This is a genomic window from Pseudomonas sp. GW-45 (assembly GCF_056896675.1).
This window is the reverse complement of the sequence record NZ_CM167674.1, coordinates 3,205,585-3,260,127: the sequence shown is the minus strand read 5'-3', so window position 1 is coordinate 3,260,127 and position 54,543 is coordinate 3,205,585. Positions and strand designations below refer to the sequence as shown.

Sequence of the window (54,543 nt, the reverse complement as noted above, 5' to 3'; positions counted from 1 at the left end):
GACTGTAAATCTGACGGCTTAGCCTTCGAAGGTTCGAATCCTTCTCCCTCCACCAGATTTCGCATAAGCCAGGCACTAGGCGGGTATAGTTCAACGGTAGAACTTCAGCCTTCCAAGCTGATAGTGCGGGTTCGATTCCCGCTACCCGCTCCAGCTCTGGCAATGCAAAGATGTAAAGGCTCATGTAGCTCAGTTGGTAGAGCACACCCTTGGTAAGGGTGAGGTCAGCGGTTCAACTCCGCTCATGAGCTCCAGTATCAAGGCAGATATGCGAATATCTGCCTTTTATTTAATGGTCGCGTGACACGCGCATGGCTCTCACGAATAGGGGATCTCTCGATGGCTAAAGAGAAGTTCGAACGTAAAAAACCGCATTTGAACGTAGGCACTATTGGTCACGTTGACCATGGTAAAACTACTCTGACAGCTGCGCTGACCCGTGTTTGTGCCGAAGCTTACGGCGGATCCGCTCGTGGCTTTGATCAGATCGATAACGCGCCGGAAGAGAAGGCTCGCGGTATCACCATCAACACGTCGCACGTAGAGTACGATTCTCCGACTCGTCACTATGCGCACGTTGACTGCCCAGGCCACGCTGACTATGTGAAAAACATGATCACCGGTGCTGCGCAGATGGATGGTGCTATCCTGGTTTGTTCCGCTGCTGACGGCCCTATGCCGCAGACGCGTGAGCACATCCTGCTGTCTCGCCAGGTTGGCGTTCCTTACATCGTTGTGTTCCTGAATAAAGCGGACATGGTTGATGATGAAGAGCTGCTAGAGCTGGTTGAGATGGAAGTGCGTGATCTGCTGAATGCATACGACTTCCCTGGCGACGACACACCGATCATTATCGGTTCTGCGTTGATGGCGCTGGAAGGCAAAGACGACAACGAAATTGGTACTACTGCTGTCAAGAAGCTGGTTGAGACTCTGGATGCTTATATTCCTGAGCCTGAGCGCGCTATCGACAAGCCGTTCCTGATGCCAATCGAAGATGTATTCTCCATCTCTGGTCGCGGTACTGTTGTGACTGGTCGTGTAGAGCGCGGTATCGTCAAGGTAGGCGAGGAAGTAGCAATCGTCGGTCTTAAAGACACCGTCAAGACCATCTGTACTGGTGTTGAGATGTTCCGCAAGCTGCTTGACGAAGGTCGTGCTGGCGAGAACGTTGGTGTTCTGCTGCGTGGTACCAAGCGTGAAGATGTAGAGCGTGGCCAGGTGTTGGCCAAGGTCGGCAGTATCACTCCGCACACTAAGTTCGAAGCTGAAGTGTATGTGTTGGGTAAAGATGAAGGCGGTCGTCACACTCCGTTCTTCAAGGGCTATCGTCCTCAGTTCTACTTCCGTACCACTGACGTTACCGGTTCCTGCGAATTGCCGGAAGGTATCGAAATGGTAATGCCTGGCGATAACGTCAAGCTAGACGTCACGTTGATTCATCCGATTGCGATGGAAGACGGTCTACGCTTTGCGATTCGTGAAGGTGGCCGCACCGTTGGTGCCGGCGTTGTTGCCAAGATTATTGCTTAATTTTGCATTGATCTTGAATTGTCGGGCCGGTATGATTGCCGGCTCGACTGCGATTACAGGCCAGTAGCTCAATTGGCAGAGCGGCGGTCTCCAAAACCGCAGGTTGGGGGTTCGATTCCCTCCTGGCCTGCCAGATTAATATCTGGCTTCCAAAACAGGATTTAAGATTCATGAGCACTAAGGCAGAGCTGCACGATAACCGCTTCGATATTGTTAAGTGGGTTGTTGTGGCTTTACTAGTCTTCGTTGGTGTATTCGGAGACTCCTACTTCTCTGCTGAGCCTGTTTTGTACCGCGCCGTTGCATTGGTTGTGCTGGGTCTAGTTGCGGGCTTCGTTGCTCTGCAGACCAGCAAAGGCAAGGCATTTTGGACGCTGTTGAAAGAAGCGCGTATTGAAATACGCAAAGTGGTATGGCCGACCCGGCCTGAAACCATTCAGACAACTATGATAGTTGTTGCGGTGGTTTTGGTTATGGCCCTTATTTTGTGGGGGCTTGATACGCTTCTGGGTTGGATTATTTCTCGGTTTATTGGTTAAGGGTGCTCCGTGTCTAAGCGATGGTACGTAGTGCATGCCTATTCGGGCTACGAAAAGCATGTTATGCGCTCTCTGCACGAGCGCGTCAAGCTGGCCGGAATGGAAGACCAATTCGGCGATATTTTGGTTCCCACCGAAGAAGTGGTGGAAATGCGCAATGGTCAGAAGCGCAAGAGTGAGCGTAAGTTCTTCCCTGGTTATGTCCTTGTTCAAATGGAAATGAACGAAGGTACATGGCACTTGGTGAAAGATACAACCCGCGTACTCGGCTTCATTGGCGGCACTGCCGACAAGCCAGCGCCCATTACCGACAAAGAAGCAGACGCTATTCTGCGTCGGGTAGCAGATGGTACTGATAAGCCCAAGCCTAAGACGCTCTTCGAGCCAGGTGAAGTTGTCCGGGTTACAGATGGTCCGTTTGCTGACTTTAATGGTGTTGTTGAAGAGGTTAATTACGAGAAGAGCCGGGTTCAGGTGGCTGTTCTCATTTTTGGACGCCCCACTCCGGTGGAGCTCGAGTTCGGTCAGGTCGAAAAAGGCTGAGTTCACTTAATCCCCTGAACCCTGCAATGCCTAGCGCAATGCGGGGTTTTGTTGTCAGTTGGGGAATGTTTCTAAACCGGGAAGCCGTAAGGCGCTATTACCCTTTGGAGAAAGACAATGGCGAAGAAGATTCAGGCTTATATCAAGCTGCAAGTCAAGGCCGCTCAGGCTAACCCAAGTCCGCCAGTAGGTCCGGCACTAGGTCAGCATGGCGTTAACATCATGGAGTTCTGTAAGGCGTTTAATGCCAAGACCCAAGGCCTTGAGCCAGGTCTGCCGACTCCCGTGATCATCACTGTTTACAGTGACCGCAGCTTTACTTTTGAAACCAAAAGTACACCCGCTGCAGTTCTGCTTAAGAAGGCCGCTGGCCTGAAAAGTGGTTCGGCGCGTCCTAATACCCAGAAAGTGGGTACTGTAACCCGCGCTCAGCTCGAAGAGATCGTTAATGCCAAAAAGGCTGATCTGACTGCTGCTGATATGGAAGCTGCTTTGCGCACCATCGCTGGTTCTGCTCGCAGCATGGGCCTTAACGTGGAGGGTGTGTAATGGCTAAGTTTTCTAAGCGCCAAAAGGCAATCAACGAAAAAGTTCAGGCCGGTAAGGTTTATGGCTTTGAAGATGCGGCTTCTGTTTTGGCCGAAGTATCTAGCGTCAAGTTCGTTGAATCTTTCGATGTTTCTGTAAACCTGGGTGTTGATCCGCGTAAGTCTGATCAAGTTGTGCGTGGCGCTACTTTGCTGCCGCACGGTACTGGTAAGACTGTCCGCGTTGCCGTGTTTACACAGGGCGCCAACGCTGAAGCCGCACTGGCTGCCGGCGCTGACAAGGTTGGTATGGATGATCTGGCTGCTGAAATGAAAGCCGGTAACCTGAATTATGACGTGGTTATTGCCTCTCCAGACGCTATGCGCGTTGTTGGTCAGTTGGGTCAGCTGCTAGGTCCGCGTGGCCTGATGCCTAACCCTAAGGTTGGCACAGTGTCTGCTGACGTGGGTACTGCTGTTAAGAACGCCAAGGCTGGTCAGGTTCGCTATCGCACCGACAAAAACGGCATCATCCATTGTTCCGTGGGTAAGGTTGGTTTTGATGCGGTTAAGCTGAAAGAGAACGTTGAAGCACTGTTGTCTGACCTGAAAAAGGCCAAGCCATCTACTTCCAAAGGCGTTTACCTGAAGCGTGTCACCCTGAGCACCACTATGGGCCCAGGCGTGCAGATCGATCAGGCTTCTCTGGACGCGTGATTTATTGGTTCTGCGCTTTAGCGCAGAGCCAACTTATTGGGGTCCCTGTGTATCGGGGACTGTCCAAGACCGTAGGCGGCGTAAGCCTTAAACAGGTAAGCCTACGCAGATGGTGAACCCGGTTCAGCGCAGGCTGGATCTGACACCAAAACACACTGCCCGTAAGGGTAGTCAATGGTAAATCCAGGAGTAAAACCCGTGGCAATTAAGCTCGAAGACAAAAAGGCCATCGTCGCTGAAGTCAACGAAGCTGCCAAAGGTGCGCTGTCTGCCGTTGTGGCTGATGCCCGCGGTGTAAGCGTTGCTGCTATGACTGGTCTCCGCAAAGATGCTCGCGAAGCTGGTGTGTACGTACGTGTTGTACGTAATACCCTGCTGCGTCGTGCAATTGAAGGTACTGATTACACGTGCCTGAATGAAACTTTTGTGGGTCCTACCCTGATTGCATTCTCCAACGAACATCCGGGCGCTGCTGCTCGCTTGTTCAAAGAGTTTGCCAAGGGCCAGGATAAGTTTGAGATCAAAGCAGCTGCGTTTGAAGGCAACTTCCTTGCAGCAAGTGAAATCGACAAACTGGCAACGTTGCCGACCTACGATGAGGCCATCAGCCAGCTGATGAGCGTTATGCAGGGCGTCACCAGCAAGTTCGTTCGTACTTTGGCCGCTGTCCGCGATCAGAAGGAAGCTGAGGCTGCCTAATAGGCGCTTTGCTTTCTTTACGCTTTTAATGTTTTGACGGCAATGACCGTCCCCCAATATAGGAAATTAGAGTCATGGCTCTGACCAACGAAGAAATCATCAACGCCGTATCCGAACTGTCTGTTATGCAGGTTGTAGAACTGATCTCCGCTATGGAAGAGAAGTTCGGCGTATCTGCTGCTGCTGCTGTTGCTGCTGGTCCGGCTGCTGGCCCGGCTGCTGCTGAAGAGCAGACCGAGTTTGACGTCGTTCTGCTTGAAACTGGCGAGAAGAAAGTTAACGTGATCAAAGCTGTTCGCGAACTGACAGGCCTGGGCCTGAAAGAAGCCAAAGCATTGGTTGACGGCGCTCCTGGCACTATCAAGGAAGGCGCTTCCAAGGACGAGGCAGAAGCTGCCAAGAAGACTCTGGAAGACGCTGGCGCCAAGGTCGAGCTTAAGTAAGCTCGCCCGACCTTGCGTCGACAGTCTGATTTTAACGGTCAGATTGATGGCTGGTGGCCCGTGTGCCACCGGCCTTTTTCCGTTGTATCCCGTCGTGCTGACGGGCAACGGAAGCACTCAAGCGAGTGGGCAAGACTTAGGGCTTGCACGCATTTTCAGGTTTTCCCGCTTAGCGGGGAAGCCAATCAAGCAGGTGACCAAGCTGGGGAACGCTGATGGCTTACTCATATACTGAGAAAAAACGTATCCGCAAGGACTTTGGCAAACTGCCGCATGTGATGGATGTGCCCTATTTGCTGGCTATTCAGCTGGATTCCTATCGGGAATTCCTGCAAGCCGAGTCAAAGAAAGGGCAGGTTCGTGATATCGGTCTGCACGCGGCCTTCAAATCTGTTTTCCCCATTATCAGCTATTCGGGTAATGCGGCGCTGGAATATGTCGGTTACCGCCTTGGCGATCCGGCGTTCGACGTCAAGGAATGTGTTTTGCGCGGGGTTACCTATGCGGTGCCGCTGCGCGTAAAAGTGCGCCTGATTATTTTTGATCGCGAGTCCTCCAATAAAGCGATTAAAGACATCAAGGAGCAGGAAGTCTATATGGGGGAAATTCCCCTGATGACCGAGAACGGTACCTTTGTAATCAATGGTACTGAGCGCGTTATCGTTTCCCAGTTGCACCGTAGTCCGGGCGTGTTCTTTGACCACGACCGTGGTAAGACCCATAGCTCCGGCAAGCTCTTGTACTCCGCCCGCGTGATTCCTTACCGCGGTTCTTGGTTGGACTTCGAGTTTGATCCTAAAGACTGTGTTTTCGTCCGTATCGACCGTCGTCGTAAGTTGCCGGCGAGTGTGTTGTTGCGTGCTCTGGGTTATCAGACCGAAGAAATTCTCGACATCTTCTACGACACCAACGTGTTCGAAGTTCAGGGTGAGAATTTGATGCTCGAGCTGGTGCCGCAGCGCCTGCGTGGTGAGATTGCCACGTTCGACATCAACGACGCGAAGGGCAAGGTCATTGTTGAGAAAGGTCGTCGTGTTACAGCGCGCCATATCACTCAACTTGAGAAGTCCGGTATCACTAAGCTGGAAGTGCCGTTCGATTACATTATCGGGCGCACTATTGCCAAGCCGATCGTACACCCGGCTACTGGTGAGATTCTGGTTGAGTGCAACGTTGAGGTCACGGCTGATCTGGTATTGAAGCTCGCCAAGGCGCAGATTACGCGTCTGGAAACGCTTTACACCAATGACATCGACTGTGGTCCGTTCGTGTCCGATACTCTGCGTATCGACGGCACTACGACTCAGCTGGAAGCACTGGTTGAAATTTACCGTATGATGCGTCCTGGCGAGCCGCCAACTAAAGACGCAGCGGAAACTCTGTTTGGTAATCTGTTCTTCAGTACTGATCGTTATGACCTCTCTGCGGTCGGTCGTATGAAGTTCAACCGTCGTATCGGTCGTGATGAGATCGAAGGCGCGGGCGTACTGAGCAAAGAAGATATTATTGAGGTGCTCAAAACCTTGGTTGATATCCGCAACGGCAAAGGCGTCGTGGATGATATCGATCACCTGGGTAACCGTCGTATTCGTTCTGTCGGCGAGATGGCCGAAAACCAGTTCCGTGTGGGTCTGGTTCGTGTGGAGCGGGCTGTTAAAGAGCGTCTTTCCATGGCGGAAAGCGAAGGCTTGATGCCACAGGATTTGATCAACGCTAAGCCAGTTGCGGCTGCGGTGAAAGAATTCTTCGGTTCCAGTCAGCTATCCCAGTTCATGGACCAGAACAATCCATTGTCTGAGATCACCCACAAGCGTCGCGTTTCCGCGCTTGGGCCGGGCGGTCTGACACGTGAGCGTGCCGGCTTCGAAGTACGTGACGTACACCCGACCCATTATGGCCGTGTATGTCCAATCGAAACGCCAGAAGGTCCGAACATTGGTCTGATCAACTCGTTGGCGACCTACGCGCGTACTAACCAGTACGGCTTCCTCGAGAGTCCTTACCGTCGCGTCAAGGATGCGCTGGTTACTGACGAGATCGTGTTTTTGTCAGCGATCGAAGAGGCAGATCACGTCATCGCCCAGGCTAGCGCCAAGGTCGAAGACGGTCATCTGACTGACGACTTGGTAGCTGTGCGTCACATGAACGAATTTACCGTCAAGGCTCCTAATGAAGTGACCCTGATGGACGTGTCGCCGCGCCAGGTTGTATCTGTTGCTGCGTCGCTGATTCCGTTCCTGGAGCACGATGACGCCAACCGCGCACTGATGGGCTCGAACATGCAGCGTCAGGCAGTACCGACCTTGCGCGCTCAGAAGCCGCTGGTGGGTACCGGTATGGAGCGCAACGTAGCACGCGACTCCGGCGTTTGTGTTACTGCGCGTCGTGGCGGTGTGATCGACTCGGTTGATGCTAGTCGGGTTGTCGTTCGCGTCAATGACGACGAAGTTGAAAGCGGTGAGGCAGGCGTCGATATCTACACCCTGACCAAGTACACCCGTTCTAACCAGAACACCTGCATCAACCAGCGTCCGCTGGTGAAGAAAGGTGACACTGTGGCAAGCAAGGATATCCTGGCTGACGGTTCTTCCGTTGACATGGGTGAGCTAGCTTTGGGCCAGAACATGCGCGTGGCCTTTATGCCTTGGAACGGCTACAACTTCGAAGACTCGATTCTGGTCTCCGAGCGAGTGGTGCAGGAAGATCGATTTACTACCATCCACATTCAAGAGCTGACCTGCGTGTCGCGCGACACCAAGTTGGGGCCAGAGGAAATTACCTCTGACATACCCAACGTTGGCGAAGCCGCGTTAGGCAAGTTGGATGAGGCGGGTATTGTTTACGTTGGTGCCGAAGTGGGCCCTGGCGATATTCTGGTCGGTAAGGTAACGCCTAAAGGCGAAACCCAGCTGACGCCGGAAGAGAAGCTCTTGCGAGCCATCTTCGGTGAAAAGGCGTCCGACGTTAAGGACACCTCCCTGCGCGTGCCGACTGGCACCAAGGGTACCGTCATCGATGTACAAGTCTTCATCCGTGACGGCGTTGAGCGTGATACTCGCGCTCTGGCGATCGAGAAAGAACAGCTCGCTGAGATTCGTAAGGATCTTCAGGAGGAGTTCCGCATCGTTGAAACCGCGACCTTTGAGCGCCTGGTATCAGCTTTGGATGGTAAGACCGTCGAAGGCGGCTCCGGCCTGAAGAAGGGCACGGCGCTGAATGCCGAGATCCTCAGCGGTATCGAGCGTGGTCAGTGGTTCAAGTTGCGTATGACTGAAGATGCTCTCAATGAGCAGCTGGAGCGCGCGCAGGCTTATTTGGTTGATCGTCGCAAACTGCTTGATGAGAAGTTTGAAGACAAGAAGCGCAAGCTTCAGCAAGGCGATGATTTGGCGCCAGGCGTACTTAAGATCGTTAAGGTTTACTTGGCAATCAAGCGTCGCATTCAGCCAGGCGACAAGATGGCCGGCCGTCACGGTAACAAGGGTGTTATCTCCGTGATCATGCCGATCGAGGACATGCCGCACGATGAGAACGGCACGCCCGTCGATATCGTCTTGAACCCGCTGGGCGTTCCATCGCGTATGAACGTCGGTCAGATCCTTGAAACCCACCTGGGCTTAGCGGCTAAAGGGTTGGGCGAGAAGATCAACCGCATGCTGGAAGAGCATCGCAAGATCGCGGACCTGCGCAAGTTCCTTGATGAGGTCTACAACCAGGTAGGCGGTCGCCAGGAAAACCTGGATAGCCTGAGTGATCAGGAGATCATCGAGCTGGCTAACAACCTGCGTGAAGGCGTACCTATGGCCACCGCGGTATTTGACGGCGCGGCGGAAAGCGAGATCAAGCACATGCTGCGTCTTGCCGATCTGCCAGACACTGGTCAGATGAGGTTGTGGGACGGTCGTACCGGTAATTGCTTCGATCGCCCGGTGACCGTTGGTTATATGTACATGCTCAAGCTGAACCACTTGGTTGACGACAAGATGCATGCGCGTTCAACCGGTTCGTACAGCCTGGTTACCCAGCAGCCGTTGGGTGGTAAGGCACAGTTCGGTGGTCAGCGTTTCGGTGAGATGGAGGTTTGGGCCCTGGAAGCTTACGGTGCCGCCTACACCTTGCAGGAGATGTTGACTGTTAAATCGGACGACGTGAACGGCCGTACCAAGATGTATAAAAACATCGTGGATGGCGACCATCGCATGGAGCCCGGCATGCCGGAGTCCTTCAACGTGTTGGTCAAGGAAATCCGTTCGCTCGGTATCGATATCGAACTGGAATCTGATTAACCACCAACTGCCCACGTCTCGGGCGGCGCAAAGTCGCCGCCCTTGAGACACTGCGAGGAGTATAGGCCTTGAAAGACTTATTGAACCTGCTCAAGTCCCAGGGACAGATTGAAGAGTTCGATTCCATTCGAATCGGCTTGGCGTCTCCGGAGATGATCCGGTCCTGGTCCTATGGCGAAGTTAAAAAGCCGGAAACCATTAACTACCGCACCTTTAAACCGGAGCGTGATGGTCTGTTCTGCGCCAAGATTTTTGGCCCGGTCAAAGATTACGAATGCCTGTGCGGTAAGTACAAGCGCCTCAAGCACCGTGGTGTGATCTGCGAAAAGTGCGGTGTTGAAGTCGCGCTGGCCAAGGTTCGCCGCGAGCGCATGGGCCACATTGAGCTGGCTTCGCCAGTTGCTCACATCTGGTTCCTGAAGTCGCTGCCGTCACGTATCGGCTTGCTGCTGGACATGACCCTGCGTGATATCGAACGCGTTCTCTATTTTGAGAGCTACGTCGTTATCGAGCCGGGCATGACCACTCTTGAGAAAGGTCAGCTGCTGAACGACGAGCAGTATTTCGAAGCGCTGGAAGAGTTTGGTGATGATTTCGACGCCCGCATGGGTGCCGAGGCTGTATACGAACTGCTGACGGCGATGGACCTGACTCACGAGATCGGCAAATTGCGCGAAGAGATTCCGCAGACCACCTCGGAAACCAAGATCAAGAAGCTGTCCAAGCGCCTGAAGCTGATGGAGGCTTTCGATGGCTCCGGCAACAAGCCAGAGTGGATGGTTATGACCGTCCTGCCAGTTTTGCCGCCGGATTTGCGTCCGCTGGTACCTCTGGATGGTGGCCGCTTCGCGACCTCAGATCTTAACGATCTATACCGTCGTGTAATCAACCGTAACAACCGTTTGAAGCGTCTGCTCGACTTGTCAGCACCCGATATCATCGTGCGTAACGAGAAGCGCATGCTGCAGGAATCGGTTGATGCGTTGCTGGATAACGGTCGTCGCGGCCGTGCCATCACCGGCACCAACAAGCGTCCGCTGAAATCGCTTGCTGACATGATTAAAGGTAAGCAGGGTCGTTTCCGTCAGAACCTGCTGGGTAAGCGCGTTGACTACTCCGGTCGTTCCGTGATCGTGGTAGGCCCGACCCTGCGTCTGCATCAGTGCGGTCTGCCAAAGAAGATGGCGCTTGAGCTATTCAAGCCGTTCATTTTTGGCAAGCTGGAGCATCGAGGTCTGGCAACGACTATTAAAGCCGCCAAGAAAATGGTCGAGCGCGAGCTGCCGGAAGTGTGGGACATCCTTGCTGAGGTTATCCGCGAGCACCCCGTACTGCTGAACCGCGCACCGACACTTCACCGTCTGGGTATCCAGGCGTTTGAGCCGGTTCTGATTGAAGGTAAGGCGATTCAGTTGCACCCGCTGGTTTGTGCTGCCTATAACGCCGACTTTGACGGCGACCAAATGGCCGTACACGTTCCGCTGACCCTTGAGGCCCAGCTGGAAGCTCGCGCACTGATGATGTCGACCAACAACATCCTGTCGCCCGCATCCGGTGAACCTATCATCGTACCTTCGCAGGACGTGGTATTGGGTCTGTATTACATGACTCGTACGCGTATCAATGCGCAGGGCGAAGGCATGCGTTTTGCCAACGTCAATGAAGTTGAAATGGCGTATCGCAGTGGCCAGGTTGAGCTGCACGCGTTGGTTAAGGTGCGTATCACCGAAACCGTTAAGCACAAAGACGAAAGCTGGACCACCGAGACGCGTATCGTTGATACCACTGTTGGTCGTGCACTGCTGTTCCAGATCCTGCCGAAGGGCTTGCCCTACGAGATGGTCGACCAGCCGCTGAAGAAGAAGGCGATTTCCAAGCTGATCAACCAGTGCTATCGCGTGGTCGGCCTGAAAGAGACCGTCATCTTCGCTGACCAGCTGATGTATACCGGTTTTGCTTACTCGACTATTTCCGGTACATCCATTGGTGTAAACGACTTCGTCATTCCAGACGAGAAGGCGCGCATCATTGATGAGGCGACCGACGAAGTTAAGGAAATTGAAGATCAGTATGCTTCCGGTCTGGTTACCCAGGGCGAGAAGTACAACAAGGTTATCGATTTGTGGTCCAAGGCCAACGATGAGATTTCCAAGGCGATGATGGACAACCTGAAGTCGACTCGCGTGCTTGACCGCGACGGCAAGGAAGTTGATCAAGAGTCCTTCAATTCCATGTATATGATGGCCGACTCCGGTGCTCGTGGTTCCGCTGCGCAGATTCGTCAGCTGGCCGGTATGCGTGGTCTGATGGCCAAGCCAGACGGCTCGATCATTGAAACGCCGATCACTGCGAACTTCCGTGAAGGTCTGAACGTACTGCAGTACTTCATCTCCACCCACGGTGCTCGTAAGGGTCTGGCAGATACGGCATTGAAGACAGCTAACTCCGGTTACCTGACTCGTCGTTTGGTTGACGTTGCTCAGGATCTGGTAATTACCCAGCCTGATTGCGGCACCGACAATGGCCTGCTGATGTCGCCGCACATTGAAGGTGGCGATATTGTTGAGCCGCTGGGTGAGCGCGTTCTGGGTCGTGTGATTGCTCGTGATGTCGTCAAGCCCGGCAGCGAAGAAACTATCGTGCCCGCTGGTACCCTGATCGACGAGCAGTGGGTTGAGTTCCTCGAGAAGAACAGCGTTGACGAAGTTATCGTGCGCTCGCCGATCACGTGTGACACCCACTACGGTGTGTGTGCCACTTGTTACGGTCGTGACCTGGCGCGTGGCCACCTGATCAATATCGGTGAGGCTGTGGGTGTTATCGCTGCCCAGTCGATTGGTGAGCCCGGTACTCAGCTGACCATGCGTACCTTCCACATTGGTGGTGCGGCCAGCCGGACCTCTGCTGCGGACAGCGTCCAGGTTAAAAACGGCGGTACCATCCGCCTGCATAACTTGAAGCACGTAGAGCGCGCAGACGGCGCACTGGTAGCGGTTTCCCGTTCCGGTGAGCTGGCAGTTGCCGACGAGTTTGGTCGTGAGCGTGAGCGTTACAAGCTGCCCTATGGTGCGGTTATTTCGATCAAGGAAGGTGACAAGGTTGAGGCCGGTCGTGTGGTTGCCAAGTGGGATCCGCACACTCACCCCATCGTTACCGAGATTTCCGGTACCGTGGCCTTCTTCGGTATGGATGAAGGTATCACCATCAAGCGTCAGGCCGACGAATTGACCGGTTTGACCAACATCGAAGTACTGGATGCGAAAGACCGTCCGGCTTCAGGCAAGGATATTCGTCCGGCCGTTAAGCTGGTTGACGAAAATGGCAAAGAGCTGTTGCTGCCGGGCACCGATGTGCCTGCCCAGTACTTCCTGCCTGCTAACGCATTGGTCAACCTGTCTGATGGCGCCAAGGTTAACGTGGGTGACGTTGTTGCACGTATCCCGCAGGAAACCTCGAAAACTCGTGACATCACGGGTGGTCTGCCACGTGTTGCCGACTTGTTTGAAGCACGTCGTCCGAAAGAGCCGTCCATTTTGGCGGAAATCAGCGGCACGATCTCCTTCGGTAAGGAAACCAAGGGTAAGCGTCGTTTGGTTATTACCCCGACTGACGGCAGCGAGCAGTATGAAGAGCTGATTCCGAAGTGGCGCCACCTGAACGTGTTCGAAGGTGAACAGGTTACCAAGGGTGAGGTTATCTCCGACGGCCCAAGCAACCCGCACGATATTTTGCGTCTGCTGGGTGTTAGTGCGCTGGCCAAGTACATCGTCAACGAGATTCAGGACGTTTACCGCCTGCAGGGCGTGAAGATTAACGACAAGCACATCGAAACGACACTTCGTCAGATGTTGCGTAAAGTCGAGATTAGTGACACGGGTGATTCTAACTTCATCAAGGGCGATCAGGTCGAGTTGACCCACGTGCTTGATCAGAATGCAGAATTGGCTGGGCAGGACAAGTTCCCTGCTAAGTACGAACGTGTATTGCTGGGTATCACCAAGGCATCGCTGTCGACCGAGTCCTTCATCTCTGCGGCTTCTTTCCAGGAAACCACGCGAGTACTGACCGAGGCTGCCGTTACCGGCAAGCGCGATCATTTGCGCGGTTTGAAAGAGAACGTTGTTGTGGGTCGCTTGATTCCTGCTGGTACCGGTTTGGCTTACCACGCAGAGCGCAAGCGCAAGAAGATGGCAGACAAGCCGGTCAAGGTCAGCGCAAGCGACGTTGAGCAGGCGCTGTCTGACGCGCTCAACTCGAGCGGAAACTGATAGGTCGCCCAGTCCTCTTTGGGCTGGGCGCCTTGACGATTGGGGGCGGGGTCTATAGAATTCCGTACCCCTAAAATTGGTGGGGCGATGCCTCGCCATTTTTTATTATCTATGTCTTAAGACATTAGTGGAGTTTTGCTAGATGGCAACAATCAACCAGCTGGTTCGTAAGCCGCGTAAGCGTGTCGCTGAGAAGAGCGACGTGCCGGCGCTGCAGAACTGCCCGCAGCGTCGTGGTGTTTGCACTCGTGTGTATACCACTACGCCAAAGAAGCCGAACTCGGCTTTGCGTAAAGTCTGCCGTGTTCGTTTGACCAACGGCTACGAAGTTTCATCCTATATCGGTGGTGAAGGTCACAACCTGCAAGAGCACAGCGTCGTTTTGATTCGCGGCGGCCGTGTAAAAGACTTGCCAGGTGTGCGTTACCACACTGTTCGCGGTTCTCTGGATACCTCTGGTGTCAAAGACCGTCGTCAGGGTCGTTCTAAGTATGGCGCCAAGCGTCCTAAGTAATACTTACATTCATTTTATTTGTGTCGATAAGAGTAAGGTCGGGCGTAACTAATTGGTTGCAGTCCTGGGCTAACCTGAAGACCGTTTGAGGGCTTATCATGCCAAGACGTCGCGTAGCAGCAAAACGTGAGATTCTGCCAGAACCTAAGTACGGCAGTCAGATCCTTGCGAAATTTATGAACCACGTAATGGAAAGTGGCAAAAAATCCACCGCAGAGCGCATCGTGTATGGCGCACTGGATAAGGTGAAAGAGCGCACCAAGACTGAAGAGCCGGTCGAGCTGTTCGAAAAAGCTTTGGATGCGATCGCGCCGCTGGTCGAAGTTAAGTCTCGCCGCGTAGGTGGTGCCACCTATCAGGTTCCGGTTGAAGTGCGTCCCTCCCGCCGCAATGCTCTGGCAATGCGCTGGTTGGTAGATGCTGCCCGTAAGCGTGGCGAGAAGTCTATGGCTCTGCGCTTGGCTGGCGAGCTGGTTGATGCTTCCGAAGGCAAGGGTGCGGCTGTGAAGAAGCGTGAAGACGTGCATCGCATGGCTGAAGCCAACAAGGCGTTCTCTCACTACCGTTTCTAAACGGCTTAGGAGATTATTGTGGCTCGTACAACTCCGATTAATCTGTACCGGAATATTGGTATCTGCGCGCACGTCGATGCGGGCAAGACCACTACTACCGAGCGGATTTTGTTTTATACCGGTGTGAACCACAAGATGGGTGAAGTCCATGATGGCGCTGCCACCATGGACTGGATGGCCCAAGAGCAGGAGCGGGGGATTACCATTACCTCCGCTGCTACCACGGCCTTCTGGGAAGGCTCTGAGAAGCAATACCCGCGCCATCGTGTGAACATTATCGACACTCCGGGTCACGTCGACTTTACTATTGAGGTTGAGCGCTCACTGCGTGTCCTCGACGGTGCGGTCGTGGTGTTCTGTGGGACGTCGGGCGTTGAGCCGCAATCTGAAACCGTATGGCGTCAAGCCAATAAATACGGCGTGCCACGGCTGGTTTATGTCAATAAGATGGACCGGCAAGGCGCGGACTTCTTGCGCGTAGTCGAGCAGATCAAGCGGCGCCTGGGTCACACCCCGGTGCCGATCCAGCTGGCTATTGGCGCTGAAGAAGATTTCGTCGGCCAGGTTGATCTTCTGCGTATGAAAGCTATCTACTGGAATGAAGATGACAGTGGCATGGCGTTCCGCGAAGAAGACATTCCTGCGGACATGCTAGACATGGCTGTTAGATACCGCGAGCAGATGGTCGAAGCTGCAGCGGAAGCCAATGACGAGCTGATGAATAAGTACTTGGAAGGCGGTGAGCTGACCAATGATGAAATTAAGGCTGGTTTGCGGCAGCGCACACTGGCTTCTGAAATTGTTCCAGCGGTCTGTGGTAGCTCATTCAAGAATAAGGGCGTGCCTTTAGTTCTGGATGCGGTCATCGACTATCTTCCTGCGCCTGATCAGGTGGTCGCCATTAAGGGTGTTCACCCGGATGACGAAGAAAAAGTAGATGAGCGTCATGCTGATGACTCTGAGCCTTTCTCTGCTTTGGCATTCAAGATTGCAACTGATCCCTTTGTTGGCACTTTAACCTTTGTGCGCGTCTATTCGGGTGTTCTCACCTCGGGTGATGCTGTGCTTAACTCGGTTAAAGGCAAGAAAGAGCGGGTTGGTCGCATGGTGCAAATGCATGCCAATGCGCGTGAAGAGATCAAAGAGGTTCGCGCTGGCGACATCGCGGCGTTGATTGGTATGAAGGATGTCACCACCGGTGACACCCTTTGTTCGCAAGACAAGCCAATCATCCTTGAGCGCATGGAGTTCCCCGAGCCCGTTATCTCGGTAGCGGTCGAGCCGAGGACTCAGGCTGATCAAGAGAAGATGGGTGTTGCTCTCGGTAAGCTTGCGCAGGAAGATCCGTCTTTCCGCGTGCGCACCGACGAAGAGTCTGGTCAGACCATTATTTCTGGTATGGGCGAGCTGCATCTGGATATTTTGGTCGACCGCATGAAACGCGAGTTTGGTGTTGAGGCGAATATCGGCAAGCCCCAGGTCGCTTATCGCGAAGCTATTCGTAATAAGTGTTCGATTGAGGGCAAGTTCGTTCGCCAGTCAGGTGGTCGTGGTCAGTATGGTCACGTCTGGATTCGCTTCGAGCCTTGTGATGAGTCCGAAGAGAAGCTGGTGTTTGTAAATGAGGTGGTCGGTGGTGCTGTTCCGCGTGAATACATTCCGGCTATACAGAAAGGTATCGAGGAGCAGATGCAGAACGGCGTCCTCGCCGGGTATCCGCTGCTTGGCCTAAAGGCAACCGTTTTTGACGGTTCCTATCATGATGTCGACTCGAACGAGATGGCTTTCAAGATCGCTGCTTCGATGGCCGCCAGGCAGTTGGCTCAGAAGGGCGGTGCTGTGTTGCTTGAGCCGATGATGAATGTCGAAGTAGTCACTCCTGAAGATTATATGGGTGACGTAATGGGCGACTTGAACCGTCGTCGCGGTCTGGTACAGGGTATGGAAGATTCCCCATCCGGTAAAGTGATTCGCGCTGAGGTTCCGCTTGGTGAGATGTTTGGTTACGCCACGGATGTGCGCTCGATGTCCCAAGGGCGAGCGAGCTACTCTATGGAGTTTTCGAAATACGCCGAGGCACCCAAAAACATCGCCGAAGCAATCATCAAGAAGCAAGGCTAACTTGAACCTAGGCTAATTAAAGAGGTTATCAACCGTGGCAAAAGAAAAATTTGAACGTAAAAAACCGCACCTGAACGTAGGCACCATTGGTCACGTTGACCATGGTAAAACTACTCTGACAGCTGCGCTGACCCGTGTTTGTGCCGAAGCTTACGGCGGATCCGCTCGTGGCTTTGATCAGATCGATAACGCGCCGGAAGAGAAGGCTCGCGGTATCACCATCAACACGTCGCACGTAGAGTACGATTCTCCGACTCGTCACTATGCGCACGTTGACTGCCCAGGCCACGCTGACTATGTGAAAAACATGATCACCGGTGCTGCGCAGATGGATGGTGCTATCCTGGTTTGTTCCGCTGCTGACGGCCCTATGCCGCAGACGCGTGAGCACATCCTGCTGTCTCGCCAGGTTGGCGTTCCTTACATCGTTGTGTTCCTGAATAAAGCGGACATGGTTGATGATGAAGAGCTGCTAGAGCTGGTTGAGATGGAAGTGCGTGATCTGCTGAATGCATACGACTTCCCTGGCGACGACACACCGATCATTATCGGTTCTGCGTTGATGGCGCTGGAAGGCAAAGACGACAACGAAATTGGTACTACTGCTGTCAAGAAGCTGGTTGAGACTCTGGATGCTTATATTCCTGAGCCTGAGCGCGCTATCGACAAGCCGTTCCTGATGCCAATCGAAGATGTATTCTCCATCTCTGGTCGCGGTACTGTTGTGACTGGTCGTGTAGAGCGCGGTATCGTCAAGGTAGGCGAGGAAGTAGCAATCGTCGGTCTTAAAGACACCGTCAAGACCATCTGTACTGGTGTTGAGATGTTCCGCAAGCTGCTTGACGAAGGTCGTGCTGGCGAGAACGTTGGTGTTCTGCTGCGTGGTACCAAGCGTGAAGATGTAGAGCGTGGCCAGGTGTTGGCCAAGGTCGGCAGTATCACTCCGCACACTAAGTTCGAAGCTGAAGTGTATGTGTTGGGTAAAGATGAAGGCGGTCGTCACACTCCGTTCTTCAAGGGCTATCGTCCTCAGTTCTACTTCCGTACCACTGACGTTACCGGTTCCTGCGAATTGCCGGAAGGTATCGAAATGGTAATGCCTGGCGATAACGTCAAGCTAGACGTCACGTTGATTCATCCGATTGCGATGGAAGACGGTCTGCGCTTTGCGATTCGTGAAGGTGGCCGCACCGTTGGTGCCGGCGTGGTAGCCAAAATCATCGAATGATGATTTGACGCCATAAACAAAAGCCCTCGTTTAACGGGGGCTTTTGTATTTTGGTTGACACTGGGAAAGTGCATCAGTAGAATTGCGCCTCCCTTGGATGGGCTCACCCGGTTTTCGGGAGATGCTCTGAAAATCGTAGCTTGGAGTTTCTGGTCAAATGCAGAACCAACAGATCCGTATTCGGTTGAAGGCTTTTGACCATCGCCTGATTGATCAATCTACCCAGGAAATCGTGGATACCGCGAAACGTACTGGGGCTCAGGTGCGTGGTCCGATCCCTTTGCCGACGCGCAAAGAGCGTTTTACAGTACTGGTTTCTCCGCACGTCAACAAAGACGCGCGCGATCAGTACGAAATCCGTACCCATAAACGGGTATTGGATATAGTTCAGCCCACCGACAAGACTGTCGATGCGTTGATGAAGCTGGACTTGGCAGCAGGTGTCGAAGTTCAGATTAGCCTCGGCTGATAGCCCCACTAGACGGGGGCTATAGGTCGTGTAACGCCCTGTGTTGGGCGGCCATAGCGGGTGATAGCCCCGTGCACTCATGAGGTTTACAAGATGACTATTGGTTTAGTCGGCCGGAAATGCGGGATGACCCGCGTTTTCACTGAAGATGGTGTATCTATACCGGTTACGGTTGTAGAAGTTGAACCGAACCGTGTAACACAGGTTAAATCCCTGGCTACTGATGGCTATCAAGCCATTCAGGTAACCGTGGGCGAGCGTCGTGCTAGTCGCGTCAGCAAGCCTATGGCAGGGCACTTTGCCAAAGCTAATACTGCAGCAGGTCGCCAGGTTTGCGAGTTCCGCCTGGATGATAGTTCGCAGTACGAAGCTGGCGCAGAGTTAACCGTTAGCATTTTTGAAGCGGGTCAGAAGGTTGATGTTACTGGACAGTCCAAAGGTAAGGGCTTCGCCGGTACTATCAAGCGCTGGAACTTCCGTGGTCAAGATGCTACCCACGGTAACTCGCTCTCCCACCGCGTACCCGGTTCCATTGGTCAGTGTCAGACCCCTGGTCGTGTATTCAAGGGCAAGAAGATGTCTGGTCACATGGGTGCCGAACAGGTAACCGTGCAGACTCTTGAGGTTGTTCGTGTTGATGCCGAACGTAACCTGCTGCTCATCAAGGGCGCGGTACCTGGCGCGACCGGTAGCGACGTAATCGTTCGCCCGGCCGCCAAGGCCAAGGGTTAAGGGGGAGTTACCATGGATTTGAATGTAGCTGGCGCAAGCGCGATCGAAGTTTCCGATCTGACTTTTGCGACCGAGTTTAACGAAACCCTCGTACATCAAGCCGTTGTTGCGTATATGGCTGGTGCACGTCAGGGTACTAAGCAGCAGAAGAATCGTTCTGATGTTTCCGGTGGCGGTAAGAAGCCATGGCGTCAGAAAGGTACGGGTCGTGCCCGTGCTGGTACTATCCGCAGCCCGATCTGGCGCTCAGGTGGTACTACTTTCGCTGCACGCCCACAGGATCACGAGCAGAAGCTCAACCGCAAGATGTACCGCGGTGCAATGCGCTCCATTCTGTCCGAGCTGATTCGCTTGGATCGTATGATGGTCGTTGAAAGCTTCTCCGTCGATACACCTAAAACCAAGGCTCTGGCCGGCAAGTTGAAAGATCTCGATCTGCAGAATGTGCTGATTGTGACTGACGATATTGACGAGAATCTGTACTTGGCAGCACGCAATCTGCCACACGTCGACGTACGTGATGTACAGGGTTCCGACCCAGTTAGCCTGATCGCTTACGACAAGATACTGATTACCGTATCTGCTGTTAAGAAGTTCGAGGAGATGCTGGGATGAACCAAGAGCGCATTTTCAAAGTACTGCTTGGCCCGCATGTATCCGAGAAGGCTACTGTGTTGGCTGACGGCAAGAACCAGTTCGTGTTCAAAGTAGATACTACTGCGACCAAGCTGGAAATCAAAAAAGCCGTTGAGCAACTGTTCAGTGTCAAGGTCAAAGCAGTTTCGACCCTGAACGTTAAAGGCAAGACCAAGCGAACCGTTCGCGGCCTGGGCAAGCGTAATGACTGGAAAAAGGCTTATGTTAGCCTGCTGCCCGGTCAAGACATCGACTTCGCCAGCGCTGAATAAGAGAGGGATACATCATGGCACTTGTAAAATGTAAACCTACTTCCGCTGGCCGCCGCTTCGTTGTCAAAGTCGTCAACTCTGACCTGCACAAGGGCGCTCCTTATGCCCCGCTGGTAGAGAAGCAAGGCAAGTCTGGTGGTCGTAATAATAATGGTCGCATTACCACGCGTCATCGTGGGGGCGGTCATAAGCAGCACTATCGTTTGGTTGATTTTCGTCGTAACAAAGATGGCATTCCTGCCACCGTTGAACGCGTCGAATATGATCCGAACCGTACCGCTCATATTGCTCTGTTGAAGTACGCCGACGGTGAGCGTCGCTACATTATCGCCCCCAAGGGTGTGCGTGCTGGCGATCAGCTGGTCTCAGGTGCGGAAGCGCCTATCAAGCCCGGCAACTCACTGCCACTGCGCAACATTCCAGTGGGTAGTACCATTCACGCGCTAGAGCTGAAGCCCGGTAAAGGTGCTCAGGTTGCTCGCAGTGCTGGTGCCGCCGTTCAGCTGGTTGCCCGTGAAGGCGCCTATGTAACTGTTCGTCTTCGCTCCGGTGAGATGCGCAAGGTTCTCGGCGAGTGCCGTGCCACCCTGGGCGAAGTGTCCAACGGTGAACACAGTTTGCGCTCTCTGGGCAAGGCTGGTGCCAAGCGCTGGCGCGGTGTTCGTCCGACCGTTCGTGGTGTTGCCATGAACCCGGTTGATCACCCGCATGGTGGTGGTGAAGGTCGTACTTCTGGTGGTCGTCATCCCGTATCGCCGTGGGGCTTCCCCACCAAGGGTGCCAAGACTCGTTCCAACAAGCGTACCGACAAGATGATTCTCCGTCGTCGCAGCAAGTAATAGAGAGGGGATACGACAGTGCCGCGTTCTCTGAAGAAAGGACCTTTTATCGATCTTCACCTGTTAAAGAAGATCGAAGTTGCAGTAGAAAAGAACGAGCGTAAGCCAATCAAAACTTGGTCTCGCCGTTCGATGGTTCTGCCGCAGATGGTTGGTTTGACCATCGCAGTTCATAACGGTCGCCAGCATGTTCCGGTTATTATTTCCGAAGACATGGTCGGCCACAAGTTAGGCGAATTCTCTGCTACTCGGACCTATCGTGGTCACGTAGCAGACAAGAAAGCCAAGCGCTAAGGGGTTAGAAGATGGAAGTAGCCGCTACTCATAAGGGCGCCCGACTCTCTGCCCAGAAGGCACGCTTGGTCGCCGACCAAATCCGCGGTAAGAAAGTGGATGAGGCTCTGAACCTGCTGTCTTTCAGCAACAAGAAGGCCGCTGAAATCATCAAGAAAGTGCTCGAATCGGCAATTGCCAATGCTGAGCACAACGATGGCGCGGACGTGGATGACCTTAAGGTCTCCACCGTGTTTGTTAACGAGGGTCGCTCTCTGAAGCGCATCATGCCACGTGCCAAAGGCCGTGCTGATCGCATCATCAAGCGGTCTTGTCATATCACGGTCAAGGTTGCTGACAAGTAGGAGTCGATCATGGGTCAGAAAGTACATCCGATTGGCATACGCCTCGGAATCGTCAAAGAGCACACTTCGGTGTGGTACGCAGAGGGTCGCAACTATGCTGACTATCTGTTCAATGATCTGAAAGTACGCGAGTACATTCAGAAGAAATTGAAAAGCGCTTCGGTCAGCCGCGTTGAAATTCAGCGTCCGGCTCAGACTGCCCGTATTACTATTCACACTGCCCGTCCAGGCATCGTGATTGGTAAGAAAGGTGAAGACGTCGAAAAACTGCGTCAAGAACTGACCAGTCAAATGGGCGTGCCCGTGCACATCAACATCGAAGAGATCCGTAAGCCGGAACTCGATGGTGCTCTGGTAGCACAGAGCGTTGCTCAGCAGCTCGAGCGTCGTGTGATGTTCCGTCGTGCTATGAAGCGCGCCGTACAGAACGCCATGCGTATTGGTGCCAAGGGTATCAAGATCCAGGTTAGCGGCCGTCTTGGCGGCGCCGAGATCGCCCGTACCGAATGGTATCGTGAAGGTCGTGTGCCGTTGCACACCCTGCGCGCTGACATTGATTACGCTACGGCTGAAGCCCACACCACATATGGTGTGATCGGTGTGAAGGTTTGGATCTTCAAAGGTGAGATCATTGGTGGTCTCCAGGAAGAAACCAAAGCCGTCGCGACCAAGAAAAAAGCTGCTAAGTAAGGGGTACGCACATGTTACAACCAAAGCGTACGAAGTTCCGCAAGCAGATGACCGGCCACAACCGTGGCTTGGCGCATCGTGGTAGCAAGGTGAGCTTCGGTGAGTTCGGTCTGAAAGCCGTGGGTCGGGGTCGTCTGACTGCGCGTCAGATCGAAGCGGCTCGTCGCGCCCTGACTCGTCACGTTAAGCGTGGCGGTAAAATCTGGATTCGGGTTTTCCCCGATAAGCCTATCTCCAAAAAGCCTCTCGAGGTGCGGATGGGTAAGGGTAAGGGTAACGTCGAGTATTGGGTTGCCCAGATTCGCCCTGGCAAGATCCTTTACGAGATTGAAGGTGTTTCCGAAGAGCTGGCTCGCGAGGCATTTGCCCTTGCCGCTGCCAAGCTGCCTCTCGCTACCACCTTTGTTAAGCGGACGGTGATGTAATGAAAGCGACAGAACTTCGTGAAAAATCTGCTGAGCAGCTGAATGAACAGATGCTCACTCTGCTACGCGATCAGTTCAACCTGCGCATGCAGAAGGCAACTGGTCAGCTTGGTCAGACCCATCTGCTGAAGCAGACCAAGCGCGACATCGCTCGCGTCAAGACTGTGCTCAATCAGAAGGGTGGTAACTGATCATGGCCGAGAACAAAACAGTTCGTACCGTTACTGGTCGTGTGGTCAGTAACAAGATGGACAAGACCGTCACTGTGCTCATCGAGCGCCAGGAAAAGCACCCACTGTACGGTAAGTACGTGACGCGCTCTACCAAGCTCAAAGCGCACGATGAGAACAATGACTGCCGCATTGGCGATCTGGTTACTATCCGGGAAACCCGCCCCTTGGCTAAAACCAAGAGCTGGGATCTGGTTCAGATCGACGAGCGCGCGGCGCAAGTTTAAAGCCCCGCGCGGTTTAGCGGATTATTTAAGGGTCGGAGAAAGTTATGATTCAGACTCAATCCATGTTGGATGTAGCTGATAACAGTGGTGCACGTCGCGTTATGTGTATCAAGGTTCTGGGCGGTTCTCACCGTCGCTACGCCGGCATTGGCGATATCATCAAGGTGACCGTGAAGGAAGCGATTCCACGCGGCAAAGTAAAGAAAGGCCAGGTGCTTAATGCGGTCATCGTGCGTACCCGTCACGGTGTACGCCGTGCGGACGGTTCGCTGATCCGTTTTGATGGCAACGCAGCCGTTCTGCTCAATACTAAAAATGAGCCGATCGGTACCCGCATCTTTGGGCCGGTGACTCGTGAACTGCGTAATGAGCAGTTTATGAAGATCGTTTCCCTCGCGCCCGAAGTGCTGTAAGGAGCCCGGTCATGCAAAAGATTAAACGTGACGACGACGTAATCGTCATCGCCGGAAAAGATAAAGGCAAGCGCGGTAAAGTCCTGAAAGTTGGGGATGATTCACGCCTGCTTATTTCTGGTGTCAACATCGTCAAGCGCCACACCAAGGCTAACCCCATGGCTGGTTCGCAAGGCGGTATTGTTGAGAAGGAGGCGCCAATCCACGTCTCCAACGTGGCTATCTTCAATCCGGAGACCAGCAAAGCCGATCGTATCGGTTTTAAGGTCGAAGACGGTAAGAAGGTTCGTATTTTCAAGTCGACGCAAAAAGCCGTCGACGCTTGAGAATCTAGGTGCTTACCATGGCGAGATTAAAAGAAACATACAGCACTACCATCGTTCCCAAGCTCCAGGAAGAACTGGGCTTGAAGAACGTAATGGAAGTGCCGAAGATCACCAAGATCACCCTGAACATGGGCCTTGGCGAAGCTGTCGGTGACAAGAAGATCATCGAACATGCAGTGGCTGACCTCGAAAAGATCACAGGCCGTAAAGGCATCGTGACTTATGCGCGCAAATCCATTGCCGGCTTCAAAATTCGTGACGGCTGGCCGATTGGCGTAAAGGTAACTCTGCGCCGCGAACAGATGTACGAATTCCTCGATCGTCTGCTGGCGATTTCCCTGCCGCGTGTTCGTGACTTCCGTGGTCTGAACGCTAAGTCGTTTGACGGCCGGGGTAACTACAGCATGGGCGTCAAGGAACAGATCATTTTTCCAGAGATCGATTATGATAAAATCGATACGCTGCGTGGTCTGGACATTACCTTGACTACAACGGCTCGGACTGACGACGAAGGTCGTGCGCTTCTGCGTGCGTTCAACTTCCCGTTCCGTAACTAGGAGTCAGGTAAATGGCTAAAGTCAGTATGAAAAACCGCGAGGCCAAACGGTCTCGTCTGGTTGCCAAGTACGCTACCAAGCGTGCTGAGCTAAAGGCCACCATCGGCAACATCCACGCCTCTGTTGAAGAGCGTTGGTCTGCCCAGGTTGCTTTGCAAAAATTGCCGCGCGATGCCAGCCCAGTTCGTCAGCGTAACCGCTGCCGCATTACTGGTCGTCCGCACGGTGTATACCGCAAGTTTGGTCTGAGCCGCATTAAGCTGCGCGAAGCAGCCATGCGCGGTGACGTACCAGGCCTGGTCAAGGCCAGCTGGTAAACCAAACCTTAATTACTCAGTTTCAGGAGCACAAAGCCCATGAGTATGCAGGACCCGTTAGCAGATATGCTGACCCGTATCCGTAATGCCCAGATGGCTGAGAAGTCCAGCGTCAGCATGCCTGCGGCAAAGCTGAAGGTGGCTGTCGCCAAAGTACTGGTCGAAGAAGGCTATGTAGCCGGTTACGAAGTGGCAGGCGAGGTTAAGCCGACCCTGTCCATCGAACTTAAATACTTCGAAGGCAAGCCAGTTATCGAAGATCTGAAGCGCGTAAGCCGTCCAGGCCTGCGCCAGTACAAGTCCGTTGACCAGATTCCTAAGGTCAAGGGTGGACTGGGTGTTTCGATCGTCTCCACCAATAAAGGTGTGATGACTGATCGCGCCGCTCGCGCTGCCGGTATCGGCGGTGAAGTGCTCTGCACCGTATTCTGATAGGGGGTTACGATGTCTCGCGTCGCTAAAGACCCTGTCAAATTACCACAGGGTGTAGAAGTAAAATTGGATGGTCAGGAGCTGTCAATCAAGGGTGCCAAAGGTAGCCTGGATCTGAGCCTCCATCCATTGGTTGAAGTTGTCCACGAAGATGGCCTGCTGCGTTTCGCGGCCCGTCCAGGTAGTGTGAACCAGGCTATGGCCGGTACCACTCGTGCGTTGGTCAACAATATGGTTGTCGGTGTCACCGAGGGCTTCGAGCGCAAGCTGCAGCTGGTTGGTGTGGGTTATAAGGCTCAGGCTAAAGGTCAGGTTTTGAACCTGGCTCTGGGTTACTCCCACCCGATCGACTATCAGCTGCCTGAGGGCGTTTCCGCTGAAACCCCGAGCCAGACTGACATTATTATCAAAGGTATCGACAAGCAGCTGGTCGGCCAGGTAGCCGCGGAAATTCGTGATTTCCGTCGCCCAGAGCCCTATAAGGGCAAGGGTGTTCGCTACTCCGATGAGGTCGTGCGTCGTAAAGAAGCCAAGAAGAAGTAGGGCATAGCAAATGAGCGATAAAAAAGTTATTCGTCTCCGTCGCGCTCGCCGATCGCGCTTGAAAATGCGTGAATTGGAAGCCGTTCGTCTGTGCGTGTACCGTTCTTCGCAGCACATGTACGCACAAGTGATCTCTGCAGATGGCTCCACCGTGGTGGCTAGCGCCTCCACGCTGGATTCGGACCTGCGCAGCGGTAGTACTGGCAATATCGAAGCCGCCAAAAAAGTCGGCCTTCTGGTTGCTGAGCGCGCCAAGGCCGCCGGTGTAACTCGGGTCTCCTTCGACCGTTCCGGCTTCAAGTATCATGGTCGCGTTAAAGCGCTGGCCGACGCCGCTCGTGAAGGCGGGCTGGAATTCTAAGGGTAGATCTATGGCTAATTTCGATCAGAAGCGCGACGAAGGTTATATTGAGAAACTTGTTCAAGTTAACCGCGTTGCCAAAGTTGTAAAAGGCGGCCGTATCTTCGCTTTCACTGCTTTGACGGTGGTGGGCGACGGTAAAGGTCGTGTGGGTTTCGGTCGCGGCAAGGCACGTGAAGTGCCTGCTGCTATCCAGAAAGCCATGGAAGCCGCTCGTCGTAATATGATTCAGGTTGACCTGAATGGCTCTACGTTGCAGTACCCTGTTCGCGCCGCTCACGGTGCTTCCAAGGTTTACATGCAGCCTGCGTCTGAAGGTACCGGTGTTATCGCCGGTGGTGCAATGCGCGCCGTTCTTGAAGCCGCTGGCGTTCATAACGTTCTGGCCAAGTGTTACGGTTCCACTAATCCGGTTAACGTCGTTCAGGCTACCTACAAGGGTCTGAAGTCGATGCAGTCTCCCGAGTCTGTAGCGGCCAAGCGCGGCAAGACCGTTGAAGACATCGTGGGGTAAATGGACATGGCTAGCGAAAAAATTAAAGTGACCCTGTTCAAAAGTGTTGTTGGTCGTCTGCCTAACCATAAGCTCTGCGTTAAGGGCTTAGGTTTGCGTCGGATCAATCACACCGTCGAGGTCGAAGATACTCCGGCCGTTCGTGGGATGATCAATAAGGTCTCCTACATGGTTCGGGTAGAGGGTTAAGACATGAAACTGAATGATCTGCGCTCCGCGCCGGGCGCACGCCGTAATAAGCTGCGCGTAGGCCGCGGTATTGGTAGTGGTCTGGGCAAGACAGCCGGCCGTGGTCACAAGGGTCTGAGCTCTCGTTCCGGTGGCACCGTTGCCCCTGGTTTCGAGGGTGGTCAGCAGCCTTTGCACCGCCGTCTGCCGAAGTTCGGCTTCACTTCCAAGATTGCCATGGTGACTGCTGAAATTCGCACCAGCGAGTTGAACAAGCTCGATGCTGATGTGATCGACCTGCAGGCTCTGAAAGATGCCAATATCATTGGCAACAAGTTTGTACGTGCCAAGATCGTCTTGTCCGGTGATGTGACCAAAGCGGTCAACGTCAAAGGCCTGATGGCTACTAAAGGCGCACGTGCAGCAATCGAAGCAGCTGGCGGCAAGTTCGAGGAATAAATGGCTAAGCAAGGCGCTCTTTCTGGAATGAATCAAGGTGGCTTGAGTGAACTCTGGGGGCGCCTGCGCTTTCTGTTCCTCGCGATCATCGTTTACCGTATCGGGGCGCATATTCCGGTTCCCGGGATAAACCCTGATCGTCTGGCTGATCTGTTCAAACAGAATGAAGAGACGATCCTTAGTCTGTTCAACATGTTTTCCGGCGGTGCCTTGGAGCGGATGAGTATTTTCGCTCTTGGCATCATGCCGTACATTTCTGCATCTATCATAATGCAGCTAATGACCGCGGTTAGCCCATCGCTGGAACAGTTGAAAAAGGAAGGAGAGTCCGGTCGCCGGAAAATTAGCCAGTACACGCGTTATCTGACGCTGCTACTCGCTTTTATTCAAGCTATTGGCATGTCGGTTGGTTTGGCTAGTCAAGGCGTCGCTTTCGATACCGGTTTCAGTTTTTACTTTATAGCTGTCACCACCTTTGTATCGGGCGCGATGTTCATGATGTGGTTGGGCGAGCAGATCACCGAGAGGGGTGTCGGTAACGGCATTTCAATGTTGATCTTCGCCGGCATCGTCGCCGGGTTGCCTAGCGCCATTGGGCAGTCTTTTGAAGGTGCGCGACTGGGCACCATCAATATTTTCGCGCTGATCGGTGTTGGCCTCGTGGCTATCTCGATGATTGCGTTCATCGTTTTCGTTGAACGCGGACAGCGCAGAATTACGGTCAACTATGCCAAGCGTCAGCAAGGCCGCAAGGTTTTTGCCGCACAAACCAGTCATTTGCCTCTGAAGGTGAATATGGCTGGTGTTATTCCGGCGATTTTTGCCAGCAGTATCTTGTTGTTCCCAGCGTCGCTGGGTACCTGGTTCGCCCAGGGTGACAACATGGAATGGCTGCAAAAAGTGACGCAAGCTATTGGACCGGGTAAGCCGCTGAATATCATTCTGTTTAGTGCGGGGATTATTTTCTTCTGCTTTTTCTATACAGCATTGATGTTCAATCCGAAGGATGTCGCGGAAAACCTCAAGAAGTCAGGTGCATTTATTCCGGGTATTCGTCCGGGTGAACAGTCGGCTCGCTACATAGATAGCGTGCTGACCCGTCTTACCCTGTTCGGTGCCCTGTATATGACTGCTGTTTGCCTGTTGCCGCAGTTCTTGGTGGTATCGGCTAATGTGCCCTTCTATTTGGGTGGGACCTCGCTGTTGATCGTTGTAGTGGTTGTTATGGACTTCATGTCCCAAGTACAATCGCACCTCGTTTCTCAGCAGTACGAGTCTCTTTTGAAGAAATCTAACCTGAAAGGTTACGGCAGCGGCATGGTCCGCTGAGTATTCAGGTTTCAGGAGTCGGCTATGAAAGTTGCAGCATCAGTAAAGAAGCTTTGCCGTAACTGCAAGATCATCCGTCGCAATGGTTGCGTACGTGTGATTTGCAGCGCTGAGCCCCGTCATAAACAGCGCCAGGGTTAATTCCCCGGTTCTGATTTAAGACTACGTCTCAGGATAACCGCCACCCGGCCATTAATTTGGCTGGGTGGTTGAATTTTGTTTTTGTTAGCGCTACCCTACTGCACCCTTTTTCGAGCAACCTAATGTTGTTTTGGGTTGAGTCAGGTAGCTGTCAGACGGAGTAAATTGGATGGCCCGTATTGCAGGCGTCAACATCCCGGATAACAAACATACTGTTATCTCTCTGACCTATATTTTTGGTATTGGTCAGACCAAAGCACAGAAAATTTGTGCGACTACTGGTATTGCACCAGATGCGAAGATCAAAGATCTGAGCGAAGAGCAGATTGATATTCTGCGTAATGAAGTTGCCAAAAACATTGTTGAAGGTGACTTGCGCCGGACGGTCAATATGAACGTCAAGCGCCTCATGGATCTCGGCTGCTATCGTGGTCTGCGTCACCGTCGGGGCCTTCCGGTCCGCGGTCAGCGCACCAAGACCAATGCTCGCACCCGTAAGGGTCCGCGTAAGCCGATCCGTAAGTAATTGCGAAGGAATATACAGATATGGCTAAGCCTGCTGCTCGTGTTCGTAAGAAAGTAAAAAAGACAGTGGTTGATGGGATCGCCCACATCCATGCGTCTTTTAATAACACCATCATTACCATTACTGACCGTCAGGGCAACGCCCTGAGCTGGGCTACCTCTGGTGGCTCTGGTTTCCGTGGTTCGCGTAAAAGCACACCGTTTGCTGCCCAGGTTGCAGCCGAGCGTGCTGGTAACGCAGCTCTGGATTATGGTTTGAAAAATCTCGACGTTTGTGTGAAGGGCCCTGGCCCAGGTCGTGAATCAGCTGTTCGTGCACTGAACTCTTGTGGTTACAAGATCAGCAGCATCACTGATGTCACCCCTATCCCACATAACGGCTGCCGCCCGCCCAAGAAGCGTCGCGTTTAATCAGGAGACGGTATAATGGCTAGATATATTGGTCCGAAGTGTAAGCTGTCTCGTCGCGAAGGCACGGATTTGTTCCTCAAGAGCGGCGTTCGAGCTCTCGATTCTAAGTGCAAATTGGAAAGCCCTCCGGGCGTCCATGGTCAGCGTCGCGGTCGTCTGTCGGAATACGGCACACAGCTACGTGAAAAGCAAAAAGTTCGTCGTATCTATGGCGTTCTTGAGCGTCAGTTCAGCAACTACTACAAGGAAGCTGCCCGTCTGAAGGGCGCTACCGGCGAGAACCTGCTGCAACTGCTCGAGCGTCGTCTGGATAACGTCGTTTATCGCATGGGTTTTGGTGCCACTCGCGCAGAATCGCGTCAGTTGGTTTCCCACAAATCTATTAGCGTTAACGGCAAAACAGTCAACATTGCATCTTACTTGGTAGTCCCAGGTGATGTGGTCGCTGTCCGTGAAAAGTCGAAAAACCAGTTGCGCATTAGTGGCTCACTGGAGCTGGCGGCTCAGCGCGGTATGGCTGAGTGGGTTGAAGTGGACTCTGCCAAGAAAGAAGGCGTGTTCAAGAGCCTGCCCTCACGGAGTGATTTGTACGCTGACATCAACGAAAACTTGATCGTCGAGCTTTACTCCAAGTAAGCGACAGACAGCAAAAGGTGCCCCCATGCAAAGTTCGGTTACCGAGTTTCTAACACCACGTCACATCGACGTACAGGAAACCTCGCCCATGCGTGCCAAGATTACTCTTGAGCCGTTGGAACGTGGTTTCGGTCATACCCTGGGCAATGCGCTTCGCCGCATTTTGCTCTCCTCCATGCCCGGCTGTGCCGTGGTAGAGGCGGAAATCGACGGCGTTTTGCATGAGTACAGTGCCATCGAAGGCGTTCAGGAAGATGTCATCGAGATCCTGCTTAACCTGAAAGGGTTGGCGATCAACATGCACGGTCGTGATCATGTAACTCTGAGCCTTTCCAAGAAAGGCCCAGGCTTGGTGACTGCTGCCGATATTCAGTTGGATCATGATGTAGAGATCGTTAACCCCGAGCACGCAATTGCGACGCTGGCGGAGAACGGTGAGCTGAACATGAAGTTGACGGTAGCTCGTGGCCGCGGTTACGAGCCATCCGATGCGCGCCAGTCTGATGAGGACGAAAGTCGTTCCATTGGCCGCTTGCAGCTGGATGCTACTTACACGCCGGTTCGCCGCGTTGCGTATGTAGTAGAAAGTGCACGTGTTGAGCAGCGTACCAACCTGGATAAGCTGGTTATCGATCTGGAGACCAACGGTACGTTGGATCCTGAAGAAGCCATTCGCCGTGCTGCGACTATTCTGCAACAGCAACTGGCTGCCTTTGTTGATTTGAAAGGTGATCAGGAGCCGGTGGTAGAGCAACAGGAAGATGAAATCGATCCTATCCTGCTGCGTCCGGTGGACGATCTTGAGCTGACTGTCCGTTCGGCCAACTGCCTGAAGGCTGAAAACATTTACTATATTGGCGATCTGATCCAGCGTACCGAAGTAGAGCTGCTGAAGACCCCGAATCTAGGCAAGAAATCCCTGACTGAAATCAAGGATGTTCTAGCCTCTCGTGGTCTGTCTCTGGGTATGCGTTTGGACAACTGGCCGCCTGCAAGCTTGAAGAAGGACGATAAGGTTTCGGCCTAATCGTCTCGACACCGAGGAATTGAGAGATGCGTCATCGTAAAAGTGGTCGTCACCTAAGTCGGACCAGCGCACACCGTAAGGCCATGTTCCAGAATATGGCTGTGTCGCTGTTCGAAAATGAAATGATCAAAACTACTCTGCCAAAAGCCAAGGAACTGCGCCGCGTTGCTGAGCCGCTGATCACCTTGGCCAAGGAAGATACTGTTGCTAATCGTCGTCTTGCTTTCGACCGTACCCGCAGCAAGGAAGCGGTCGGCAAGCTGTTCAACGATCTGGGCAAGCGTTATGCAACCCGTCCGGGTGGTTATGTGCGTATCCTGAAATGCGGTTTCCGCACAGGCGATGCCGCACCTATGGCGTACGTTGAGCTGGTTGACCGTCCTGAGCTGGCAACAGCGGACGAGTAAGCAGTTAGTAATTCAAAAAAACCGGTCTCTGACCGGTTTTTTTGTGCCTGAAAAAAGCCTTTTTTCAGTAAAAGTTTTTGGCTATCGACTCGCTCTCTTTAATATATTGGTTCTTGCTCCTCGCGGTCGCGATACTGGATGCGTCCGCTTATACCGGGCGCTAACAACAGCCTAGCAGGAGTAGTTAAATGACCGAATTGAGAACCATGACGACCAGCGCCGGTAATCCTATTGGGGACAACCAAAATTCACTTAGTGCCGGTGAGCGTGGTCCTTTGCTGATGCAGGATTATCAGCTTATTGAAAAGCTTGCGCATCAGAACCGTGAGCGGATTCCTGAACGTGTGGTGCATGCCAAGGGTTGGGGTGCATTTGGCAGCCTGACTATTACCAACGACATTTCAAAGTATACAAAAGCACGGCTGTTCTCTGAGGTAGGCAAACGCACCGAGTTGTTGGCTCGGTTTTCCACGGTTGCCGGTGAGCTGGGCGCGGCGGATGCCGAGCGGGATGTTCGCGGTTTTGCGCTTAAGTTCTACACCGAGGAGGGTAATTGGGATCTGGTTGGTAACAACACCCCAGTTTTCTTCGTGCGTGATCCAATCAAATTTCCTGACTTTATTCACACCCAGAAGCGGCATCCGAAGACCAATATGCGATCGAATACCGCGGCGTGGGATTTCTGGTCGTTGTCACCAGAAAGCCTGCATCAGGTGACCATATTGATGTCTGATCGCGGCTTGCCGACCGATGTGCGTCATATCAACGGTTATGGTTCGCATACCTATAGTTTTATTAATGCCGAAAATCAGCGCGTGTGGGTCAAGTTTCATTTTAAAACGCGACAGGGCCACAAACATTGGACGAATGCTCAAGCCGCGGCGATCGTAGGCCAAACGCGGGAGAGCACGCAGGAAGATTTGTTCGGCAGTATAGAACGTGGAGATTTCCCGCAATGGCGCATGTGTGTGCAGGTGATGACTGAGGCACAGGCGGAGCAGGTAACTTATAACCCTTTCGATCTGACCAAAGTTTGGCCGCATGGCGACTTCCCCTTGATTGAAGTGGGTATTCTCGAACTAAATCGCAATCCGGAAAGCTATTTTTCCGAAGTCGAGCAGGCAGCGTTCTCGCCTTCCAATATTGTTCCGGGAATTAGCTTCTCGCCAGACAAGATGCTACAGGCGCGGGTCTTCTCGTACGCTGATGCGCACCGTTACCGCATAGGTACCCATTACGAAGCGCTTCCGGTTAACGCGGCCAGGTGTCCGGTTAACCATTACCACAAAGATGGCGCTATGCGGTTTACCCCCAATATGCCGAACTCCGATGCTTATTATGAGCCTAACTCTTTCAATGGCCCCAAAGAGGATCCGCAGTTCGCTGAGCCTGAGCTACCGCTTTCTGGTTCAGCGGATCGATACAATCACAGAATAGATAATGATGACTACTCGCAGCCCCGCGCCTTGTTTCAACTGTTTGACGCCGCTCAGAAGGAACGTCTTTTCGGTAATATCGCAGCGGCGATGCAAGGAGTTCCAGCGTTTATTGTCGAGCGCCAGTTAGCGCACTTCAATAAAGTGCATTTGGATTATGGCGAAGGCGTTCGCGCTGCGCTCAACAATGTCTGATTAGCTGCAGTACAAACACAAAGCCCCGCATATGCGGGGCTTTGTGTATTCAGGCTTTCAGATGCCGCGCCGTTTTAGTCGCGATCACGCTCAAGAACGGGCCCAAGGAAGCGGCCGGTGTGCGATACCTGCATAGCAGACACTTGCTCTGGAGTGCCGGTAGCTATAATCAGTCCACCTTTGGAGCCGCCCTCCGGGCCGAGATCAACTAGCCAGTCGGCCGTTTTGATGACGTCCAGGTTGTGCTCAATCACGACTACGGTGTTACCGTGATCGCGCAGCCGGTGCAGGACGACCAGCAGTTGCTGGATGTCAGCGAAATGCAGGCCGGTGGTGGGCTCGTCGAGTATGTAGAGCGTTTTGCCAGTATCGCGTTTGGACAGTTCGCGTGCCAATTTTACGCGTTGCGCCTCTCCGCCAGACAGGGTGGTTGCAGATTGTCCAAGGCGTATATAGGTCAGGCCAACATCGATGAGAGTTTGCAGTTTGCGCGCCAGTGCTGGTACTGCCTCGAAGAACACGCGGGCTTCTTCGATGGTCATTTCCAACACTTCGTGGATGTTCTTGCCCTTGTATTTGATCTCCAGGGTTTCGCGATTGTAGCGCTTGCTCTTGCACACGTCGCATGGCACGTAAATATCGGGCAAAAAGTGCATCTCGACTTTGATCAGGCCATCGCCCTGACAGGCTTCGCAGCGGCCTCCCTTGACGTTGAAAGAGAAGCGCCCAGCCTTGTAACCACGTGATCGCGCTTCCTGTGTGCCAGCAAACAGTTCGCGAACCGGTGTGAATATCCCGGTGTAGGTGGCCGGGTTGGAACGGGGCGTGCGACCGATTGGGCTTTGATCAATATCGACCACTTTGTCCAAATGCTGCATGCCATCAAAGCTGCTATGGGGGGCCGCTTCGAGGGTTGTTGCGCCATTCAGCGCAGTGGCTGTCAGTGGGTACAGTGTGTTGTTAATTAGCGTTGATTTGCCCGAGCCAGAGACGCCGGTTACGCACGTCAGTAGGCCGACTGGAATCTCCAGGTCGACCTTTTGCAAGTTGTTGCCGGAGGCGCCTTTCAGCTTAAGCCACTGATCTTTGCGCACCGGTGTGCGTTGCGCGGGTACCGGGATCTTGATCCGGCCAGAGAGGTATTGGCCGGTCAGCGAATCGGGGTTATTCATCACCTCTTCAGGCGTACCCTTGGCAACTATCTGGCCGCCGTGCACACCCGCGCCGGGACCGATATCGACCACGTAATCAGCCAGGCGAATGGCGTCCTCATCGTGTTCAACCACGATCACTGTGTTGCCGAGTTCGCGTAGGTGCGTCAGGGTTTTCAGCAAGCGTTCGTTGTCGCGCTGGTGCAGGCCAATAGAGGGTTCGTCGAGAATATACATAACGCCAACCAATCCGGCACCGATCTGGCTGGCTAGACGGATGCGCTGGGCCTCGCCACCTGACAGCGTGTCTGCGCTACGATCCAGTGTCAGATACTCGAGGCCGACATTGACCAAAAACATTAATCGCGCACGAATTTCCTTAAGGATCTTCTCGGCGATTTCGCCACGGTTACCTTCCAGCGTTAACTGTCCAAAGTACTCCGCAGCCGCACCGACTGGTAATGTCGTGACGCCCGGCAGGTTGCGATCATCGATGAATACGTGGCGGGCCTCACGGCGTAAACGAGTGCCGTGGCAGTCTGGACAAGGCTGCGTGCTGAGGTACTTGGATAGTTCTTCACGCACGCTCTGCGATTCAGTTTCGCGGTAGCGGCGTTCCAGATTAGGCAGAATGCCTTCAAAGGGATGCTCGCGGCGGACTACGTCACCACGGTCGTTCAGATAACGGAAAGGTACTTTGTCGCTACCCGTGCCGCTTAGCACCAGCTTGCGGTGCGGTTCCTGCAGCTCATCAAAAGCCAGATCCAGATTGATGCCGTAGTGTTCGGCCAAGGAGCTGAGCATTTGGAAGTAATAGACGTTTCGGCGATCCCAGCCACGGATTGCGCCCTCGGCGAGCGTCAGTTCACCATTGACCAAGCGCTTGCGGTCAAAGAACTGCTTGACCCCTAAACCATCACAGCCAGGGCAGGCGCCCGCAGGGTTGTTGAAGGAGAACAGTCGTGGCTCCAGCTCGCTGATCGAGTGACCGCACTCCGGGCAAGCAAAGCGCGCGCTAAAGGTGACTTCTTCACCTTCCTCGCCTTCCATTGGCGCGATGATGGCGATGCCGTCAGCCAAGCTAATGGCTGTCTCAAAGGATTCGGCGAGACGTTGCTGCAGGTCGCCGCGTACCTTGAAGCGATCAACCACGACTTCAATGCTGTGCTTGCGCTTCTTGTCCAGTGCGGGCGCTTCATCCAGCTCATAAATGCGCCCATCGATCCGTGCGCGAACGAAGCCTTGAGCGCGTAGCTCATCGATTACCGCCAAATGCTCGCCTTTGCGCTCACGCATGACCGGTGCCAATAGCATCAGCTTGCGACCTTCCGGCATAGCCACGACCTGATCGACCATTTGGCTGATGGTTTGCGCAGATAAGGGTAAATTGTGGTCCGGGCACATGGGGATACCGACGCGGGCATACAGTAGGCGCAGGTAGTCGTAAATCTCAGTAATGGTGCCGACGGTGGAACGCGGGTTGTGCGAGGTCGACTTCTGCTCGATGGAAATCGCCGGCGACAGGCCTTCGATGTGGTCCACATCGGGCTTTTCCATAATTGACAGAAACTGGCGGGCGTAGGCCGACAGCGACTCAACATAGCGACGTTGTCCCTCGGCATAGAGGGTATCGAACGCCAGCGAAGACTTGCCGGAGCCGGACAAGCCGGTAATTACGATCAGTTTGTCGCGCGGTAGATCGAGGTCTATGTTCTTCAGGTTGTGGGTGCGAGCCCCACGAATCACGATAGTATCCACAGCCCATTAACCCCCAGCCAGCAAAGCGGGTAATTATACGTTGTCGGGGGTGTTGCGAGCAAAGACAGTGACGTTTTTTCGCTGGCAGTCGGCAATGTAACGGGGTGTGTCATATAGTCGCCGGCAAATACAGTGCACGGCGTGCATGCCGTGGTAAAATCGCGGTTTTTTTGGAGCAGTCATGCATCAGGCCGATTCCATGAGCCCGTTGGAGCGTCGCGCAGCGATATCGCTGGCGATGGTGTTTGCGTTTCGCATGCTAGGTTTGTTTATGGTGCTCCCGGTACTGGCCACTTATGGTCAAGGCCTTTCGGGAGCGACCCCCGTTCTGATTGGCATGGCGATCGGTTGTTACGGTCTGACTCAGGCATTTCTGCAAATCCCCTTTGGCATGTTGTCGGACCGTATCGGTCGCAAACCGGTGATCCTGTTTGGGTTGTTGCTGTTTGCGCTGGGTGGTTTGGTTGCTGCGCAGGCTGACAGCATTCAGCAAGTGATTGCCGGTCGAGTTCTACAGGGTGCAGGCGCGATCGCTGCCGCCGTGATGGCGCTGGTGGCAGACCTGACCCAGGAGCAGAACCGAACCAAGGCAATGGCGATGATCGGCATGAGCATCGGCAGCGCGTTTGCCGTTGCCATGGTGGCCGGCCCGGTGATTGCGGGTATGGCAGGGCTGCATGGTGTGTTTCTCTCGACCAGTGCTCTGGCTGTGATCGGCATGTTATTGGTGGTGTTTTGCGTGCCCACGCCGCAGACATCGCTGCGCCATCGCGAGGCGGGTGTGGTGCGTGCGGCTTTTATGCCGGCGCTGCGTAACGCCGATCTGTTGCGATTAAATTACGGTATTGCTTCGCTGCACGCGATTCTCATGGCTACTTTCATTGCCGTACCGCTGGCTTTGCAGCAGCACGCGCATTTGCCTAAAGAGGAGCATTGGTGGGTTTATCTTGCGGCGCTGCTGATATCGTTCTTCGGCATGGTGCCGTTCATCATTTATGCCGAGAAACAGCGGCAGATGAAACGTGTGGTATTGGGGGCAATTGCGCTCTTACTGGTGGTGCAACCCATGTTCTGGTTGAGCATGGATTCGTTGCCTTGGCTGGTGACGACTATAGTATTGTTCTTTGTTGGCTTTAACTTGCTGGAGGCCACGTTGCCCTCCTTGTTAAGCAAGATCGCCCCGGCGGGAGGTAAGGGCACGGCGATGGGGGTTTACTCCACCAGTCAGTTCGCCGGTGCCGCGGTGGGGGGCGTTATGGGTGGCTGGATATTCGGTCATTTTGGCTTGCTTGGAGTGTTTGCTGGATGCGGGCTCTTGGCGCTGTCGTGGCTGGTTATTGGTGTTACCATGAACGAACCGCCATACGTGACCAGCTACCGGCTGACACTGACTCCCGCTCAGGCGCAGGATGCTTCCTTATCGGATAACCTGCTGGCCGTGCCGGGTGTGGCAGAAGCATTCATAGTGGCGGAAGAAGTCGCTGCATACATAAAAGTCGATAGCAAAGAGCTGGATCGTGAGGCGCTGGACCGAGTTGTAGCGCCCGTTTGATCGCGGCAGACATACCAGGAGAATAGGAATGGCCAGAGGCGTCAATAAAGTAATTTTGATCGGCAATGTCGGTGGTGATCCCGAGGTGCGTTACATGCCCAACGGCAACGCGGTTGCCAACGTCACTCTAGCCACCAGCGACAGCTGGAAAGACAAGCAAACCGGTCAGCAGCAAGAGCGCACCGAATGGCACCGCGTGGTGTTCTTTGGCCGTCTGGCTGAAGTGGTCGGCGAATATGCGCGCAAGGGCTCCAAGCTCTACATTGAAGGCCGTTTGCAGACCCGCGAGTGGGAAAAAGACGGCGTTAAGCGTTACACCACTGAGATCGTTGTCGATATCGGCGGCCAGATGCAATTGTTGGATGGCCGCCCGTCCGGTGGCGAGCAAAATGCCGCCCCGCGCCAACAGCAGCCTTCGCGCCCAGCGCCTCAACAGCAGCAACCGGCAGCGCAACCCCAGCAGCCTCAGCAGGCGCCGCAGCAGCCAGCTCCGGATTACGACAGCTTTGATGACGACATTCCGTTCTAGAATGTAGCTGTCGCCATAACCCGGCATGACCTAGGATGAGTTTCCCCGGTCTGCCGGGTTTTTTTATGGCTCGTGAAAAACGTTGCAGCCTAATCAGCTATGCGGGCGTGCGCGGGTTGTCTTTGATTGTTAGCGGAAAAGGGTTCATCAATGTCAGAAGTATATTTTGTGCGTCATGGCCAAGCTTCCTTTGGCTCAGACAACTACGACCTGTTGTCCGAAAAGGGCCACCAGCAGGCGCGTTTGCTGGGCGATTATTTCAGCGCGCAGGGTATGCAGTTTGACCAGATCATCACCGGTGACATGGTACGGCATCGGGAGACCGCTCAGGGTATTTGCGAAGGTCTAGGTATTGCTAATCCGGCGCTTGAGGTGCTGCCTGACCTCAATGAATTCAACTTTCACTCGGTGTTGCACGCCTTTCTTGATCAACATCCAGAGCAGGCGTTGCCAGACAAGCCGGTCGTGGCGGATTACTTCAAGCGGTTGAAGCAGGGCATTGTGCTCTGGTCGGAAGGCCGGTTGGAGGGCGATCTGCCAGAAACCTGGGCTGATTTTGAGCAGCGAGTTCTGCGCGCGCGCGAGCACATCATGCAGAGCTATAAAGGCCAGCGGGTATTGGCGGTCAGCTCCGGCGGGGCGATTGCTATGCTGGTGCGGCAGTTGCTGGAGGCGCCGAGCAAAACCATGGTTGAGTTAAATCTGCAGACGCGTAATACCGGTTTAATCCACTGTGTGTTTAATCAACGCTCAATGCGCCTGAGCAGTTTCAACAGTGTGCCGCATCTGGATGCTCCCGAGCGCCGAGAATTAATCACCTATACCTGACTCCATCCAGTCTGACAGGTGACGTGCGGTCATTGACACTGCACAATGCATGTTAGAACCGGATACCGGGATAAAGGGTTAATTAAGCATGCGCATGCGGGTTTTGCTGCTGGGGCAAGAATCACTACTGGGCCAGTCTCTCGTGACGCAGGCCGCGGCAGAGGACATAGAGTTTCTGCAGGTCAGTTCCACGGCGGTCGATTGGCTGCCGGAAGCTATTGATGGCTGGCTGGGTGAACTCGCGCCGGACGCAGTAATCAATCTGGCGCACTATCATCAGCAGTTTCAGCTGATTGCGCCTGATGTTGATCAATTGGCTGCGCATCGGCTGTTCAACGAGCGTTTGATTGATGCTTGTGCGCAGCATGATCTGCTGCTGTGCATGCTGTCCAATACGCGGATTTTCGATGGCGAAAAAAAGACGCCCTATACCGAGAAAGATGAGCTGACGCCAATTGGTGCGCAAGGCGCAGCGCAGGCGGCGCTGGATCGGCTGTTGGTCAAACGTTGTAAGCGTCACCTGTTGTTGCGTTTTAGTTGGTTGCTGGATCAGTCATCGGATGGCCTGCTGATGCGGCTGATCGGCCAGCTGCAGGCAAGCCAGCAGGTCGAACTGGCAGAAGAGTGGCGGGGTAACCCGACGCCGGTGGCCGACGCCGCGCGCGTCTTGTTAGCGGTGATCAAGCAGTTGGATTGTCAGTCCGAGACCTATGGCGTTTATCATTATGGCAGTGCTGAGGTCTCGAGCTGGATCAGTTTGGCGATGAGCCTAGGGCAAGAGTTGCGCACGCAGGAGCTGTTGTCTCGGGACCCGGTTATTGAGCCGGTAGCCTATTCAGCGCAGCTTGCCGCACAATTTGAACCGCAGAATGCCGCGCTGAATGGGCGGCGTCTGCTGCATGCTTTCGGCATTAAACCCCGCGCATGGCGTGCGGGGCTGGATGACTTGCTGGCGCCGAAAGGGTAGTGGAAGGGTAGTTAAGTCGCTTAGAACTTATAGCCCAAGCCAACCATGTAGACCCAAGGATCGATATCCACATCCACGCTACTCTTGACTCCGCCGACTTTAAAGTTGGCCTCGGTGTCTATGTCGGCGTACCACACGGATGCGTTCAGCAATAGATGCTCAGCCAGCTGGTAGTCCAGCCCGGCTTCCAGCGCCAACCCCCATGAGTTATCTAGTTCCAGATCGCTGAAGCCAGCCTGCTTGTTAGCGCCGGTAAATTCTTCGTCGAAAAACGCGGTGTAGTTAATGCCTGCGCCGACATAAGGCTGTACGCCTGATTTGCTGTCCAGCGGGAAATACTGGAGGGTCACGGTCGGTGGCAGGTGTTTGATGTCTGCGAGTTTGCCGACGCCGTTCAGATTGATGCTGTGCTGGAATGGTGTGGCTGCCAGCAGGCCGATACCGACGTGGTCGGTCAGCATGTAGGTGCCGGTTATGCCCATTTGCACGTCGCTGTCGACGCCCACAGTCAAACCTGTATCAACGCCACCGATGTCGACATTGCCGCTGTCTTCCTGCGGATCAACCGCTGCGGCGCCCAAGCGTATGATCGCGTCGCCAGCTTGGTAGGCACTGGCACTGAAAGAGGCGGCAAGCAACGCTGGGGCGACCAGCAATAAAGCAATGTGTTTTTGGATAGTGCGTGGCATGGGTTTGTCTCCTCAGTTTTCGTTGAGGTGACTTTACGCGGCAGCCCTGCAGCGGATATTGATCTGGAGCAAGACTGACTGAGTTAGCCTAGTGGTTGTAGTCTGGTCATTCAAAGATGATAATGGTTCTCTTTTGGCGGCCGCCTCAGGCCAACACTCCCCGGGGAGAATATTAATGAGAGCAGTTTGGCTAATAGCCTTGCTTTGCCTGCCGCTGACAGTGCCGGCGCAGCAGGCGGTGCAGCAAGCGCAGGAGCAGAGCGGTGCGCTGACCGCTGCCGCGGTTGATTCGCAGCGGCGCATAGAGCAACTCGACGATGCGACTCGCAGTGCGCTCGAGGCATACCGGCAAGCCAATCAGCAGATCAGCCAATTGGGCGAATACAACAACCGCATGGAAAAGGTCGTTGATCAGCAGCAGCACGAGCTGAATAGTCTGCGTGAGCAGCTGGGTAGTATTGAACACACCCAGACCGAGATGCGTCCGTTGATTCGCCGCATGGTGGAATCGTTAGAGCAGTTCATTGCGGTCGACCTGCCGTTTTTGCCTGAAGAGCGCCAAGACCGCGTGGCGCGGCTGCAAGACTTGCTGGTCGATCCGGAGGTCAGCGTGGCCGAACTGTATCGCCGGGTGCTTGAGGCTTATCAAATAGAAAGCGATTACGGCCGCACGCTGGAAGCCTGGCGAGGCGAGCTGGCACGGGGTGAAGAAGGGCGCATAGTAGAGTTTCTGCGGCTAGGTCGCTTGATGCTGTTCTATCAAACACTGGATGGCCAGGAACAAGGCTATTGGGATATGACAAGCCAGAGCTGGCAAGTATTGCCCAGTGGTTATCGGCGCACACTTGAGCAGGGCTTAGCGATTGCTCGTACCGAACAGATGCCGGTGATGCTGCGCCTGCCTTTACCTGCGGTTAGTCAGGAGGTGGCGCCATGAGGCCTGTTTGGATGGGATGTTTGTTACTGATTTTGTTGTCCTTGAGCCAGGCTCAAGCGCAAAGCCCCAGTAAGCAGGATCTGTTGCGCAACATTCGTGAAGCTCGCAGCGCAGAAGAGGCGCAAATGCGTGAGCGTGAGCAGGTGTTTATACGCGAACGTGGCCAGCAGCAACAACGTATGAGCACTACGGTGAGCGAACGCGATGCGCTGCAAGCCAAGGCAGATGCATTGGATGCGCAGTTCGAGCAGCAAAGTGCGGCGTTGGCGGCGATCAAGGCTGAGTTGACCGAGCGCAGTGGAAATTTAGGTGAACTGTTTGGTGTGGTGCGGCAAGGCGCTGGCGATACCCGCAGCCAATGGCAGGATTCTTTGCTCAACAGCCGTTTCCCTGAACGTCTGGAAGAGCTGGATGCGCTGGCGCAAAGTCAGCGTATCCCGCAGGTCGAGCAACTAGAGCAATTCTGGTATCGGCTGCAACAGGATATGACGGCGAGTGGTGAAGTCAGTCGTTATGACACACAAGTGGTGGATCGCCATGGCCAGCCCCGACAGCAGCCGGTGGTCAGTGTCGGGCCTTTTGTAGCGCTCAGTGAAGGGCAGTATCTGAGCTATCAGCCAGACAGTCAGCAATTGCTGGCCGTCGAACGGCAGCCTGACGGTACCGGCTTGATTGCTGACTTTGTTGCTCCACGCGACGGCATGGCCGACCTCTGGCTTGATCCATCGCGCGGCAATGTTATTGAGCAGCAACAGCGTACGCCCAAGCTGCTGGAGCGGGTGATGCAGGGTGGCATCGTCGGCTATGTGATCATTGTTTTGGGCGTGCTGGGTATTCTGCTGGCGCTGGTGCGGTTGGTTTGGTTGCAGAGCGTGCAGCGCCGGGTTGACCGGCAGGCGGCCGATCTCGATACCCTGCAGAGCAATAATCCGCTGGGTCGGGTGCTGAGCGTCATCGGCAACCAGCCGCGGCTGGAAGAGCTGGATACCCTTGAGCTCAAACTGGATGAGGCGATTCTCAAGGAAACCCCCTCGTTAGAGCGCTGGCAGGGGTTGATCAAGCTGTTGGCGGCAGTCGCGCCGTTGCTTGGTCTGCTGGGCACGGTCACAGGGATGATCGCTACCTTTCAGGCGATCACCCAATACGGCACCGGCGACCCCAAACTGATGGCCGACGGTATTTCACAGGCGCTGGTTACCACTGTGCTGGGCTTGGTTGCCGCCATTCCATTGTTGTTTTTGCACAGTCTGGTGGCCGCGCGTAGCAAGGCGTTGATTCAATTGCTTGAGCAGCAAAGTGCCGGACTGATCGCGCTGCATCTGGGCGGTGGAGAAAAGCCGCGTGACTGAGGCCTTTTGGCATCTACAGGATTTTCTCGATAGTGGCGGCTGGGTGCTTTGGGGCATCTTGCTGGCTACTGTGCTGCTGTGGACCCTGATGCTGGAGCGTTTGTGGTTTCTGGCGCGGGTGTTTCCAAGCCAGGCGAAAGACTACCAACAAGCCTGGCAGGATCGCGGTGAACGCCGCAGTCTTGCCGCTAGGCACATTCGTAGCGCCTGGTTATCGCAGGCGCGGCAACGTTTGAACCAGTACTTGCCTATGGTGCGGGTGCTGATCGCTTTGTGTCCTTTGCTGGGGTTGCTCGGCACTGTGAGCGGCATGATCCAGGTATTTGACGTGATGGCTCTGAGCGGCAACGGTAACCCCCGCGCAATGGCGGCCGGAGTATCTCGCGCCACGGTACCCACCATGGCCGGGATGGTTATCGCCATCAGCGGATTATTTTGCTTGGCGCGACTGGATCAACAGTCGCGGCGGGCCTTGCAGCGGTTGTCTGACCGCTTGCGTCACGAATAGGAGCGCGCCGATGCGCATGCGCAGGCATCACAGCACGGCTGATGAAGAGGCCGGTATCGACTTAACGCCGATGCTGGATATCGTCTTCATCATGCTGATTTTCTTTATTGTTACCAGCTCCTTTATCAAGGAGTCCGGCATCAGCGTCGAGCGGCCCTCGGCTGCCAGCGCAGCAGAGCAACCCAAGGGTAATATTCTGATTGCCGTGAGTGCTGACGGTGAAATTTGGATCGATCGCAAGCAGGTAGATATTCGCGCAGTGCGTGCGGCCGTTGAGCGTATGCGGGTGGACCAGCCCGACAGCACGGTGGTGGTGCAGGCTGACAAAGACGCACGTAGCGGTCTGGTGATTCGGGTGATGGACCAAGCCAAGCTGGCTGGCGTTGAGGCCGTCGCTTTGGCCGCCACGGTAGAAGGTCGCTGATGCGACTTTTTCTGAGTTTTCTTGGCGCAGTGCTGGTGGCGTTGGCGCTGTTCATGCTGATGGTGGTGCTGATCATGCCGCCGTTGGATGATGCCGAGATGCCAGAAGAGCTACTACGCATTGGCGTTGTGCGCAGTGTCAGTGACAGTACCAGCGAAGATCAGACGCAGCAATTGCAACGTCCAGAGCGTCCACAACCACCGGAGCCCGTAGAAGAGCCCCGGCTTGATGCGTCAACGCCGCAGCAAGCTCCCCAGCTGCAACTGCAGATAGAAGTACCGCAGTTGCAAAGCAGTATGAGTCTGAGCGTGGCACCAACGCAGAGTAACCTGCGACCCGCGCCGGCTGCACCCGCGGCGGCACCCACTCCAGCCCCTGCGCCGGCTGCAGCTCCACCGCCCGGCACCGCCGAAGAAGTGACCCCGCTGGTCGATGTGCCGCCCAATTACCCGCGCCGCGCGTTGTCTGCGGGTATCGAAGGTGAGGTTACCTTGCGCTTTACCATTACCCCGGATGGCAAGGTAGAGAACCTGCGAGTAACAGCCTCAGAGCCGCCTGGGGTATTTGAACGCGAGGCGCGGCGTGCGGCCAGTCGCTGGCGCTTTGCGCCGCGGCGCGAGAACGGCAATGCTGTTGCGCGTGAAGCCACCAAGACGTTGTACTTTCGCTTGGCCAAGGGGAGACGCTGATGCGCTATACAGTACTGCTACTGTGTTTTTTGGCCACGCTGGCGCAGGCGCAACAGATTGATCCCAAGGTATTCGTTACACTGGAGTCAGCGCGTACGGCGCAGCAATCGGGGGATTTGAGTGGCGCCGGACGTGCGCTCAATGATGTTTTAAAAAGCACCAGTGCCGGTTCAGTGGAGCAGGCACTGGTGCAGCAGCGTTTGGGCTATCTGGCCATTGAGCGCGAAGATTACGCAGCGGCTATTCGGTGGCTGCAACAAGGGCTGGCGCAGGATCAGTTGAGTAGCGAGGCCGCGCAGCAGGACCGCCGCAATCTGGCGCAGCTGCTGGTGCAACAGGGCCGCTATCAGGAGGCGGTGAGGCTGCTGGAAGCAGAAGGCGTGGGCAACCTCCCGCTGGAAACGCGCCGCATGCTGGTGCAGGCCTATCGCGAACTTAAGCAGTACCGCAAAGCGATTCCGTTGGCGGAACAGATTGTCCGTGCCAATCCGGCTGCAGATGATGTCTGGTATCAGCTTTTGGCTGGTATGAATTATGAGCTTGAGCGTTACGGCGAGGCGGTTAACTGGTTGCAAGTATTGGTGCGCCGCGCGCCGACTAACAGCGAAGGCTGGCGACAGCTCGCCAGTATGCAGAGCATGGCCGGGCAGCAGACCGACGCCGCAGCGACCTTACGGCTCGCCTATGAAGGCGGGGTAGGGCTGCGTGCAACTGATCTGAATAACCTGGTTGCTATGCACGCGCAAGCCGGCGCGCCTTGGCAGGCCGCGCGTTTACTGAATGCCTTGATCAAGCAAAAGTTGTTGCCGGCTGATCGTGAACATCAGTTGCGGCTAGCCCAACTCTGGCAGGCCTCGCGTGATCGCGAACAGGCATTGAGCGCCTGGCAACAATTAGCTCAGCAAAGTGGCGATGCAGACTATTGGCTGCAGGTGGCTTATTTGCAGTACCAGCAGGCTGACTGGCCTGCTATGCAAGCAACGCTGGCGCAAACCCGACCCGGTAACGCGGAGCAGCGGCGGCAAGTACAGTCGCTGCGCAACGCCGCGGCCGCTGCGCAGGCCTCGCCTTGATTGAGCGGCATTCGCTCAGTACTCGAATACTTCAATTTTGCTGGCGCTGAGACGATACCCGGCGCTGGCCAGCTCGCTCTCGCTTTGCTCGACGTGCAAGGTGCCGGTTATCCAGAAGGGTACATACGCGGCGTCTAAGGCTATGCCTTCCTTGCTCTGCACCAGCACGATTTGATTCGATGGCGGCGGCGGCACGTGAATGCAGGCGCCAAAGTAAGGTACGAGTAGAAACTCTGTTACGCGGTTCTCGTCGGTGAGGGTCAGCGGCACTATGTACCCCGGCAACTTGACCTCTTGGCCATCCAGCTCGGTAACCGTTGGCGCTTGGGGTTGCTGCTGATCCATGATGGAGCTGCTGGTTCCGCCTGTGTCGGCGTTTTCACTGAGTACGTCAGCCAGCTGCGATAAATCGTGCATGGCTGCGGGCATGCCGAATTGCTCTGAAGTACCAACGGGAATTAAGGCGTCCCAGCTTAGTTCGCGAGCAGCGTTCGCAGACAGGCTCGCCATTAGCAGCAGCGATAATAGTGGTACTTTCATCAAGGCGCGCACGAGATACTTCCTCAGGTTTTGATCGACAGGCCATCTACCAGCGCTAGCCGGTAAGCTCGCCATGCGGGGATGCAGGCTAGTAACAAACTGGCTAGCAGAATCGCCGCCAATAGCTTGCATTCGGCAGGGCTTGGCCAGCCAAGCGGCATAAACAGGCCATATTGTTGCTCAAGTATTGGCTGCGCCAGCCAAAGCCCCAGGTACAACAACGCTAAGCCGAGCAGTATGCCGCTGGCGGTGAGTGCCATGGCTTCCAGCACCAGCAGGCTAAAGATATGCCAAGGCTTGGCGCCAACCGAACGCAGTATCGCCATTTCTCGGCGGCGTTCATTGAGGCTGCCGAGAATGGCACTCAACATGCCCACCAAACCGGTCAGAACCACGCAGGCAGACACTAAAAACAGCGCCTTCTCCGCTACGCTCAGCAGACTCCAGAGTTCTTGCAGTGCCACGCCGGGCATGATGGCCAATAACGGCTCGCCGGTAAACTGATTGACCTGCCGCTGTACCGCGAAGGTGTCGATGCGGCGATTCAGGCCCAGTAACATGGCGGTAATGGCGCTGGGCGTGAGGTCCAGTTCGCGCGCCTGATCGGCACTAACATGGGCGCTACCGCGCGCGGGCATACCCTGTTGCCAATCGACATGGAGGGCTTCGATGCCTTGCAGGCTGATATGAATGGTGCGGTCGACCGGGGTGCCGGTCTTGGTCAGAATACCGCTGACGCGAAAGGGTTTGTCCGCGTGGTTCACAAAGCTGACCGCGCCTGCGCCGTGGGCTAGCACCAACTCGGTACCCAGTTGGTAGTTCAGCTCGCGGGCGATATCTGCGCCTATGACCGCGTCGTACAGGTCATCAAAAGCCTTCCCTTGGCTAAAGCTCAGCTGTTTGTCTCGTCCAAAACGAAAGTGGCTGAAGTAACTCTGATCGGTACCCATCACCCGAAAGCCGCGATGCGAATCCCCCAGGGAGATAGGGATGGCCCATTTCACCTGAGGCAAGGTACTGATGTCGTTGTAGCTATCCCAGCGGATGTTGTTGGTGGCGTTACCGATACGGAACACCGAATACAGCAGCAATTGTACCGAGCCCGAGCGAGCGCCAACGATCAGATCGGTGCCGCTGATGGTGCTGGCGAAACTTGCGCGGGCTTCGCTGCGTACTCGTTCGACGGTCAGCAGTAGCGTTACGCTAAGCGCGATCGCCAGTACCGTAAGCAGCGCCGTTACCCGCCGATTGCTAAGACTTTGTAGCGCCAGACGAAGTAGGTACATCAGTTTACCTCCGCAGTGGCCGCACGATTTAGCTCAGGCAGCGCGAGGCTGCGATCAAATAGCGGTGCCAAGGCCGTATCGTGACTAACAAACAGCAGGCTACTGCCGGCTTCGGCGCACTCGGCAAAGAGTAATTTGATAAAGGCTTCGCGGCTGTCAGCGTCCAGCGCCGAGGTGGGTTCGTCGGCAATCACCAGTTCCGGACTGCCTATCAGTGCGCGCGCTGCCGCTACGCGCTGTTGTTGGCCAATCGACAACGCCGTGGCTGGCCGGCTTAGCAGTGCCGGGTCATTCAGCCCGAGCCCTTGGAGTAGGTGTATCGCCGCTGCGTTCAGGCTGCCATGACGTTGCTCGGCGCGCTGGCGCCGTTGCTGCGCGAAGCGACAGGGCAGCAGCACGTTATCCAGTACCGACAGATAAGGCAGCAGGTTGAACATCTGAAAAATGTATCCGCTGTGCTCGGCGCGAAAGCGGTCGCGCTGGCGCGCGGATAACTCGCTGAGTGACTGCCCCAACAGGGTTACCTCGCCCTGTTGCGGTAGGTGCACACCACCCAATAGTCCGAGCAGCGTGGTCTTGCCGCTACCCGACGGCCCCTTCAGGAACAGTCGCTCGCCGGGTTGCAGCGCAAAATGCGCGATGTCCAACAGCACGGGCTGTTTGGGCCAAGCGAAGCGCAGGTCGTTGAGTTCAAGCAGGGGACGAGTCATTGGCAGCGAGTTTCCACGAGCGGGTTGTGTGCATCATTCAGGTTATCAGTTGAAACTGACAACCGGGTGATCAGGAGTTAGCTCGGCGCCCAGTTGGCCATTGGGAGTAATGGCTTGCAGATTCAACCGCTGTAAACCGGGGAAAACGCTGAACAGTGGCAATTGCAGGCTGCTCAGCGCCGCTGGTTGTGCGCAATTGAAAATAAACTGCGCCTCAATGTCGGCATGCTGGTGGTTATGTTCTTCATGCTCATGCTCTGCGGTTTCATGTTCGTCTTCATGTTCGTCTTCATGTGCAGGCTCTTCGTGCTCGTGCTCGTGCTCGGCAAACAGCGGGCTGTCCAGGTCGACTGAGGCGAGAGTGCAGCCAGCGTCCGCCGGAAACTGAAAGAGTTGCTCTGCGTGGTGTAACTGGGCCTGCACTGCGGCTACTTTTGCGATGTCCTCCGGCTGACTGGCGGCATGTTCAAAGCCCAGCAAGTTGACCGCTGGGCTGTCCAGATCGATGCTGACTTGGTTGCCTTCGATGGCTAGGTTCAGGCTGGCGACGCCGTGTTCGTGGGCGCCAAGGCTGGCGTGCTCTTGGTGCTCTTGGGCCAGGGCATAAATACTAAGGGGCATGGCAAGACTGAAAATGGCAAGTTGGCGGCGCATGACTATTACTCGGCTGTGTTGGGATGCGACACATAATGTTATCTTATTTCATTATTGTAAAGGCCGTGTGTAGCTTGAATGCTCAGCGTGTTAAGCAAGTGCAGTTAGTGGAGGCTGAGCAGCGGCGTAGCCGCCGCTCAGAAAGGCGTGCTTAGTAGAGAACCTGGTACAGCTTGCGGCGGTATTGGATGGTCAGCGGGTTGCTACCGCCGAGCAGGTCAAACAACTGCATCAGGGTTTTTTGCGCGATACCATCGCCATGGCTGCGGTCGTTCTGCATCAGGTTCAGGAGGCCACCCATGGCATTGTCGAAATCTTGCCGGGCCAGGCTGAGAATGGCCAACTGGTAGGCCGCTTCGCTGTCGTTTGGATCGCTGGCTAAACGGTGGGTTAGCAGCTCTGCGGCGGGTAGGCCGATCGCCTGGCGTTGAAATGCCAGTTTTGTTTTGAAGTCGCTAACCGCTGTTTTTTTTGCTCCTGCCTTACTGATGGCGTCGAGTACCTGTTCGGCATCGTCGAGCTCGCCTTTATCAGCCAGGGCGCGGGCGAGTAGCAGCAAAAGTTGGTCGTTGGGCTCTTCGGCGATAGCCTTCTGCAATAGCAGTATGGCTTGTGCGGGAGCGCCGGCTTCCAGCAATTCGCTTGCCTGTGCGGCAATCTCGGCTGGCAGGGGTGCCGGGTCTGCCTGTGCAGGTGGCTCACCAATGTGCGGAATCAATAACTCGCGAATAGCGCTCTCTGTTTGAATGCCGGCAAAGCCTTCTACTGGTTGACCCTCTTTGAACAACACTACGGTTGGTTGGCTGCGAATACCGAAGCGCTCGATCAATGCGGCCTCTTTATCGCAATCCACCTTGGCCATAAGCAACTCGCCAGCGTAGCTGTCTAGGATAGCAGTCAGTACCGGCAGCAAGGCCTTGCAAGGCGCGCAACCGTCGGACCAAAAATCAACCAGTACCGGCTTGTGGAAAGAGTTTTCAAGTACGTAGCGATCGAAGGTGGCGGTGGTGACATCAAAAAGGTGGGGCGATGACATGGCGGTTCCGATACATGAAGTGGCGAGCACAAAGCGCTCGTAAGCTGGCTGTCTTTATAGGGCTGGCGCGGCGCTATATCAAGTGCCGGTGATGAGAGTGCCAGCGGTATACAGACTTACTTGTCGAAATTCAGCGGGTTCGCCCAAATCGGGCGAGGTACGCCCTGACAGGATCTGCTGGCGCCGATAGGGAAAGTGGTCCAATTCCCTGATCCTGGAATCAGCAATGAGTACGGCATTCGCGCGCTGCACAAAGTGATCAAGAAACGGGCGGTTGTCGGCGTCGTAGAGCACGTCGGCAGCAATAATCAGGTCGAGTGGCCCGCTGACAGCGAAGTAATCGGCGGCGATTTCGAGGCGCATATCATTGAGTTTGGCGTTTAATGCACAGGCCATTTGTGCCGGCTGATCCAGATCGCAGGCGATGACGCTGTCAGCGCCCGCCAGTTTGCAGGCCAGTGCCACCACGCCCGAACCAGCACCAAAATCGAGTACCCGTTTGCCTCTCACGTGCTGCGGATGGTCAAGAATCCAGCGTGCCAGCGCTAAACCGCTGCCCCAGCAAAAGCCCCAGTAGGGCGGGTTTTCCAATAGTCGGCGAGTCTCTTCGCTGGCGAAGGCGCGGTCAAGATTGGCCGGATCAAGCAGCAATAGCTCCAGCTCAGGCAATTCGGGCAAGCGAGTGGTTAACAGTTGCGCTTCGGGAAGCACCTTGTGTAATTCAGCGGTGAGAGTAGCGAGGGTCATGGCGATATCCGCAGTTCAGTCGCGGCTATTGTAACCCTCGGAGCTCTTGGTAGCGGAACCTTCAAGGCTGCAGGACAGCGCGCAGCCGGCTGTTTAGAAACTCAATCAGCGCGCGCGTGGCCAGTGTTGGGTAGAGGTTGGGTGCCGTCAGCAAGTAGAGCTGATCGCCCCAAGCGCTGACTCTGGCGCGGTAGTCGGGTAGCAGTCTCGACAGTTCGCCGCTGTCGAGTTCGTGCTGCACGCTGTATAGCGGCAGCAGCGCGAAGCCTACGTTAGCTAAGGCGGCACGCTTGAGGAACGGCATGTCTTCGGTTTGCAATCGTGGGCGCAAGGTCAGAGTGTGGGTCTGCCTGCCGTCGAACAGCTCCAATGGCAGGCGTTGCTCGGGTAAATTGACGCTGACCATGTCCAGCTGCAACAGGTCGTCGGGCTGCTGTGGTGTGCCTTGCTGTTGTAAATAGGCGGGGCTGGCACAGAGCGCCCAGTCGACCGGGCCAAGATCACGGGCGACCAGAGTGTCGGGCGGGGTCGAGGTGACCCGTATAGCGACATCAATCTCGGCGGCCACCAGGTCAAAGATACGGTTGCTGAAGGTCAGCTGCAGGCTAACCTCAGGGTAGAGATTGGCGAATTCCAGTAATAGCGGGCCGACCACCTGTTGGCCCAGTGCAACCGGTACGCTGAGACGAATATGTCCGCGCAGGTTCTTGCCCAAGTCGTCTACCGTAGCCTGCAGTGCTTGCAGCTCCTGACTGATGCGCGCGGCATGCTCGTAGAGCGCCCAGCCAATCTGCGTGGGTTCTACGCGGCGTGTGGTGCGGCGGAATAGCTGCACCTGCATGCTTTGCTCTAGCGCTTTGAGTCGGCGGCTGACGTGCGAGCGTGAGGTGCCAAGCCGGCGAGCGGCGCTGCTCATGCTGCCAGCCTCGACCACGGCGCTGAGAAACTGCAGGTTTTTTATGTCCACCTATTGTTGCCTATTCGTAAACAGTTTGGGCTTATTGGTGGGCATTGTAGATTAAATGGCAGGCTTCTATAGTCCCAGCACCAAATTTTTGTGATCTTGTCATCGCCCGACTTAGTCCAAGGAGAACAACAATGAGTCTACCCAGCGTTCTGCAGAACTCGCTCACATTGCCGGTTATCTGCTCCCCCCTGTTCATTATTTCCAATCCCGATCTGGTGATTGCTCAATGCAAGGCCGGTGTAGTCGGTTCCTTTCCTGCGCTTAATGCTCGTCCTGCCGAAGAGTTGGACGTGTGGCTTGAGCGCATTACCCGCGAGTTGGCGGAGTACAAGGCGGCAAATCCTGATGCCGTAGTCGCGCCCTTTGCGGTGAACCAGATTGTGCATAGCAGCAATGATCGCCTGCAGCATGACGTAGAAATGTGCGTTAAGTACAAGGTGCCAATCGTCATTACCAGCCTGCGTGCGCCTAACGAAGTGGTTGGGCCGATTCACAGCTACGGCGGTCTGGTATTCCACGATGTAATCAACGTTAAACACGCCAAAAAAGCGATTGAAGCGGGCGTCGACGGTCTGATTCTGGTCTGTGCTGGCGCCGGTGGCCACGCTGGGCAGCTGAGCCCCTTTGCGCTGGTATCGGAAATTCGTGAGTTCTATGACGGCCCTATCATCCTGTCTGGTTCGATTTCCAAGGGCGAGCAAATTCTTGCAGCCCAGGCCATGGGCGCAGATCTGGCCTATATGGGCACGCGCTTTATCGCCACGCACGAAGCCAATGCGGATCAGGCCTACAAGCAGATGCTGGTGGATACCAGTGCCGATGACATCGTCTACAGCAACCTGTTTACCGGCGTGCATGGCAATTATTTGAAGCCCAGTATTCAAAACGCCGGGATGGACCCGAATGCGTTGCCGGAAGGCGACAAGAGCACCATGAAGTTTGGCTCAGGCGGCAGCAATAAGAGCAAGGCTTGGCGCGATATCTGGGGCGCAGGGCAAGGCGTGGGCAGTATCGGCGCGATTACCTCCACGGCAGAAGCGGTTAGCAAGCTTGAGAAAGAGTATGCCAGCGCGCGTGCACGTATGCAGAGCATCGCTAGCCCTTACGGAGAACAGTCATGACCGCTCGTTTAATTTGTGGTGATCTGGATCGCAGTGGTGATGAGGTTGCTCAGCGTGCGTTACAGCTTGCAGGTGGTCTGGCGCGGCTAGGGGTTGAAGACGGTGATGTCATGGCTGTGATGCTGCGCAACGGCCCGGCGTTTATCGATGCGATCCAGAGTTGCCAGACCGCGGGCTGTTTTTATTGCCCGGTGAATTGGCACTTTAAAGCGGAAGAAGTCGCGTTCCTGCTGAAAGATTCGGCGGCTAAGGTGTTTTTGGTCGAGGCCGATCTGCTCGACGCGCTCGAAGGTGCTATCCCAGAGGGCGTCACGGTATTGGTAAACGGCGCTTCTGGTGGGCTCACCGCAGGACGCTTGCCTTATGAAGCATGGCTCGCGGAACAAGCAGTGTATGAAGGTGAGGTGCGTACGCCACGCACCCATATGGCTTATACATCAGGTACTACCGGTCGCCCTAAAGGCGTTAAGCGCATGGCGCCGCCACCGGAAGATCGGGAGGCTTTGGCAGTAGCCATACAGGCTTTGTCGCGCACCACCTGGGGGATTGAGCCGGGTGTGCGTACATTGGTTTCTGCTCCGCTCTATCACAGCGCGCCTAGCTCCTTCGCGCAGCAGTCGATCGTGCAAGCCGAGCTGATGGTGGTGATGCCGCGCTTTGATGCGGAACAAACGCTAGCACTGATCCAGAAGCACCGAATCGATACAGTGTTTTTGGTGCCGATCATGTATGTGCGTTTGCTGCGACTGCCGGAAGACGTAAAAGCCAAATATGATTTGTCATCAGTGCGTTTCGTCGCGTCTACCGGCGCGCCTTGTGCGCCGGATGTGAAGCTGCAGATGCTCGACTGGTGGGGCCCGGTTATTTATGAAACCTACGCTTCCAGCGAAACCGGCATGATCACTATTCAAGACCCCATATCTGCGCGCCGCAAGCCGGGCAGCGTGGGTAGGCTGATTGGCGAGACGCGTATTCGTATTGTCGATGAAGAAGGGAACGACTGCCCACAAGGCGAGCCGGGCGTGATCTACGTGCGTCAGCCCGCGGTGCCGGACTTCACTTACCTCAATAACGACGAGGCACGCGAAAAGGCGGGCCTGGGTGATTTGGTTACGGTGGGCGACATTGGCTATATGGATGAGGAGGGTTACCTCTACATCTGCGATCGCAAGTCGGACATGGTGATTTCCGGTGGTGTGAATATCTATCCAGCCGAGATTGAGCATGTGTTGATTACCCTGCCTGGGGTAATCGACTGCGCCGTGGTAGGTATTCCCGATGCGGAGTATGGCGAGTCGTTGATGGCCGTAGTCGCCGCCCCTGAAGGGCTGCTCAGCGCAGAGCAAGTGCAGCAGTTTGTGCGCGAGCGTTTGGCGGGCTATAAGGTGCCGCGTCGCGTTGAACTGATCGAGAGTTTGCCGCGCGATGATAACGGCAAGGTCGCCAAGCGTCGTCTGCGCGAACTCTTTGTTCCCTCCTGAGACCAAAATCGCGTGTTTTCTGCCTTCCCGGCGGGTTTTGGTTTTGAAATGTGAGGATACATTTTTATCGAGGCCTACAAGAGAGTAAGATGTAGGCCGCTTTTATCCGTCCGGGAAAACTTACATGCATTGTCCATTCTGTGGCGCCAATGACACCAAGGTGATCGACTCTCGCCTCGTGGCCGAGGGTGACCAGGTGCGC

Annotated in this window: 64 protein-coding genes and 4 tRNA genes (2 of these 68 cut by a window edge); 59 read left to right on the top strand and 9 right to left on the bottom strand. The window is 54.9% G+C overall.

Annotation, left to right across the window (positions count from 1 at the left end; all coding sequences use genetic code 11):
* The 46 genes from AC1XYH_RS15300 to AC1XYH_RS15075 all read left to right on the top strand — a co-directional run.
* Window positions 1-55 (top strand) — tRNA-Tyr (locus AC1XYH_RS15300); it begins 30 nt to the left of the window's first position.
* 24 nt (window positions 56-79) lie between these two features.
* Window positions 80-153 (top strand) — tRNA-Gly (locus AC1XYH_RS15295).
* 25 nt (window positions 154-178) lie between these two features.
* Window positions 179-254 (top strand) — tRNA-Thr (locus tag AC1XYH_RS15290).
* Window positions 255-339: 85 nt separating this feature from the next.
* Entirely contained in the window at window positions 340-1,533 is a 1,194-nt protein-coding gene (gene tuf / locus AC1XYH_RS15285; RefSeq protein WP_483323981.1) for an elongation factor Tu, read from the top strand.
* A gap of 57 nt (window positions 1,534-1,590) precedes the next feature.
* Window positions 1,591-1,666: transfer RNA gene (locus AC1XYH_RS15280), tRNA-Trp, on the top strand.
* A 37-nt stretch (window positions 1,667-1,703) separates the two neighbouring features.
* Window positions 1,704-2,072 carry a preprotein translocase subunit SecE gene (gene secE / locus AC1XYH_RS15275; RefSeq protein ID WP_483323980.1) on the top strand — a complete coding sequence of 123 codons (369 nt, stop codon included), beginning with the start codon at window positions 1,704-1,706 and terminating at the stop codon, window positions 2,070-2,072.
* 9 nt (window positions 2,073-2,081) lie between these two features.
* Window positions 2,082-2,615: a transcription termination/antitermination protein NusG gene (gene nusG / locus AC1XYH_RS15270; protein WP_483323979.1), complete on the top strand. Its 534-nt coding sequence runs from the start codon at window positions 2,082-2,084 to the stop codon at window positions 2,613-2,615.
* 117 nt (window positions 2,616-2,732) lie between these two features.
* A complete protein-coding gene (gene rplK / locus AC1XYH_RS15265) occupies window positions 2,733-3,164 on the top strand; it encodes a 50S ribosomal protein L11 (protein WP_483323978.1) in 432 nt (143 codons plus the stop codon).
* On the top strand, window positions 3,164-3,859 hold the full coding sequence (gene rplA / locus AC1XYH_RS15260) for a 50S ribosomal protein L1 (protein ID WP_483323977.1): 696 nt from the start codon (window positions 3,164-3,166) through the stop codon (window positions 3,857-3,859). Before rplK ends, rplA begins: the two co-directional genes overlap by 1 nt.
* Window positions 3,860-4,057: 198 nt before the next feature.
* Entirely contained in the window at window positions 4,058-4,558 is a 501-nt protein-coding gene (gene rplJ / locus AC1XYH_RS15255) for a 50S ribosomal protein L10 (protein WP_483323976.1), read from the top strand.
* Window positions 4,559-4,632: 74 nt separating this feature from the next.
* Entirely contained in the window at window positions 4,633-5,001 is a 369-nt protein-coding gene (gene rplL / locus AC1XYH_RS15250; RefSeq protein ID WP_483323975.1) for a 50S ribosomal protein L7/L12, read from the top strand.
* A gap of 215 nt (window positions 5,002-5,216) precedes the next feature.
* Window positions 5,217-9,287: a DNA-directed RNA polymerase subunit beta gene (gene rpoB / locus AC1XYH_RS15245; RefSeq protein ID WP_483323974.1), complete on the top strand. Its 4,071-nt coding sequence runs from the start codon at window positions 5,217-5,219 to the stop codon at window positions 9,285-9,287.
* A 68-nt stretch (window positions 9,288-9,355) separates the two neighbouring features.
* Window positions 9,356-13,555 (top strand): DNA-directed RNA polymerase subunit beta', encoded by a 4,200-nt coding sequence (gene rpoC / locus AC1XYH_RS15240; protein ID WP_483323973.1) that lies wholly within the window; start codon window positions 9,356-9,358, stop codon window positions 13,553-13,555.
* Window positions 13,556-13,697: 142 nt separating this feature from the next.
* Window positions 13,698-14,069 carry a 30S ribosomal protein S12 gene (rpsL, locus tag AC1XYH_RS15235; protein ID WP_022964798.1) on the top strand — a complete coding sequence of 124 codons (372 nt, stop codon included), beginning with the start codon at window positions 13,698-13,700 and terminating at the stop codon, window positions 14,067-14,069.
* 98 nt (window positions 14,070-14,167) lie between these two features.
* Window positions 14,168-14,641 carry a 30S ribosomal protein S7 gene (gene rpsG, locus AC1XYH_RS15230; protein ID WP_092287466.1) on the top strand — a complete coding sequence of 158 codons (474 nt, stop codon included), beginning with the start codon at window positions 14,168-14,170 and terminating at the stop codon, window positions 14,639-14,641.
* 18 nt (window positions 14,642-14,659) lie between these two features.
* Window positions 14,660-16,762: an elongation factor G gene (fusA, locus tag AC1XYH_RS15225; protein ID WP_483323972.1), complete on the top strand. Its 2,103-nt coding sequence runs from the start codon at window positions 14,660-14,662 to the stop codon at window positions 16,760-16,762.
* A gap of 34 nt (window positions 16,763-16,796) precedes the next feature.
* Window positions 16,797-17,990, top strand: coding sequence for an elongation factor Tu (gene tuf, locus AC1XYH_RS15220; RefSeq protein WP_483323971.1), 1,194 nt, complete (start codon window positions 16,797-16,799; stop codon window positions 17,988-17,990).
* Window positions 17,991-18,147: 157 nt separating this feature from the next.
* Window positions 18,148-18,459 carry a 30S ribosomal protein S10 gene (gene rpsJ, locus AC1XYH_RS15215; RefSeq protein ID WP_028614853.1) on the top strand — a complete coding sequence of 104 codons (312 nt, stop codon included), beginning with the start codon at window positions 18,148-18,150 and terminating at the stop codon, window positions 18,457-18,459.
* A gap of 93 nt (window positions 18,460-18,552) precedes the next feature.
* Entirely contained in the window at window positions 18,553-19,191 is a 639-nt protein-coding gene (rplC, locus tag AC1XYH_RS15210; protein WP_335607794.1) for a 50S ribosomal protein L3, read from the top strand.
* 12 nt (window positions 19,192-19,203) lie between these two features.
* Window positions 19,204-19,806: a 50S ribosomal protein L4 gene (gene rplD / locus AC1XYH_RS15205; protein WP_335607793.1), complete on the top strand. Its 603-nt coding sequence runs from the start codon at window positions 19,204-19,206 to the stop codon at window positions 19,804-19,806.
* Window positions 19,803-20,099 (top strand): 50S ribosomal protein L23, encoded by a 297-nt coding sequence (gene rplW, locus AC1XYH_RS15200; RefSeq protein ID WP_483323970.1) that lies wholly within the window; start codon window positions 19,803-19,805, stop codon window positions 20,097-20,099. The genes rplD and rplW overlap by 4 nt, the downstream gene beginning before the upstream one ends.
* Window positions 20,100-20,113: 14 nt before the next feature.
* On the top strand, window positions 20,114-20,938 hold the full coding sequence (rplB, locus tag AC1XYH_RS15195) for a 50S ribosomal protein L2 (protein ID WP_483323969.1): 825 nt from the start codon (window positions 20,114-20,116) through the stop codon (window positions 20,936-20,938).
* An 18-nt stretch (window positions 20,939-20,956) separates the two neighbouring features.
* Entirely contained in the window at window positions 20,957-21,232 is a 276-nt protein-coding gene (rpsS, locus tag AC1XYH_RS15190) for a 30S ribosomal protein S19 (RefSeq protein ID WP_092287472.1), read from the top strand.
* A gap of 11 nt (window positions 21,233-21,243) precedes the next feature.
* The gene (gene rplV, locus AC1XYH_RS15185) at window positions 21,244-21,576 is read left to right on the top strand and encodes a 50S ribosomal protein L22 (protein WP_483323968.1); all 333 of its coding nucleotides are present in this window, start codon (window positions 21,244-21,246) and stop codon (window positions 21,574-21,576) included.
* A 9-nt stretch (window positions 21,577-21,585) separates the two neighbouring features.
* The gene (gene rpsC / locus AC1XYH_RS15180) at window positions 21,586-22,266 is read left to right on the top strand and encodes a 30S ribosomal protein S3 (RefSeq protein ID WP_483323967.1); all 681 of its coding nucleotides are present in this window, start codon (window positions 21,586-21,588) and stop codon (window positions 22,264-22,266) included.
* Between the two features lie 11 nt (window positions 22,267-22,277).
* A complete protein-coding gene (gene rplP, locus AC1XYH_RS15175; protein ID WP_483323966.1) occupies window positions 22,278-22,691 on the top strand; it encodes a 50S ribosomal protein L16 in 414 nt (137 codons plus the stop codon).
* On the top strand, window positions 22,691-22,882 hold the full coding sequence (gene rpmC / locus AC1XYH_RS15170) for a 50S ribosomal protein L29 (protein ID WP_483323965.1): 192 nt from the start codon (window positions 22,691-22,693) through the stop codon (window positions 22,880-22,882). Before rplP ends, rpmC begins: the two co-directional genes overlap by 1 nt.
* A 2-nt stretch (window positions 22,883-22,884) precedes the next feature.
* The gene (gene rpsQ, locus AC1XYH_RS15165) at window positions 22,885-23,148 is read left to right on the top strand and encodes a 30S ribosomal protein S17 (RefSeq protein ID WP_092287475.1); all 264 of its coding nucleotides are present in this window, start codon (window positions 22,885-22,887) and stop codon (window positions 23,146-23,148) included.
* Between the two features lie 44 nt (window positions 23,149-23,192).
* The gene (gene rplN / locus AC1XYH_RS15160) at window positions 23,193-23,561 is read left to right on the top strand and encodes a 50S ribosomal protein L14 (protein ID WP_483323964.1); all 369 of its coding nucleotides are present in this window, start codon (window positions 23,193-23,195) and stop codon (window positions 23,559-23,561) included.
* Window positions 23,562-23,572: 11 nt separating this feature from the next.
* On the top strand, window positions 23,573-23,887 hold the full coding sequence (rplX, locus tag AC1XYH_RS15155; RefSeq protein ID WP_483323963.1) for a 50S ribosomal protein L24: 315 nt from the start codon (window positions 23,573-23,575) through the stop codon (window positions 23,885-23,887).
* A 17-nt stretch (window positions 23,888-23,904) separates the two neighbouring features.
* On the top strand, window positions 23,905-24,444 hold the full coding sequence (rplE, locus tag AC1XYH_RS15150) for a 50S ribosomal protein L5 (protein WP_483323962.1): 540 nt from the start codon (window positions 23,905-23,907) through the stop codon (window positions 24,442-24,444).
* Between the two features lie 11 nt (window positions 24,445-24,455).
* Window positions 24,456-24,761 (top strand): 30S ribosomal protein S14, encoded by a 306-nt coding sequence (gene rpsN / locus AC1XYH_RS15145; RefSeq protein ID WP_483323961.1) that lies wholly within the window; start codon window positions 24,456-24,458, stop codon window positions 24,759-24,761.
* 39 nt (window positions 24,762-24,800) lie between these two features.
* On the top strand, window positions 24,801-25,193 hold the full coding sequence (rpsH, locus tag AC1XYH_RS15140; protein WP_483323960.1) for a 30S ribosomal protein S8: 393 nt from the start codon (window positions 24,801-24,803) through the stop codon (window positions 25,191-25,193).
* A 12-nt stretch (window positions 25,194-25,205) separates the two neighbouring features.
* On the top strand, window positions 25,206-25,736 hold the full coding sequence (gene rplF / locus AC1XYH_RS15135; protein WP_483323959.1) for a 50S ribosomal protein L6: 531 nt from the start codon (window positions 25,206-25,208) through the stop codon (window positions 25,734-25,736).
* Window positions 25,737-25,746: 10 nt separating this feature from the next.
* Complete coding sequence (rplR, locus tag AC1XYH_RS15130; RefSeq protein WP_483323958.1) at window positions 25,747-26,097, top strand: 50S ribosomal protein L18; 351 nt, start codon at window positions 25,747-25,749, stop codon at window positions 26,095-26,097.
* A 10-nt stretch (window positions 26,098-26,107) separates the two neighbouring features.
* Entirely contained in the window at window positions 26,108-26,611 is a 504-nt protein-coding gene (gene rpsE / locus AC1XYH_RS15125; protein WP_483323957.1) for a 30S ribosomal protein S5, read from the top strand.
* 6 nt (window positions 26,612-26,617) lie between these two features.
* On the top strand, window positions 26,618-26,800 hold the full coding sequence (gene rpmD / locus AC1XYH_RS15120; RefSeq protein WP_483323956.1) for a 50S ribosomal protein L30: 183 nt from the start codon (window positions 26,618-26,620) through the stop codon (window positions 26,798-26,800).
* 3 nt (window positions 26,801-26,803) lie between these two features.
* Complete coding sequence (gene rplO, locus AC1XYH_RS15115) at window positions 26,804-27,238, top strand: 50S ribosomal protein L15 (RefSeq protein WP_415058844.1); 435 nt, start codon at window positions 26,804-26,806, stop codon at window positions 27,236-27,238.
* Window positions 27,239-28,567 carry a preprotein translocase subunit SecY gene (secY, locus tag AC1XYH_RS15110; RefSeq protein WP_483323955.1) on the top strand — a complete coding sequence of 443 codons (1,329 nt, stop codon included), beginning with the start codon at window positions 27,239-27,241 and terminating at the stop codon, window positions 28,565-28,567.
* Window positions 28,568-28,591: 24 nt separating this feature from the next.
* On the top strand, window positions 28,592-28,708 hold the full coding sequence (rpmJ, locus tag AC1XYH_RS15105) for a 50S ribosomal protein L36 (protein WP_123890160.1): 117 nt from the start codon (window positions 28,592-28,594) through the stop codon (window positions 28,706-28,708).
* A gap of 169 nt (window positions 28,709-28,877) precedes the next feature.
* Window positions 28,878-29,234 (top strand): 30S ribosomal protein S13, encoded by a 357-nt coding sequence (gene rpsM / locus AC1XYH_RS15100; RefSeq protein WP_483323954.1) that lies wholly within the window; start codon window positions 28,878-28,880, stop codon window positions 29,232-29,234.
* Between the two features lie 20 nt (window positions 29,235-29,254).
* Window positions 29,255-29,644 (top strand): 30S ribosomal protein S11, encoded by a 390-nt coding sequence (gene rpsK, locus AC1XYH_RS15095; protein ID WP_092287487.1) that lies wholly within the window; start codon window positions 29,255-29,257, stop codon window positions 29,642-29,644.
* Between the two features lie 15 nt (window positions 29,645-29,659).
* Window positions 29,660-30,280, top strand: coding sequence for a 30S ribosomal protein S4 (rpsD, locus tag AC1XYH_RS15090; RefSeq protein WP_483323953.1), 621 nt, complete (start codon window positions 29,660-29,662; stop codon window positions 30,278-30,280).
* A gap of 25 nt (window positions 30,281-30,305) precedes the next feature.
* A complete protein-coding gene (locus AC1XYH_RS15085) occupies window positions 30,306-31,307 on the top strand; it encodes a DNA-directed RNA polymerase subunit alpha (protein WP_483323952.1) in 1,002 nt (333 codons plus the stop codon).
* A 26-nt stretch (window positions 31,308-31,333) separates the two neighbouring features.
* Window positions 31,334-31,714: a 50S ribosomal protein L17 gene (gene rplQ, locus AC1XYH_RS15080; RefSeq protein WP_483323951.1), complete on the top strand. Its 381-nt coding sequence runs from the start codon at window positions 31,334-31,336 to the stop codon at window positions 31,712-31,714.
* 188 nt (window positions 31,715-31,902) lie between these two features.
* Window positions 31,903-33,345, top strand: a complete 1,443-nt coding sequence (locus AC1XYH_RS15075; RefSeq protein ID WP_483323950.1) for a catalase — start codon at window positions 31,903-31,905, stop codon at window positions 33,343-33,345.
* 74 nt (window positions 33,346-33,419) lie between these two features.
* Here the strand turns inward: AC1XYH_RS15075 and uvrA are convergent, their stop codons facing one another.
* Window positions 33,420-36,254 (bottom strand): excinuclease ABC subunit UvrA, encoded by a 2,835-nt coding sequence (uvrA, locus tag AC1XYH_RS15070; RefSeq protein ID WP_483323949.1) that lies wholly within the window; start codon window positions 36,252-36,254, stop codon window positions 33,420-33,422.
* Between the two features lie 181 nt (window positions 36,255-36,435).
* On the opposite strand from uvrA, the gene AC1XYH_RS15065 reads away from it, so the two are divergent.
* The 4 genes from AC1XYH_RS15065 (at window position 36,436) to AC1XYH_RS15050 (ending at window position 40,130) form a co-directional block, all read left to right on the top strand.
* A complete protein-coding gene (locus AC1XYH_RS15065; protein WP_483323948.1) occupies window positions 36,436-37,806 on the top strand; it encodes an MFS transporter in 1,371 nt (456 codons plus the stop codon).
* 28 nt (window positions 37,807-37,834) lie between these two features.
* Window positions 37,835-38,335: a single-stranded DNA-binding protein gene (gene ssb, locus AC1XYH_RS15060; RefSeq protein WP_483323947.1), complete on the top strand. Its 501-nt coding sequence runs from the start codon at window positions 37,835-37,837 to the stop codon at window positions 38,333-38,335.
* Between the two features lie 150 nt (window positions 38,336-38,485).
* The gene (locus AC1XYH_RS15055) at window positions 38,486-39,163 is read left to right on the top strand and encodes a histidine phosphatase family protein (RefSeq protein ID WP_483323946.1); all 678 of its coding nucleotides are present in this window, start codon (window positions 38,486-38,488) and stop codon (window positions 39,161-39,163) included.
* A gap of 88 nt (window positions 39,164-39,251) precedes the next feature.
* Window positions 39,252-40,130, top strand: coding sequence for a sugar nucleotide-binding protein (locus tag AC1XYH_RS15050; RefSeq protein WP_483323945.1), 879 nt, complete (start codon window positions 39,252-39,254; stop codon window positions 40,128-40,130).
* A gap of 20 nt (window positions 40,131-40,150) precedes the next feature.
* Here AC1XYH_RS15050 and AC1XYH_RS15045 read toward each other — a convergent pair whose 3' ends face one another.
* Window positions 40,151-40,807 carry an OmpW family outer membrane protein gene (locus AC1XYH_RS15045; protein ID WP_483326396.1) on the bottom strand — a complete coding sequence of 219 codons (657 nt, stop codon included), beginning with the start codon at window positions 40,805-40,807 and terminating at the stop codon, window positions 40,151-40,153.
* A 187-nt stretch (window positions 40,808-40,994) separates the two neighbouring features.
* Between AC1XYH_RS15045 and AC1XYH_RS15040 the strand changes: the two genes are divergently transcribed.
* From AC1XYH_RS15040 to AC1XYH_RS15015, 6 genes are read left to right on the top strand one after another with little or no spacing between them, the layout of a single operon-like run.
* A complete protein-coding gene (locus AC1XYH_RS15040; RefSeq protein ID WP_483323944.1) occupies window positions 40,995-41,756 on the top strand; it encodes a DUF3450 domain-containing protein in 762 nt (253 codons plus the stop codon).
* Window positions 41,753-43,105: a MotA/TolQ/ExbB proton channel family protein gene (locus tag AC1XYH_RS15035; protein ID WP_483323943.1), complete on the top strand. Its 1,353-nt coding sequence runs from the start codon at window positions 41,753-41,755 to the stop codon at window positions 43,103-43,105. Before AC1XYH_RS15040 ends, AC1XYH_RS15035 begins: the two co-directional genes overlap by 4 nt.
* Complete coding sequence (locus AC1XYH_RS15030; protein ID WP_483323942.1) at window positions 43,098-43,613, top strand: MotA/TolQ/ExbB proton channel family protein; 516 nt, start codon at window positions 43,098-43,100, stop codon at window positions 43,611-43,613. The genes AC1XYH_RS15035 and AC1XYH_RS15030 overlap by 8 nt, the downstream gene beginning before the upstream one ends.
* A 10-nt stretch (window positions 43,614-43,623) precedes the next feature.
* On the top strand, window positions 43,624-44,037 hold the full coding sequence (locus AC1XYH_RS15025) for an ExbD/TolR family protein (protein WP_483323941.1): 414 nt from the start codon (window positions 43,624-43,626) through the stop codon (window positions 44,035-44,037).
* Complete coding sequence (locus AC1XYH_RS15020; protein WP_483323940.1) at window positions 44,037-44,726, top strand: energy transducer TonB; 690 nt, start codon at window positions 44,037-44,039, stop codon at window positions 44,724-44,726. The genes AC1XYH_RS15025 and AC1XYH_RS15020 overlap by 1 nt, the downstream gene beginning before the upstream one ends.
* Entirely contained in the window at window positions 44,726-45,799 is a 1,074-nt protein-coding gene (locus AC1XYH_RS15015) for a tetratricopeptide repeat protein (RefSeq protein ID WP_483323939.1), read from the top strand. Before AC1XYH_RS15020 ends, AC1XYH_RS15015 begins: the two co-directional genes overlap by 1 nt.
* Before the next feature lie 15 nt (window positions 45,800-45,814).
* Here the strand turns inward: AC1XYH_RS15015 and AC1XYH_RS15010 are convergent, their stop codons facing one another.
* From AC1XYH_RS15010 to AC1XYH_RS14980, 7 genes are all read right to left on the bottom strand, one after another.
* Complete coding sequence (locus tag AC1XYH_RS15010) at window positions 45,815-46,339, bottom strand: DUF3299 domain-containing protein (protein WP_483326395.1); 525 nt, start codon at window positions 46,337-46,339, stop codon at window positions 45,815-45,817.
* 23 nt (window positions 46,340-46,362) lie between these two features.
* Entirely contained in the window at window positions 46,363-47,625 is a 1,263-nt protein-coding gene (locus tag AC1XYH_RS15005) for an ABC transporter permease (RefSeq protein WP_483323938.1), read from the bottom strand.
* Window positions 47,625-48,335, bottom strand: coding sequence for an ATP-binding cassette domain-containing protein (locus AC1XYH_RS15000; protein WP_483323937.1), 711 nt, complete (start codon window positions 48,333-48,335; stop codon window positions 47,625-47,627). The genes AC1XYH_RS15005 and AC1XYH_RS15000 overlap by 1 nt, the downstream gene beginning before the upstream one ends.
* Window positions 48,336-48,380: 45 nt before the next feature.
* Window positions 48,381-48,989 (bottom strand): DUF2796 domain-containing protein, encoded by a 609-nt coding sequence (locus AC1XYH_RS14995; RefSeq protein WP_483323936.1) that lies wholly within the window; start codon window positions 48,987-48,989, stop codon window positions 48,381-48,383.
* 151 nt (window positions 48,990-49,140) lie between these two features.
* Window positions 49,141-50,025 carry a tetratricopeptide repeat protein gene (locus AC1XYH_RS14990; protein WP_483323935.1) on the bottom strand — a complete coding sequence of 295 codons (885 nt, stop codon included), beginning with the start codon at window positions 50,023-50,025 and terminating at the stop codon, window positions 49,141-49,143.
* A 78-nt stretch (window positions 50,026-50,103) separates the two neighbouring features.
* Window positions 50,104-50,772 carry a class I SAM-dependent methyltransferase gene (locus tag AC1XYH_RS14985; protein WP_483323934.1) on the bottom strand — a complete coding sequence of 223 codons (669 nt, stop codon included), beginning with the start codon at window positions 50,770-50,772 and terminating at the stop codon, window positions 50,104-50,106.
* A 61-nt stretch (window positions 50,773-50,833) separates the two neighbouring features.
* Entirely contained in the window at window positions 50,834-51,739 is a 906-nt protein-coding gene (locus tag AC1XYH_RS14980) for a LysR family transcriptional regulator (RefSeq protein WP_483323933.1), read from the bottom strand.
* A 131-nt stretch (window positions 51,740-51,870) separates the two neighbouring features.
* Here AC1XYH_RS14980 and AC1XYH_RS14975 point away from each other — a divergent pair, with 131 nt between their 5' ends.
* From AC1XYH_RS14975 to nrdR, 3 genes are all read left to right on the top strand, one after another.
* Complete coding sequence (locus AC1XYH_RS14975; protein WP_483323932.1) at window positions 51,871-52,860, top strand: NAD(P)H-dependent flavin oxidoreductase; 990 nt, start codon at window positions 51,871-51,873, stop codon at window positions 52,858-52,860.
* Window positions 52,857-54,341 carry an AMP-binding protein gene (locus AC1XYH_RS14970; RefSeq protein WP_483323931.1) on the top strand — a complete coding sequence of 495 codons (1,485 nt, stop codon included), beginning with the start codon at window positions 52,857-52,859 and terminating at the stop codon, window positions 54,339-54,341. Before AC1XYH_RS14975 ends, AC1XYH_RS14970 begins: the two co-directional genes overlap by 4 nt.
* Window positions 54,342-54,465: 124 nt before the next feature.
* Window positions 54,466-54,543, top strand: partial view of a transcriptional regulator NrdR gene (gene nrdR / locus AC1XYH_RS14965; RefSeq protein WP_483323930.1) — the start only. The gene runs 396 nt beyond the window's last position; the window shows 78 of its 474 coding nt (coding positions 1-78); the start codon lies at window positions 54,466-54,468; its stop codon lies off the right edge, out of view.

What these genes read in the sequence shown, in the direction of transcription:
- tuf (WP_483323981.1), top strand. Translation starts at nt 340, where the DNA reads ATGGCTAAAGAGAAGTTCGAACGTAAAAAACCGCATTTGAACGTAGGC.
- secE (WP_483323980.1), top strand. Translation starts at nt 1,704, where the DNA reads ATGAGCACTAAGGCAGAGCTGCACGATAACCGCTTCGATATTGTTAAG.
- rplK (WP_483323978.1), top strand. Translation starts at nt 2,733, where the DNA reads ATGGCGAAGAAGATTCAGGCTTATATCAAGCTGCAAGTCAAGGCCGCT.
- rplA (WP_483323977.1), top strand. Translation starts at nt 3,164, where the DNA reads ATGGCTAAGTTTTCTAAGCGCCAAAAGGCAATCAACGAAAAAGTTCAG.
- rplL (WP_483323975.1), top strand. Translation starts at nt 4,633, where the DNA reads ATGGCTCTGACCAACGAAGAAATCATCAACGCCGTATCCGAACTGTCT.
- rpoB (WP_483323974.1), top strand. Translation starts at nt 5,217, where the DNA reads ATGGCTTACTCATATACTGAGAAAAAACGTATCCGCAAGGACTTTGGC.
- rpsL (WP_022964798.1), top strand. Translation starts at nt 13,698, where the DNA reads ATGGCAACAATCAACCAGCTGGTTCGTAAGCCGCGTAAGCGTGTCGCT.
- rpsG (WP_092287466.1), top strand. Translation starts at nt 14,168, where the DNA reads ATGCCAAGACGTCGCGTAGCAGCAAAACGTGAGATTCTGCCAGAACCT.
- rpsJ (WP_028614853.1), top strand. Translation starts at nt 18,148, where the DNA reads ATGCAGAACCAACAGATCCGTATTCGGTTGAAGGCTTTTGACCATCGC.
- rplC (WP_335607794.1), top strand. Translation starts at nt 18,553, where the DNA reads ATGACTATTGGTTTAGTCGGCCGGAAATGCGGGATGACCCGCGTTTTC.
- rplD (WP_335607793.1), top strand. Translation starts at nt 19,204, where the DNA reads ATGGATTTGAATGTAGCTGGCGCAAGCGCGATCGAAGTTTCCGATCTG.
- rplW (WP_483323970.1), top strand. Translation starts at nt 19,803, where the DNA reads ATGAACCAAGAGCGCATTTTCAAAGTACTGCTTGGCCCGCATGTATCC.
- rplB (WP_483323969.1), top strand. Translation starts at nt 20,114, where the DNA reads ATGGCACTTGTAAAATGTAAACCTACTTCCGCTGGCCGCCGCTTCGTT.
- rplV (WP_483323968.1), top strand. Translation starts at nt 21,244, where the DNA reads ATGGAAGTAGCCGCTACTCATAAGGGCGCCCGACTCTCTGCCCAGAAG.
- rpsC (WP_483323967.1), top strand. Translation starts at nt 21,586, where the DNA reads ATGGGTCAGAAAGTACATCCGATTGGCATACGCCTCGGAATCGTCAAA.
- rplP (WP_483323966.1), top strand. Translation starts at nt 22,278, where the DNA reads ATGTTACAACCAAAGCGTACGAAGTTCCGCAAGCAGATGACCGGCCAC.
- rpmC (WP_483323965.1), top strand. Translation starts at nt 22,691, where the DNA reads ATGAAAGCGACAGAACTTCGTGAAAAATCTGCTGAGCAGCTGAATGAA.
- rpsQ (WP_092287475.1), top strand. Translation starts at nt 22,885, where the DNA reads ATGGCCGAGAACAAAACAGTTCGTACCGTTACTGGTCGTGTGGTCAGT.
- rplN (WP_483323964.1), top strand. Translation starts at nt 23,193, where the DNA reads ATGATTCAGACTCAATCCATGTTGGATGTAGCTGATAACAGTGGTGCA.
- rplX (WP_483323963.1), top strand. Translation starts at nt 23,573, where the DNA reads ATGCAAAAGATTAAACGTGACGACGACGTAATCGTCATCGCCGGAAAA.
- rplE (WP_483323962.1), top strand. Translation starts at nt 23,905, where the DNA reads ATGGCGAGATTAAAAGAAACATACAGCACTACCATCGTTCCCAAGCTC.
- rpsN (WP_483323961.1), top strand. Translation starts at nt 24,456, where the DNA reads ATGGCTAAAGTCAGTATGAAAAACCGCGAGGCCAAACGGTCTCGTCTG.
- rpsH (WP_483323960.1), top strand. Translation starts at nt 24,801, where the DNA reads ATGAGTATGCAGGACCCGTTAGCAGATATGCTGACCCGTATCCGTAAT.
- rplF (WP_483323959.1), top strand. Translation starts at nt 25,206, where the DNA reads ATGTCTCGCGTCGCTAAAGACCCTGTCAAATTACCACAGGGTGTAGAA.
- rplR (WP_483323958.1), top strand. Translation starts at nt 25,747, where the DNA reads ATGAGCGATAAAAAAGTTATTCGTCTCCGTCGCGCTCGCCGATCGCGC.
- rpsE (WP_483323957.1), top strand. Translation starts at nt 26,108, where the DNA reads ATGGCTAATTTCGATCAGAAGCGCGACGAAGGTTATATTGAGAAACTT.
- rpmD (WP_483323956.1), top strand. Translation starts at nt 26,618, where the DNA reads ATGGCTAGCGAAAAAATTAAAGTGACCCTGTTCAAAAGTGTTGTTGGT.
- rplO (WP_415058844.1), top strand. Translation starts at nt 26,804, where the DNA reads ATGAAACTGAATGATCTGCGCTCCGCGCCGGGCGCACGCCGTAATAAG.
- secY (WP_483323955.1), top strand. Translation starts at nt 27,239, where the DNA reads ATGGCTAAGCAAGGCGCTCTTTCTGGAATGAATCAAGGTGGCTTGAGT.
- rpmJ (WP_123890160.1), top strand. Translation starts at nt 28,592, where the DNA reads ATGAAAGTTGCAGCATCAGTAAAGAAGCTTTGCCGTAACTGCAAGATC.
- rpsM (WP_483323954.1), top strand. Translation starts at nt 28,878, where the DNA reads ATGGCCCGTATTGCAGGCGTCAACATCCCGGATAACAAACATACTGTT.
- rpsK (WP_092287487.1), top strand. Translation starts at nt 29,255, where the DNA reads ATGGCTAAGCCTGCTGCTCGTGTTCGTAAGAAAGTAAAAAAGACAGTG.
- rpsD (WP_483323953.1), top strand. Translation starts at nt 29,660, where the DNA reads ATGGCTAGATATATTGGTCCGAAGTGTAAGCTGTCTCGTCGCGAAGGC.
- AC1XYH_RS15085 (WP_483323952.1), top strand. Translation starts at nt 30,306, where the DNA reads ATGCAAAGTTCGGTTACCGAGTTTCTAACACCACGTCACATCGACGTA.
- rplQ (WP_483323951.1), top strand. Translation starts at nt 31,334, where the DNA reads ATGCGTCATCGTAAAAGTGGTCGTCACCTAAGTCGGACCAGCGCACAC.
- AC1XYH_RS15075 (WP_483323950.1), top strand. Translation starts at nt 31,903, where the DNA reads ATGACCGAATTGAGAACCATGACGACCAGCGCCGGTAATCCTATTGGG.
- AC1XYH_RS15065 (WP_483323948.1), top strand. Translation starts at nt 36,436, where the DNA reads ATGCATCAGGCCGATTCCATGAGCCCGTTGGAGCGTCGCGCAGCGATA.
- ssb (WP_483323947.1), top strand. Translation starts at nt 37,835, where the DNA reads ATGGCCAGAGGCGTCAATAAAGTAATTTTGATCGGCAATGTCGGTGGT.
- AC1XYH_RS15055 (WP_483323946.1), top strand. Translation starts at nt 38,486, where the DNA reads ATGTCAGAAGTATATTTTGTGCGTCATGGCCAAGCTTCCTTTGGCTCA.
- AC1XYH_RS15050 (WP_483323945.1), top strand. Translation starts at nt 39,252, where the DNA reads ATGCGCATGCGGGTTTTGCTGCTGGGGCAAGAATCACTACTGGGCCAG.
- AC1XYH_RS15040 (WP_483323944.1), top strand. Translation starts at nt 40,995, where the DNA reads ATGAGAGCAGTTTGGCTAATAGCCTTGCTTTGCCTGCCGCTGACAGTG.
- AC1XYH_RS15035 (WP_483323943.1), top strand. Translation starts at nt 41,753, where the DNA reads ATGAGGCCTGTTTGGATGGGATGTTTGTTACTGATTTTGTTGTCCTTG.
- AC1XYH_RS15025 (WP_483323941.1), top strand. Translation starts at nt 43,624, where the DNA reads ATGCGCATGCGCAGGCATCACAGCACGGCTGATGAAGAGGCCGGTATC.
- AC1XYH_RS15020 (WP_483323940.1), top strand. Translation starts at nt 44,037, where the DNA reads ATGCGACTTTTTCTGAGTTTTCTTGGCGCAGTGCTGGTGGCGTTGGCG.
- AC1XYH_RS15015 (WP_483323939.1), top strand. Translation starts at nt 44,726, where the DNA reads ATGCGCTATACAGTACTGCTACTGTGTTTTTTGGCCACGCTGGCGCAG.
- AC1XYH_RS15010 (WP_483326395.1), bottom strand. Translation starts at nt 46,339, where the DNA reads ATGAAAGTACCACTATTATCGCTGCTGCTAATGGCGAGCCTGTCTGCG.
- AC1XYH_RS15005 (WP_483323938.1), bottom strand. Translation starts at nt 47,625, where the DNA reads ATGTACCTACTTCGTCTGGCGCTACAAAGTCTTAGCAATCGGCGGGTA.
- AC1XYH_RS15000 (WP_483323937.1), bottom strand. Translation starts at nt 48,335, where the DNA reads ATGACTCGTCCCCTGCTTGAACTCAACGACCTGCGCTTCGCTTGGCCC.
- AC1XYH_RS14995 (WP_483323936.1), bottom strand. Translation starts at nt 48,989, where the DNA reads ATGCGCCGCCAACTTGCCATTTTCAGTCTTGCCATGCCCCTTAGTATT.
- AC1XYH_RS14990 (WP_483323935.1), bottom strand. Translation starts at nt 50,025, where the DNA reads ATGTCATCGCCCCACCTTTTTGATGTCACCACCGCCACCTTCGATCGC.
- AC1XYH_RS14985 (WP_483323934.1), bottom strand. Translation starts at nt 50,772, where the DNA reads ATGACCCTCGCTACTCTCACCGCTGAATTACACAAGGTGCTTCCCGAA.
- AC1XYH_RS14975 (WP_483323932.1), top strand. Translation starts at nt 51,871, where the DNA reads ATGAGTCTACCCAGCGTTCTGCAGAACTCGCTCACATTGCCGGTTATC.
- AC1XYH_RS14970 (WP_483323931.1), top strand. Translation starts at nt 52,857, where the DNA reads ATGACCGCTCGTTTAATTTGTGGTGATCTGGATCGCAGTGGTGATGAG.